Genomic DNA, 54,652 nt, shown 5'->3' on the forward strand with positions numbered 1-54,652 from the left:
TTCCGCGATTCGGTCGTCCCTTTCAGCGAGCTTCTTCGACAGACCTTGGATCGCAGCGAGCGCAACCCCTTCGGCATCGACTGTCGAGATCGATTCGTCGTCGTCGCCAAGATCGAACGTTTCGGCGAACTCCTCGGCCATCGGTCCCATGTGCTTTCCGGTGCCGTTGTGCTTGAAGTTCCACGTGGTGATCTCCAAGCCCTCGACGCCGTCGAGTACCGTTTCGGGATCGACCGATTCGACGTTCGTCTTCGCCGATGTAGCGCTCGTCGAGTTGAACGCCGGCGCGAAGACCGGCATCTGTGATCTGATCTCGTTCTCACCGTCCGACGTTTGGTAGGTATTACTGGAGTCGGCAAACACCACCGCCCCTTCGTGGGTCGCGTACGCTCTCCGGCCAGCTGCGAACGAATTATTAGCGTGTGCGACGTTCTCCGAGCCTCCGGGTACCGTTCCCAAACTACCGTTTGCATGGTTCCTTCGTCCGCCTCCGACCGTCGAGTGCGAGCCGCTTGCCGTGTTCCCGGCTCCACTAATTCCACCTCCTCCCCCGATTGTCGCTCGGAAGCCGCTGGCTTTGTTTCCGACGCCACCGCCGACCGTCGCGTCGGTATTGCTGGCTTCGTTGCCCGCTCCGCCGCTGATCGTCGCCGCCTGACCGTCGGCTACGTTGCCCCATCCGCCGGCGACCGTGTCGTACCTGCCACGGGCCTCGTTGTCCAGACCTCCACCGACCGTCGCGTGGTCGCCGCTGGCAAGAAGACCGATTTCGAGCTCATCGGCCATCTCCACATCGGACGCCAGTTCGGATAGCGTGATATCCAGCGTCTCCGTCGTGTCGTCACCGACGGTGACGGATTGCTCATCGGTTTCGAACCCGATTTGTTCGCATCGCACATCGTACGTACCAGGTCCAACCGAGACGGAGTACGTACCGCTTTCCTCTGTCGTGATTACCGCTTCGAGTTCCTCCGTTTCGGTATCAGTAACCGTTATCACTGCCGCTTCGATGTCGTCGTTTTCCTCGGTCGAGACGGTCCCCTCGATAATTCCTTCTTTCGATCGCATTTCTTCACTCATGATTTCTTTCCGCTTCTCGAGAAACGATATAGGCGGTAAGATAGCTATCTACTGCAATCCGAGCAAGTGTTGCTCGGATTGCAGCGGCCGAGAACCGGTCACCTGCTACACCCGAGCCAGTCGAGTGTGTTCGGTCGAGACAGGATGGCAGGGTGGGAAAAACGGACGCGACACCAGTTTCAGACTGGAAGATCGCGACAAGCTTCTGTTTTCGTTCTGCTAGCTAGAGTCGCTTGCTGACGTAGGGGCCGTCCTGCGTGTACCCCAGCTTGTTCCGGTAGTACTCCCGGGCGCCGATCCCCGAGATGACGCTCAACTTGTCGTAGCCGGCGTCGGCCGCGAGCTCCTCCGCGCGGTTCATCAGTCGGCGGCCGTACCCCTTGTGCTGGTGCTGGTCGGTTTCACCCTCGTCGCCCATGGCAACCTCGCTGCCGTAGACGTGGAGTTCGCGGACGATAGCGGCGTTCTCGAGCTCGGGTCGGATCCGATCGCCCGTCGCGGCCGAGGGGGAGCCGCCCGCGGTGCCGCCGTCGTTGGGAAACCGGAGGCGACAGAAGCCGACGAGGAGGTCCTTCTCGAAGTCCTCGAACGAGATGAACTTCTCCGTGCCGCCGCAGGCGTCGTAGCTCATCACGTCGAGTTCGACGTTCTCGGGCGTCTCGTCGTTCATCCCGGCCTCCCGACAGCGGATGCAGTCACAGGACCAGCCGTGTTCGTCCATCCGCTTCCGGGCGAGCTGTCTGAGGTTCGACTTCCAGACGCCGGCGTCGATGTAGTCGGCCGGAATGTCCCGCTGGACTCGCTGGAGGCGCGTGTAGCGGGGTATCATGTCCTTGATCTCCGCGACCAGGTCGGCGGCCTCCTCGTTGTCGAGCGGGTCGAACTCCCCTTTGTGCCACCAGTCGTAGGTCGCGGTGCCCCGGACGATCAGCGTCGGGTAGATCTTGAGGTAGTCGGGTTTCCACTGCTCCTGCTCGAACAGCCGACGGAAGTCCTCGAGACACATCTCCTTGGACATCCCCGGCTGGCCCGGCATCATGTGGAAGCCGACCTTGAAGCCCGCGTTGCGGAGCCGGCGGTTGGCGTCGATCGACGCCTGAGCGCCGTGGCCGCGGTGCATCTCCCGATTGATTCGCTCGTAGGTCGTCTGGACGCCGACCTCGACTTTCGTTCCGCCCAGGTCGAGCATGCGGTCGATCTGCTCGGGGTCACACCAGTCGGGTTTGGTCTCGAAGGTCGTTCCGATATTGCGGATCTCGTTCGTCTCGTTTTCGGCGATGACGTCCTCGAGGTACTTCCACTCGTACTCCTCGGGATCCTCCGCGAAGCTGACGCCCTCGGCAGGTTCGGGCTCCTTGTCGACGTCGTAGTCGTTCATCGCCTCGAGGGCGCGCTTGACGAACCACTCCTGGTAGTCGTGGCTACGGGCAGTCATCGTCCCGCCCATCAGGATCAGCTCGACCTTGTCGACGGGGTGACCGATCTCCCGGAGCTGCTCGAGGCGCAGAGTGACCTGGCCGTACGGGTCGTAGTCGTTCTGGACGCCCCGCGCCGCGGCGGGTTCCTCGCCCGTGTAGCTCTGGGAGGACGAGAACTCCGAGTCGGGGCCGCCGGGGCAGTAGAGACACTTCCCGTGGGGACACCGTTCGGGCGAGGTCATGATCGCGACCGGGGAGACGCCCGAGGCGGTCCGGACGGGTTTGCGCCGAAGCACCGACTCGAGTTCCTCGCGGTGCTCCTGGGGCGCGTGATCCAGCAGCTCGGAGTTTTTCGGCACCTTCGGCGCCGAGTGCTCCGAACACGCCTCGAGCTTGGCCTTCTCGACCTCGTCGCGGTCGATCTCGCCGTCGAGGATCCGCTCGACGAGCGTCTCGCAGACCTTCTCGAACGCGTCGGTTTCGGTCGGTTCGGGCGTCTCGGTACTCACTACACGGAGTTGGTTCCGGAGCGTGAATAAGCGTGTCGGACTCGCTACCCTTCCGTTCGGGAGCAGCACGGCTTTGACCGCTCGCGCGCAACGGTACCCTGAATGCGCGAGATCGAGCTCTCGTACACCGTCGAACCGCCGGCCGAGCAACTCCGTGAGCGACTGACGCCGCGTTCGATCCTCGAGTACGCGGACGTCTACGAGATACGGTCCTGCGAGCCGACCGACGATGGGGCCGAAGCGACGGTCGCGATCGACGGAACCGAGATGACGGTACGGTTCTCGCCGCTCGAGAACGGGTACGAGTACCGCTTCGTCGACGGTGGGATGTTCGAGGAGCGGTACTCGAGAGTCACCGTCGAGGACGGCGAGGAGGCCCGCGTCACGGCGACGGCCAGATACACGTTCGACTCGATCTGGTCGTTCGTGCTCGATCGACTGGGCGCGAAGACGGTGCGCCGAGAGCTCGAGCTGACGATCACGAACTTGCTCGAGGACGTCGCGGCTGACGAATCGGAGCCAGTAGCCGACGAGCCAGAACGGGCGGACGGCGGGGACTGAAGCCGCGTCGCCGTTCCGGTCACAGCCCGCGTCTCGGGGTTTAGCGCTCGTACTCGAGGTCGCGGTCCCGGGTCGACTCGCGTTCGTTTCGTCGTTCGCGTCGCCAGCGGTCGGCGTCCTCGAGGCTCTCGGTCTCGAGCAGCCGATCGAGCTTGCGCTCGAACTGCTCGTCGGTCAGCTCGCCCGCGGCGTAGCGATCCCGAAGCCGTTCGAGGGCGTCGGTGGCCGACGGCTCCTCCGCTTCCGCCTCCTCGAGGGTCTCGGGGTCGATCTCGTCTTCGGTCCACCACTCCCGGACGTCGTCCTCGTCGCCGAACAGCAGTGCGACCATCGGCACGACGACGACGTACCCGAAGAGCAGCGCCGCGAGCCACCATCCCTGGCCGGTGAACATCGCGGCGAGCCAGATCCCGGTCACGAGCGTCGCCGTCACCTCCGTAGCGTTCTCGCGGAGCCGCATCCTCGGATCGGCGCCCATACCCTACGTGTGATAGCAACTGCCAAATGCGTTTCTGACCGGCGCTGCCGCTGATCGGGTCGTGGACGACGGAGAAGGGTGCGATTACGCGAGCGTCTCGCCGAGCGCCTCGAGTGCGGCCTCGTGAACGGCGTCGCGCTCGCCGGGCAGGAACTCGACGTGGCCGTCTTGCCCGCCGACGACGTGGACGCCGCCGTTCGGAACGCGCTCGGCGATCGCGTTACCGAGCGCGCGGACGTCGATCGCTTCGGTCGTCCGGACGTGCAGTTCGTCCTCGCCGATACCGAGCGTGGCGGCCGACTCCTCGCGCTCGCGGCGGTGGAGCGCGTCCAGCAGCAGGATCGTCGTCGGGAAATCGTACCGGTGAGTGAACGCGTCGGTGTCGAGCACGGTGACGGTCAGCCCGTCGACCTCCTGCACTGAACGGTTCTCGCGGGCGGTCTCGAGTTCGGTCTCGAGCTTGTCGCGGAACTGCTCGGAGACGTGGGCCGCGAGGTCGGCGTTCCCGTCGAACAGCAGGTCGGCAACGAGTTCGCGCTTGTCCTTGTAGCTCTGGTAGAACGCCTCGAGGGCGACGGCCTCGCGTCGCTCGGAGATGTCCGTCTCGTCGTAGCCGGCCTCGGTCGCGAGCTCGAGGTACGCCTCGGGGGCGTTCTCCCAGTAGCTGACCGCCGGCAGGTGCTCGAGGTCGTCGCGGACGTCGTCGTTGACGTGGGCGGCAACGTTCGCGGCGAGAGCGGTCGAGGTCAGGTCGGTGACGTCAACACCGGAGAGCGACGGGGCGACGGCCGCCGAGACGGCGTCGACGATCTCCTCGTCGGCGCGGCTGTCGTCGATCACCAGCGCCTCGGCGCCGTACAGCGAGAGCAGCTCGTAGCCGTCGGCGGACTCGACGGTCGAACCGGTACCGACGAGCACGACCAGCGGCAGCTGCTCGTCGTGGCGGTCACGGGCCTCGAGCATCGAGGTGACGTCGTCGGTCGCAGCGTCCATGTCGTACACCCGGCCCTCGAGCGGGCGGCGCTCGAAGTAGTGGTACTCGGCGTCCTCGCGGGTGTGTTTCTCGCGGATCAGTGGGAGCGCGGCGCGCTCGATGGCGGCGCCGGCGACGTAGCCGTCGGCGGTCGCGGCGTGGCGAACGACGACGGGTCGAGCCTCCATGATCGCACGTCGGATCGCCGTCGCGGCGTCGCCGATCTCGTCCTCGACGGCCGCGACCGCGTCGTGGTCGGCGAGCGGGGCGACGTCGGCCGGTCGGGCCTCGCGCTCGATCGCGCTCTCGAGGCGGTCGACGACGGTCTCGCGGGCCTCGTCCTCGAGGATCTCGAGGGTCTCGGTCTCGACCTGCAGGTCGCCGTGGTGGCGCTCGATCTCGCCCTCAAGGGCGACGACGTCCTCGACGTCGACGTCGGGGTAGGCCCGAACGCCGGCCTCCTCGAAGGCCGCGCACTCGACGGTCGCAGTCTCGTCGCGCAGTTCGAAGACCGTCGGGCCGGAGGTCTGGCGGACGCCAGTGATCTCGCCCTCGAGGCGGACGACGCTGCCGACCTGGTTCTCGATGGCGTCGATCGTCGTTCGCTTCAGCGCCGGCTCGGCCTCCGGCTCGGCGTCGGCGGCGTCGTCGGTCGCGGACGTCGAGACCGTCGTCGTCTCGGCGGCGACGGAGCCGCTCTCGGCGGCAACCGTCTCGGTCCCGCCGGTCGACGGACTCGAGTCGTCGCTCGGCCCGGCGTCGTCTGCGCTCGCGCTCGGTCCGGCGTCGGCGTTGGTGTCGCTTGCGCTCGGTCCGGCGTCGGTCTCGTCGGTCTCGTCGACCTCGTCGTCGGCTTCGTCGGCTTCCTCGGGGAGGAACTCGTCGTCGGCCGTCTCGACCAGGTGGCCGCGGAACTCGCGTTCGCGCTGGCGAATCGACCAGCCCAGATCGACGTTGCCGTTGTCCCGGACGTCGAGCACCTGGACGAACACCTCGTCGCCGGGCTCCCAGTCGAGACTCTCGAGTCGCTTGTCCAGTTCGCTTCTGTGCAACAGACCGGTTACGTGGTCGCCGATATCGATGAATACACCGAAATCGGCGTAGCCGTCGACGGTTCCCCGGTAGTAGCGACCGGGGGTGAGCTGCGAGGGGGTGGTTCCGCGGAACTCGAAGACCGCGTCCTCCTCGTGGCTCTCGCAGATCTCGCCGTCGACAGACGTGCCGCAGATGATACAGTTACCCATCTACACGGACCAAGCAGTTTCGCCCTAAAACGGTTGTCGGAATGCGTTCGCGGCAGTACCGATCGATCCGCGCGCGAAACGATCGCCGGAATCGGCCGTCGTTCACTCGAAGACCGGGGAATCGTCCTCGAGGGCCTCGACGTCTTTGACGATCTTGCGGACGTCTTCGGGGAACAGCGACACCTGCACCTCGTTGCCGTCCTCGTCCTCGAAGACGAGTTTGACCCGTTTGTCGCCGAACTCGCGGGCCTCGGCCGCCTCGACGTCGAACAGCTTGACCGTCGCGGACTTGTTCGTCGGACCGACGTTCTTGATCGATCCCTCGTTCAGTTCGATCATGAACTCCTCGAGTGAAAGCGAGAGCATACCCCACCGTAGGGGAGCCGTACAAAAAACGCCACGGCATCGCCCCGCGGGTTGCCGGCTCGTCGTTCCGGTCGCTGCCTGCGGTCGCGGGCGGTCCGTGGCAGTTCCTGCGGCCAGTTTTAAGGCGGTCTCCGACCAACCGTTGGCCTGCTATGGAACTCACCTGGCACGGCCACTCGACGTGGTACGTCACCGTCGGCGACACCGACCTGCTGATCGACCCGTTCTTCGACAATCCGAAGACGGAGCTCGAGCCGTCGGACGTCGACGAACCGGACTACGTACTGCTCACCCACGGCCACGCCGACCACATCGCCGACGCGGGCGAGTTCAGCGACGCGACGCTGGTCGCGACCCCCGAACTCGTCTCCTACTGCGAAGAGGAGTTCGGCTTCGAGGACGCCGTCGGCGGGATGGGGATGAACCTCGGCGGGACCGTCGAGTGTGACGACGCGTTCGTCACGATGGTTCGAGCCGACCACACCAACGGGATCATGACCGAGTACGACGTCGACGCGGGGATGCCCGCCGGCTTCGTGATCTCCGATACGAAGCCGACCCAGGTCGCCGACGAGGAGTCGACGGCGTTCTACCACGCCGGCGACACCTCGCTGATGACCGAGATGCGCGAGGTCGTCGGTCCCTACCTCGAGCCCGACGCCGCGGCGGTGCCGATGGGCGACCACTTCACGATGGGACCCTGGCAGGCCGCCGTCGCCGTCGACTGGCTCGACGTCGACCACGCGTTCCCCCAGCACTACGACACGTTCCCGCCGATCGAGCAGGACCCCGAACAGTTCGAAAGTGAGGTCGCGGGGACGGGCAGCGACGCCGAGGTTCACGTCCTCGAGGCCGACGAGCCGTTCGAGCTCGAGAGCTGAAGCGGTCGGACGTATCCGTCTTTCGTTTCGACGAACTCGAACCGGACGGTGTTGCCCCCGAGAACAACGTTTACGGCGACGGCAGTGGTTGTCCCGACTGCGATGTCGAAACAAGTCACTACCGTCTCCGAGGAGGGGTTCAGCGCGACGAACGAGATCGGCGAGTTCGAGACGACGATCGACGCCGAGGGCGAGGAAGCGCCGGATACCCTCGAGAGCCTGCTGGCGGCGTACGCCTCCTGTTACGTGCCAGCGCTGCGCGTCGGGGGCCAACAGCGCGACGCCGGCGACCTCGGTCGGATCGAGATCGAGTCGACGGGCGAGCTCAACGACGACGACAAGCTCGAGTCCGTTCACTTCGACATCCGCGTCGAGGGCGACGTCGACGACGAAACCGGGCAGAAGGTGATCGACCGCGCCTTCGAGCTCTGTAAGGTCCACGACGCGCTGAAATCGGAGCTCCACGCCGACACCGACTTCCAGGGCGACGCCTTCTAGAACCGAGAACTACTTTTTCGCCGACCGCTGTGAAGGTAGACAGTGACGAGCCGATTCGACTCCCGCTCGCGGGGAACGTTGGTCGTAGTCGCCGTCGTCGCCGTTCTCGTACTGGGCGGCTGTATCGGCGACGACGGACTCGACCGTGGCGGCGAGGAGTCCGAGCCCGACGCGCCGGCCGGAGAGCTCGAGATCCACCACGTCGACGTCGGCCAGGCCGACGCGACCCTCCTCGTGACGCCGTCGGGAGAGACGATCCTGATCGACACCGGTGACTGGCGCGACGACGGCCGGGACGTCATCGACTACCTCGAGGAGCGAGGCGTCGACCGGATCGACCACCTCGTGGCGACCCACGCCCACGCCGATCACATCGGGGGCCACGCCGCGGTCATCGAACATCTCGAGGAGGACGGTGACGGCGTCGGCGCGGCCTACGATTCGGGAGTCGTCCACACGAGCGCGACCTACGACCGCTACCTCGAGGCGGTCGAAGCGTACGATGTCACGCTGTTTCAGGTCGCCGAGGGCGACGAGCTTCCCCTCGAGGACGACGCGACCGACGCAACGGTGTTGAACCCGCCTGGGGACGAGTCGGGCGACGACCTCCACTACAACAGCGTTGCCCTCACCGTGACGTTCGGCGAGTTCACCTACCTGACGACCGGCGACGCCGAGCGCGACGCCGAACAGCGTCTCCTCGAGGATCGCCCCGAGGAACTCGCGGCCGACGTCTACCAGGCGGGCCACCACGGCTCCTCGACCTCGTCGACCGAGCCGTTCCTCGACGCCGTCGAGCCGCAGGTGGCGGTGATCTCGAGCGCCGAGGACTCCCAGTACGGCCATCCCCACGACGAGGTCCTCGAATCGTTCGCCGATCGCGGCGTCGAAACCTACTGGACGGGCGTTCACGGCCACGTCGTCGTGACGACGGACGGGGAGGAAACGAGAGTCGAGACCGAGCGCGAGGCTCCGACGAACCCGGCGGATCTTCGGGATCACGAGCCGGAAGGGGGAACGATCGCACCCTCGCTCGACGGTCCGGCCGCGATCGGTTCGTCGGCCGCTGCCGCCTCGAGCGACTGATCGTCGGGGGACGGACGGCTCTCGACCGGCGTCGGAACTCGCCGTTCGGGTCGAGCCGAAAGGGAAGGAAGCCGCAAAACGGAAGCGGGGTCTGACCCCCCTGATCAAGGTGACTGTCTTGGGTGAACGGAAGCGGGGTCGAACCCTCCACGTCGAAGGTGGGGTCTTCGGGGAACGGAAGCGGGGTAGACTTCCTAACTCGAAGACGGGGCCTTCGGAGCACGGCAGCGGGCTACGGATGCATTCTGGTACGTCCGTCCACTGCCTACTTCTCTGTAGTGGGGATACCGCATTAGAGCTACCGCCAACACACATTGGTATTTATACGATGGGCCGGTCGAACACACTCCGAGCGACGGTAGATTCAAGCCCCGTTCGCGAGAGGTAGCCGCCATGCTTCGCTCGTTCGAAGGGACGGAACCCCAGGTCGCCGACTCGGCGTACGTCGACGAGAGCGCGGTCGTGATCGGCGACGTCGTCGTCGAGGCCGACGCCAGCGTCTGGCCGAACACGACCCTCCGTGGCGATCACGGCCGGATCGTCGTCGGCGAGGGCGCAAACGTTCAGGACAACGCCGTCCTCCACGAGGACGCCGAGCTCGAGCCCTACGCCACGGTGGGCCACAGCGCGATCGTCCACGACGCGACCGTCCGCGAGCGCGCGCTGGTCGGGATGAACGCCGTGGTCCTCGACGGCGCCCGGATCGGCGAGGGTGCGGTCGTCGCGGCCGGCAGCGTCGTCACGGAGGGAACCGAGGTCGAACCCGAGACGCTCGTCGCCGGCGCGCCCGCGGAACCGAAGGCCGAGGTCGACGACCCGCGCCTCGAGGAGACGGCGGACCGATACGTCGAGCTCTCGAGCCGCCACGCCGAGCGCTCGGAACGACTCGATTGAACCCAGGATCGCCCACCGTCGACGCTGCGGCGAGGGAAACGCTGATACGCACACCCGCGCAATCGACGGCCATGAGCGACACCTCGTGGACGGACCGGATCGTCGGCGAACGGATGACCGTCGATCAGGAGTTCTCCGCGCGCGTCCAGGACTCGCGGTTCTCGAGCCAGCAGTGGAGCCTGATCATGACCGCGACGGAGTTCGAGATCGAGGACGCCGACGACCCCGGTCGGGCCCGGATCGTCGCCAACACCGAGAAGGTCGACCAGATCATCCCCGAACTCGAGAACGTCGAACGACAGATGGGCGCGATGGGCGGCCAGGGTGGCGGTGGTGGCGCCTCGAACTCGTCGGGCGGGGTCGTCGACTCCATCCTCGGCGCGCTCGGACTGGGCGGGGACGGTAGCGACGACCGGGAGGAACAGCTCCGGGCGGCCGAGCAGCTCACCCAGGAGTACGCCGAGCAGCTCCAGAACCAGCTCGAGTCGAAGGGGCGATGGGAGTCGGTCCGCCAGGCCGCCGCCGGCGACTGAGACTGCCGGCGATCCGTCCCGTTCTCTCAGCCCGCGTGAAAGAGGGTGAACTCGCTGGCTTCGTAGATGTTGATCAGCTCCACGACGAGTTCGTCGTAGGACTCGTCCTCGATCCGCAGCCCGTCCAGCCGTTCGACGGTCTCCTCCTCGAGTTCGATAGTGGGCATACCAGTCCGTTCGTCGCCGAGGAGCAAAAGCCTCGCGGAGAGCTATCACACCACATTACTCGGGCACCGCCGAGCCACAGGGTCTTTAGGTAGCCCACCCCTCCGTCTGGGTATGACCGACGACGTCGACACGACCACGATCACGATTTCGACCGACGGCGACGAGACCGACGAGGTCACGCTCCCGTCCGGACTCATCGACCTCCTCGCCGAGGGCGATCAGGACGCCGCCGAAACCGTCGGCGACATCACCCTCCTCTCGTTCGCCAGCCGCGCCCACCATATCGTCCACCACGGCGAGGGGTCGGACCCGGAGCTCGAGGCCCAGGAGGAACGCATCATGGACCAGTTCGAGGAGCGGTTCGGGCAGACCTTCGCCGAGGCGACCGGCCACCAGCACTGACCGACGATTCCTCCTTCCGGTGTGACCGTCTCGGCAGCTACGGCTGGCGTGGTTCGTGAACCGAAGTTTTGATCACGGTTTACGGCGGTGGTGACGTATGGCAACCGAACAGAACGACGTCGAGCTCGTCGACGGCGACGTCGTCCACGCGTTCGCTCGAGCGGCGCTGCTCGCGACGCTTCTCGGCGCGGTGGCACCGATCGCAATACCGATCCCGTTCTCTCCGGCGCCGATCACGCTGCAGGTGCTGTTCGTCTTTCTCGCCGGGCTGTTGCTCGGTCCGCTCTGGGGGACCGTCTCGATACTACTGTACCTCGCCGCCGGCGCGATCGGACTCCCGGTGTTCGCGGGGATGGCTGGCGGGCTCGGCGTGCTCGTCGGGGATTCGGCCGGCTACCTCTGGTCGTACCCCCTGGCCGCCTGCCTGATCGGTCTGTTCGTCCACCGCGGGACCGACCTGCGTGATCCCGCCGAGATTTCGACGGCGCTGGTCGTCGTCGCGCTCGTCACCGCGACCGTCCTCATCTACGGAATGGGCGTGGGCTACATGGCCTGGCTGCTCGAGCTCGAGCTCTGGGAGGCGATCACCGTCGGTGCCTTATGGTTCGTTCCGGGTGAGCTGCTGAAGATCGCTGCCGCCGTCGCGATCGTCGAGAGCGGTCGGATCGACACCGTCTGATGCTCGAGTTCCGCTCCGTGTCGTTCGGTTTCGACGACGTAGGGGTGCTCGATAGCGTCTCCCTCTCGATCCCCGACGGCGAGTTCGTCGTCTTCGCGGGAGCGAACGGCAGCGGGAAGACGACCTTGCTGCGCCACTGCAACGGCCTGCTGGATCCCGACGAGGGGACGGTGCTGGTCGACGGCACCCCCGTCGAGGACGACGTCATCGGCGCCCGAACGAGCGTCGGCATGGTGTTCCAGCACCCGCGCGACCAGTTCGTCGCCGCGACCGTCGGCGACGACGTCGCCTTCGGCCCCGCGAACCTGGGCCTCGAGCGCACCGAAATCGACCGCCGCGTCGCGGAGGCCCTCGAGGCCGTGAACCTGCGGGGACGCGAGGACGAACGGATCGAACGGCTCTCGGGCGGCGAGCAGTCCCGCGTCGCTATCGCGGGCGCGCTCGCGATGGAGCCGACCCACCTGGTGCTCGACGAACCCTTCACCGGGCTCGACGAGCCCGCGCGCCGCTCGGTGATGGATCGACTCGAGGCGCTGGCCGCCGACGGCACCGGGATCCTGCTCGCGACCCACGACCTGCGGGACGTGCTCGCGCTGGCCGACCGCGTGATCGCGATGGCCGACGGACGGGTCGTCGTCGACGACTCCCCCGAGCGGGCCCTCGAGGGACTGGACGGACTGCCCGTTCGCGTCCCTCGAGCGCGGGCGGATCTCGAGGAGCAATGCTGACCTACGAGCCCGGCGAGACGGTCGTCCACGACCTCGATCCCCGGAGCAAGCTCGCGGTCCAGATCGGGTTCGCGGCGACCGCGCTGGCTCACACCGCGCCGCGGGCCCTGCTCGGGCTCTCGGTCGTTACCGCGGTCGTGCTGGCGCTCGCGCGGGTACCCCTACTGCGGACGCTGTACGCCTACCGGTTCGCGCTGGTGATCCTCGCGGTCGGTCCCCTCGTCGCTGCCGCGACCCTCGGCCCGCCGTGGATCGACCTCGAGGCCGGCCTCGCCACGGCGCTCGCGAGCTACCGGGTGCTGCTCATCCTGCTCGTCAGCGCCGCCTACGTCCGGACGACGCCGGTTCGAGAGTCCCGGGCGGCGATCCAGCGGACGATCCCGGGCAAGCCCGGACAGCTCCTCGGGATCGGCGTCGCGCTGGTCTTCCGGTTCCTGCCCGTCGTGCAGTCGGACCTGCGGACGATTCGGGACGCGTCGGCCGCGCGGCTCGGCACCGAACGGAGCGCCCGCGAGCGCGCGACGACGATCGGCCTCCTCGGGCTCTCGCGAACGTTCGACCGCGCCGATCGACTCTCGCTCGCGCTGCGAGCGCGGTGTTTCTCCTGGAATCCCACGCTGCCCGCGCTCGCGTTCTCCCGGCGGGACGCTCCCGTGTTGGGGATCGCGGTCGCGTTGCTCCTGACGGCGTTCCTGTAACCCTCTGGTCGGGTCGAAACGCCGGCTGTCCGGTTTCCAGGCCGCAACACTCCGGGAACGGAGAGAGGGTGGGCGAGCCGGAATTATTAACCTCCAGCCGATCGAGTCGGCTAGTGAATGGCGCTTCGCCCCGGCGACATGGTCCGCGTACGTCCGGATCGATTACCCGACTCGATCGAGCGGGAACTCCCACAGGCGGAAGCAGCCGTCGGACGGGTCCTCGAGACGAGCGACGTCTCGCTGGTCGACCTCGAGTGGTACGTCGACTACGCGAGCGGCGCGGTGATGGACGGCGTCCTCCCGAAGCGCCGCAGCGACCTGCTCTGTCTCCCGACCGACGCCCTCGAGAAAATCAGCCACGACGAGTACATGGAACGACGGACACCCTGATCCGATCTAGACCCGAGGTTCGGGGCGTCGGTCGATTCCGGCGCGCGCGTCTCGAGCGTTCGCATCCCCTTACGCCGCCGACCCGTGCCACTCCCGGCTGAAGAGATCGAAGGCGATCTTGGCCGCCCCGAGGATGACGGGCCCCACGAACAGCCCGACGGCGCCGAACATCGCGACCCCACCGAAGATTCCGAGAACGATCACCGCGGCGCTGAGAGCCCCACTCTTTCCGATGATAGCCGGGCGGAGGTACATGTCGGAGACGCTGACGAACGTCCCGTAGCCGACCAGCGCCAGGGCCGCCAGCGGTCGCCCGGCGACGACGAGGTAGATCGAGACCGGAACCCAGATCCCGAACGCGCCCACGAGCGGGAGCAGGGCGAGCACGAACGTCGCAACGGTGAGCAGGACGACGCCCGGTACGTCGAGCAGCCAGAGACCGATTCCGAGCAACACGGCCTGGATCGCGGAGACGATCACGTTACCGACCACCGACGCCCACATGAGTCGATCGAGTTCGGTGAACAGCTCGTCTCTGGCACCGTCGCTGATCGGAACCACGGTCTGGAGCCAGTCGACCAGCCGATCGCCGTCCCGGAGCAGCCCGAAGAGGACGAACATCGTCACCGTCAGCCCGAACGCGATCGACGGGAGCCCACCGAGGAACTCGAGGGTCCCGGTGACCGCGCCGTGGAGGCCGTGCAGGCCGTCGTCGATCTGACCCTGGTTGGCCTCGTAGGCCGCGATGGCGGCTTCGGGATCGAGCTGGTAGCCAAAGCCCTCGAGTTCGTCCTGGATCGCCATCGTGTCCAGTCCCTGCTGCTGGATCGTTCCTACGAGTTCCGAGGCCTGCCGGATCGCGACGACGAGGACGTACAGCACCGGGATCACGAGCACGAGTAGCGAGCTCGCAATCAACGTCAGCGCCGACGCGGTCGGGCTCAGCACTCGCTCGAGGATCGTCTGAAACGGCGCGAGCGCGTAGGCGAGCACGACCGCGAGCAGGACGTACTGGAGGTACGGGAGGACGAGCAACGCCGCGAGGATCCCGGTCACCAGGGCGACGATTCCGAGGGCGGACTGTTCGGTTAGTCCCCCGCTTGTCTCGGTCATGGACCCTCAATGTTTCCGCTGGGCAAAGAGCGTATCCGATTCGTTCTCGAGGAGCTGGCTACCGGATCGGAGAGGGTGATAACGTACAACAAGCTTATTACAAACCATGCATAATTAGGCGACAGAGGTGGGATGGAATGAAAGCTCGTCAACTGGACCCGACCGATAGACGCGTCCTCGAACGGAACTACGACTACGCGCAGAAGAACGTTCGAGTGCTTTCGACGTGGTACGAGTGCGAGACCAAACGGATGATCGAGCTGCTCGCCGAGAACGGGATCGACCTCTCGGCGAACGACGAGCAGCGATTCGGGCCGTACTACAGAGAGGCCCGATAGCGCCACCGACAGGGAGTGTCTGCCTCGTTCGCGAGTTGGCCTGCGATAGCAGACGTCGGTAGCGGGATTGGAACCCATACGAACACGAGGTTCGCGCTACACTGCTCACGTTCGGAAAGACGCGACGAAATCGCTGGCGACGGCTTCGCCCCCTTCGTTGACTTCGATATCAGTACGGACGTGTTCATCACGAAACGAGGCATCGTTTCCCTCCTCGAAAAGAAAACGCAGCAAGTGGCAAGTCCAGAGATTTATCCTGCTGGGGACTAACATATGACATACGGGGTACCCGCGATACAGAGGTGACCCCCTATGAGCAATAAGGACGAAAACGAGCGGGACGACAGTGAACGGAAGGCACCTGTACGCGATAACCAACAGAGGGATCCCTCCCTTGCAACAGCTATCGAGAGTTCGCTTCAAGCGGGATTGCGATCGTTGTCAGAGGGATTAGAGAAGGTAGTCGGAGAAGACGCAAAGCGATCTTCAAGAGGCCCACCCCGATCGCGTCCTCCGGCTCGAAGAACTCGGGCAAATCAGCGACAGCGCACGGACGATCAGGAACGGTCGCGAGCACGCACGTCCGGGTCCACGGACTGTTTGATCGATACTCGTCGTGACGACGGCGAGTTCGTGGTTATCGCCGATCTTCCCGGAGCCGACAAAGACGATCTCACAGCAGGGATCGATCCGAGAACAAACGAACTCGTTATCAGGAAAACGGGCACCACTGTTGGCCGGGTTGAGCTTCCCTGGACCTCCTCTGAAATGCAAAAGGCCTGGTTCAAAAACGGTGTTCTCGAAGTGTATATCCGATCGGACGACACCGAGCAGTCCGAGAAGTCGGTGTCGTAGAGTTCGTATTTTCCAGTTCGCTTTCACTCCGCCGTTCGGTAAGCGAACTGACCGAAATGGCGCCTTGGGTTTCCGATGAACGGATGGGTCGATTCTGATGGTGAGCGTTACGAACTCGCCGAGCAAAACGTCGAGACGTGTGAACGAACGCTGAGTACGGGGAGAGTACCAGTCGAAGCGGGGAGCACCGACACGGCGAGCTTCGAACTCCGTTCCGGAAGCCGGTGGAGGGATTTGAACCCTCGACCTAATCCTTACGAAGGATTCGCTCTGCCAGTCTGAGCTACACCGGCGCTGAACGCGTTTAGTGATAGGAGCGATAGCCGGCATAAGGATTGCGAATCGTCGTGGTCGTGCGACCCCCTCCCGTGGATCGGTGCAGGAGCGAACTACTGCTCGAGCCGGACGTCCAGACAGACGTTCAGCTCGTGGGGCGCGTACGAACGGACCGTGTGTCGGGTCTCGACGGTCACCTCGTACTCCGGCTCGGCGGCCTCGCGGATCGCGCGCTCGCCGGGACCGAACGGGTCGTCCTCGTGCTGAATATCGTAGTAGTGCAGCGTACAGTCCTCGCCCGCGATCGTTACCGCCGACTCGAGGAAGGCGTCTGCGCTGTGGGGCAGGTTCATCACGATCCTATCGGCCCAGTCCTCGTAGTCGGGGGCGACCTCGCGAACGTCGTCGCAGATCGGCGCGACGCGGTCCTCGATGCCGTTCCGGCGGGCGTTCTCCCGGAGGTAGTCGATCGCGGTCTCGTTGACGTCGACGCCGACGCAGTCGGCGCCGCGCTTCGCGAACGGGATCACGAACGGGCCGACGCCCGCGAACATGTCGAACGCCCGCTCCCCCTCCGTCACCTGCTCGGCGACCCGGTGACGTTCGGTCGCGAGTCGGGGCGAAAAGTACACCTCGGCGAGATCCAGCGCGAACTCGCAGCCGTACTCGCGGTGGACGACCTCCGTGCCCTCGCCCGCGAGCAGCTCCCAGTCCCGAACCCGCGTCTCGCCTTTGACTTTCGAGGCCTTGTTCAACACGGTGTCGACGGGGAGATCCGACTCGAGGATCGCGTCGGCGATCGTCCGCGCGCGCTCGGCGTCGTCCTCGTCGAGCAGCGCGGCCTCGCCGAGGCGTTCGTAGGACGGCTCGAACGAAAGCAGCTCCGCGGGGGTCGTCTGGCTCCGGCGCTCGTCGACGGCTCGCTCGACGAGATCGTACTCGCTCGAGAGTGCGTCGGGGTCGGTGACCGGGACGTACAGCCAGCCGTCCGCGACGGTGATCTCGTAGTCGTCGTCGATCAGGTCCGCCTCGGCGAGGGTCGAGCGCGTCGCTTCGCCCGCCTCGGGCTCGACGCGGACACACGGCACCTCCATACCGACACTCGCCACCGCCGGCTCCTAACGCTGACGCTTCGATCGCCGTGTCGAAAGCTTATAACGGCCGCTCGCGCTACCGACGGCCATGCTCACCTTCATCGGGCTCGGGCTCTACGACGAGCGGTCGATCACCGTCGAGGGTCGACGAGCGCTCCGGGAGGCCGACCGGGCCTACGCCGAGTTCTACACCAGCAAGCTGCTCGGAACAACCGTCGAGGAGCTCGAGGACGCACACGACGTCTCGATCGAGGTCCGCGATCGGGCGGGCGTCGAGCAGGAACCCGAGGAGATGCTCGCCGCAGCCGAAGACGAGGACGTCGCCTTCCTCACGGCGGGGGATACGATGATCTCGACGACCCACGTCGACCTCCGGCTGCGCGCACACGACCGCGGGGTCGAGACGCGGGTGATCCACGGCGTCACCGCCCAGACGGCCGCCAGCTCGCTGACCGGCCTGCAGAACTACCGGTTCGGGAAGGCGACGACGCTCCCGTTCCCCTACGCTCACGGTGCCGACGGGCTCCCCGCGAGCGTGACCGAGACGATCGACGCAAACCGGGCTGACGGACACCACACCGTCGTTTATTTGGATATTAAGGCCGAGCGCGGCGAGTACATGACCGCCGACGTCGGCGCCGAGTTGCTGGCCGAAGTCTACCCCGATCTCGTCGGCGTCGTCGTCGCTCGAGCGGGCAGCCCCGACCCCCTCGTTGCGGCCGGGACGATGACCGAACTCGCACAGCGGTCGTTCGGTGATCCGCTGCACCTGCTGGTCGTCCCCGGCGACTGCCACCTCCTCGAGGCCGACGCGCTCGTCGAGCTGGCCGGCGCCGATAGAGACGCTCTCGATATCGTGTGAAAAACCGCCAGCGGGCGAACTGTTAGCCATCGGATAAGCGTCTCCGCACCGATCGGTCTCGGATACAATCGTTTCGGGAAGAAGGTTTAGTACCTCTATTAACAAGTATACAGGTACGGAACGTTCAAATCACACATGGATAACGGCAACAACACTGGATTCGGGTCGTCCAGGCGGCGGCTACTGGCCGCTGTCGGTGCAACGTCGGCGACGCTCGCCGGCTGTACGGACTTCCTGTCCGAAGAGGAAAACGGCGACGACGGTGGGAACGGTGACGACTCCGGCAACGGCAACGGTGACGGGAACGGCGACGACTCGGACGACGGTGGGGACGGCGGAGGGGAGACGCTATGGCCCGCGATCGACGACGGCGAACTGCTGGCCGACTTCGAGGAGGAGCCGACCAGACGAACTGGCGAGGTCTCGGTGTCGTCCGAGGACGCGCGGCGGGGGTCACAGGCCGCAGTCATCGAGGACGAGGAGGGCGAGTCGGCGGGGCTGACTGTCTACTTCTCGGAGGCGATCGACCTCACCGAGCACGACGTCTCGTTCGCGGCCAAACCCGAGTCCGCGAACCGGATCGTCGTCGAGTTCGTCGCGCCTGGTCGGGAGAGTCGGCTCACGACCGTCCGGACCGTTCCCGGAGAGTTCACGGGCTGGTTCCGGCTCGACTGCGGGTACGAACACAAACCCGGCGACGAGCCGGATCTCTCGAACGTCACCGCGATCAACATCCTCGCGACGAACGACGGCCGACCGATCAAGATGGCCGTCGACGACCTGCGAAAGGTCGAGTCCGTCGACAACGGGAAGGCGATCCTCCTGTTCCACGGCGGCTACGAGTCCCAGTACGAGATCGCCGCCGACATGCTCGAGGAGCGCGGCTGGCGCGCCGCCGTTCCGCTCCCGCCCGAGGCGATCGGTGAGGGCGGTCGGATGGACGCGACGCAGCTCCAGGAACTGCAGGACCGGGGATGGGACATCTGTTCGAACCCGTCGACCACGACGGCGCTCTCGGATTCGCCTCCGGACCGACAGCGGACCGTCCTCGAGAACGCGAAGAACATGCTCGAGCAACAGGGCTTCGAGGACGGCGCGCGTCACCTGCTCGTCCCCGGCGATCGGATGAGCGAGGAGACCTACGAGGTCGTCAGGGACGTCCACGAAACGTCGTTCCTGTTCGGCTCCTGTCCGAGCACGATGCCGCCGACGGAACGTCACATGATCCCCCACGTCTGGGGGCCCTCGCTTCACGACGGCGTGCGCCGGCACATCAACCTCGTCGATCAGTACAACCAGCTCACCGTGTTGCGCATGCAACGGATCGTCGACACGGACGAGCCGGAGGGAAGCGAGATGAGCCTCGACGAGTTCGAGCACCTGCTTGATCACCTCGAGACCCGCGGTCTCGACGTCATCACGCCTTCCGACCTCGTCGACGGCGAGTACGAGGTACACGGTGCCGAGGAGACGATCGAGCGACCCGAAGGAACCATCTTCGAGGCCGGCCAGTCCCACGACCTCGACGGCAGCGGTTCCGGAAGCGAGAGCGTCGACCTCGACGAGGGGCTGGTCGTCGCGGAGTTCTCCCACGACGGGGACGACGAGTTCGTCGTCGAGCTCGACGGCAACACCCTGACGGCGTCCGGAGCCGCCAGCGGCGAGTCGGTCGCGACCGTCGGCGGCGGAACCGCGACGCTCGAGATCGAAGCGGACGACGACTGGTCGATCGATCTCAGCCAGCCGGCGGTTCACAGCGACGACCTCGAGGAGCTTCCGGTCGAACACTCCGGCAGCGGCTCGGGGTACGTCGGGCCGCTCTGGACCGAAGGCGGTGTCTCCCTGTCGCCGACCCACGACGGCGACGGGACGTTCGTCGTCGACGGCTACGGCGCGGACGGCAGCCGAGAACAGCTCGTCAACCAGACCGGCTCGTTCGACAGCTCCCGTTCCTACGCGGCCGGCGGAACGGTTTGGATCAACGTCGAGGCCGACGGCGACTGGACGCTCGGCGCCGACTCGGCCTGAGTCGTTCGTCGATTCGGAGAACGGGCGCCTTTTACAGCCGGTCGATGATCGCGTTCGTCACGTCCTCGGTACTCGCGTCACCGCCGAGGTCGCCCGTCTGCGGTCCTTCCTCCAGGGTCGCCTCCACGGCCGACCGGACCGCGGCGGCCTCCTCGTCGTACTCGAGGTACTCGAGGAGCATCGCCGCCGAGAGGATCGCTGCGGCGGGGTTGGCGACGCCCTCGCCGGCGATGTCGGGGGCGGTGCCGTGGACGGGTTCGAACAGCGCCCGCTCGGAGCCGACGTTCGCGGAGGGGAGCAGGCCGAGTCCGCCGACCAGCCCGGCCGCGAGATCCGAGAGAACGTCGCCCGCGAGGTTCGGACAGACGATGACGTCGAACTGCTCGGGGTCGAGACAGACCTTCGTCGCGAAGGCGTCCATCAGTACCTCGTCGGTCTCGACGCCCGCCTCGCTGGCGACGTCGGCGACCGTCTCGCGGAAGAGGCCGTCGGTCTCGCGCATTACGTTCGCCTTGTGAGCGATCGTAAAGCCGTCGTGGTCGCCTTGCTGGACGTACTCGCAGGCAAACTCCGCAAGCTGTCGGGAGGCCGTCTCCGTCGTCACGCGGGTGAGGGTTGCAACGTCGTCGGTGAGGCGATCCTCGTGGCCCGCGTAGACGCCCTCGGTGTTCTCCCGGAGGAAGACGAGATCGGTCTCCGGGCGGACGGCGTCGACGCCGGGGTAGGCCGTCGCGGGACGGACGTTGACGAACGACCCGACGGCCTCCCGGAGGGGCAAAATCACGTCAGCCGCAGTCTCGCCGGCCGCGCCGAACAGCGTCGCGTCGGTCGACGCGGCGAGGTCGTACGTCTCCTGGGGCAACGGGTCACCGGTCTCCTCGGCGACTGCGTCGCCGGCCTCGGCCTCGGTGAACTCGAAGTCGATCTCGAGGGCGTTCAGTACGTCGACCGCTGCGGGTGTGACCTCCTGGCCGATTCCGTCACCGGGGACGACGGCGATCTCGTGAGTCATGTCGAACTCTCGCGCGCCGGGGAAAAAGAGGGTATCGAATACCACGAGAACTGCCCGCCTGCGAGGCGGAATCCGGGTCAGGATCGCGCCAGCCGTGCGACGCCGACCGCGACGACCACGCCGGCCGCGGCGAGAACGATCGGACCCGGTCCGCCAGAACCGCCCTCGGTAGGCGCGACGACGACGGTCTCGGTCGTTTCCTCGTCGATCGCCCCCGTTTCGACGGTGGTCGACTCGAGATCCGATCCGGAGGCCGTCACCGTGTACTCCTCGCCGGTCCCGGGAACCGTGACCTCGAGCGTTCCGTCTTCGGCCGTGCGGTCGTCCGCCTCGAGCGTGCCCCCGGATTCGGATTCGATGGCGACGGACGCGTTCTCGACCGGGTTTCCGTCCGTGGTCTCGACGACGATCTCGAGGGTCGAATCACCCTCCATATCGAACGACTCGGTCCGGGTTTCCGAGTCCGCGACGGCGACCGGTCGCTCGTCCTCGAGGCGTCCGGGTGCGTCCACCTCGAGCGCGTACTCCTCGCCGCCGGGAACGGCGTCGATCCGGTAGCTCCCCTCGTCCGTTCGCTCGCCCGGATACGAACCGGTCGGCCCCGTCGCCGCGACCGTTCCATCGTCGACCGGCGTTTCGAACCCGTCGTCCTCGAGGTCGACGTCGATCGTCCCGCTCCCGGTGAGCGAGAGATCGACGGTCGCCGATCCGTCGGCCGGCGGCGACGCCGTCTCCGACGTCGCTTCGTAGCCGGAGCCGTCGGCGACGATCTCGTACTCCCGGTCGGCCTCGAGGCCCTCGAACTCGAACGTCCCCTCGGAGTCGGTCGTCGTCTCGTGGCGGTCGCCGTCGCCGGTGGCCGTGACCGTCGTTTCCTCGAGGGGTGCGCCCGTGACCGTATCGGTCGCCGTTCCCTCGATCGTCGAGTACGAGCCGGCTCGCTCGATCGCCGCCGGGACGTTAATGATCCCGTGCCCGTCGCGCTGGCCGTCGCCGCCGACCGCGGTCTCGGTCAGCGCGGCCTCGAGTTCCGTCGCGTCGAGCGTCGTCGCCGTCGCCGACTGGACGAGCGCGGCTGCTCCGCCGGCAGCGGGCGCGGCCATGCTGGTCCCGCTCTTGATCGTGTACCCGCCGCCGGGGGCCGTGCTCGTGACGTCGACGCCGGGGGCGACGAGGGTCGGAACCTCGTACGAGCCGGGCCAGTGCTCCGGCGCGTCCGAACCCCACGTCTCGGCCGTCTCGATCTCCTCGCTGCTCGAGAACTCGGGGACGGTGCCATCGTCGTCCACCGCGCCGACGCTGGTCGTGTCGTGGAGGTTGCCAGGCGACGTCGAGGTTTCTGGACCCTGATTGCCGGCCGAACTGATGACCGGCGTTCCGGCGTCGTTCGCGTTCTCGATGGCCTCGAGCAGCCCGGCGTTGTACCCCTCGATCCCCAGGCTCAACACGATGACGTCCGCGTCCGTCTCGACGGCCCACTCGAGACCCGCGATGATGTCGCGCTGGTAGCCGACGCAGTCGTCGCCGCCACAGTGAGTCATCACGGCGCCGTGGTAGAGGTCAGCGTCGGGGGCGACGCCGATCTGCGTCCCGCTCTCGTTGCCCCCGGTGACGACGCCCGAGACGTGGGTGCCGTGATCGTCGTAGGCGATCGGCTCGTCCGAGGGATCGTCGCCGAAGTCGCGCCACTCGGCGACGTCGAGGTCCGGGTGGTCGCCGTCGACGCCCGAATCGAGAACCGCGACGGACGTTCCCTCGCCCTCCGTGCGGTAGGTATCCCACGCCTCGGGAACGTGTAGCTGCTCGAGCCCGGCCGAGGGACCGTCGGTCTCGAGGTCCTCTGCCTCGGCATCGGCCCCGTTCACGGTCCGATCGACCGCACCGGAGACAGCCTCGTCGGCGCTGATCGCGGTGACTCCATCGGCTCGAGCGAGCGTCTCGAGATCCATCCGATCGGTGTCGACCGTCGCGAGGACGGCCGTGGTGAGCCAGAACTCCCGTTCGACGGTGACGGCGTCGCTCGAGGCGACCTCCCGGTCGAACCGTTCGTGGCTCGCCTCGACTTGCGTCCGTCGGTCCGCGGGCTCCTCGCTACCATCCGACGGAGGTGACTCGAGGTGGACGAAGACGGTGACCTCGCCCTCGGCGTCCTCGAGTGCGGGATCGATCGACGTCTCCTGTGGTTCGGAGCCGTCGACATCGACGCCCGTTCCGACGCCGTCGGCGGTCGCTCCGACCGCTGCTCCCGGGATCAGCCCGACGACCAGCACGAGTGCGAGAAGAACGGCTCTCGGCCGGGTCGCGAGACGGTCAGCTATCGATCCCGGAGACATTAGTGTAGTATAGAAATTCAATATACTAAATATGATCGGCCGTTAGCTGTCGCTGCTCGATCGGTGCAAACGGCAAAAGTGGAGGTCGCTACTCGGCTTCGGGAATCGCGCCGGACTCGACGTACGGCAGTTCGCGGGCGGTCTCCCGAACCGCACCCGCGTTGGACTTCATCAGCGCCGTCGTGTCCCAGACGCCGTCGACCAGGGCCTTGCGCTGGGCGTCGTCGACGGTGACGTCGATCGTCTTCGAGCCGTAGGTGACGGTCTCGGCCTCGACGTCGATCTCGAGTTCGCCCTCGGGGTTCTCGTCGACCCAGTCCTGGAGCGCCTCGATCGTCTCGGCGTCGGCCGTGACGGTCGGGATGCCGAGCGCGAGACAGTTGCCCGCGAAGATCTCCGCGAAGCTCTCGCCGATGATGGCGTCGATCCCCCAGCGCATCAGCGCCTGAGGAGCGTGCTCGCGCGAGGAACCGCAGCCGAAGTTCGAGTTGACCACCATCACCGAGGAGTCCTGGAACCGCTCCTCGTTGAACGGGTGGTCTTTCTGCTCGTCGTCCTCGTCGAACCGGAGGTCGAAGAACGCGAACTCGCCCAGTCCGTCGAAGGTGACGACCTTCATGAACCGCGCGGGGATGATCTGGTCGGTGTCGATGTCGTTGCCCCGGATCGGGATGCCCGAGCCGGAGACAGAATCGACCTCGGGGATCTCGACCTCGTCTGTGTCGCCCATTAGGCGGTCACCTCCGCTTCCGGCAGCTCACGTACATCGGTTACTTCCCCGGTGATCGCCGCCGCGGCGACCATCTGCGGGTTCATCAGGACGGTCCGACCGTCCTTGCTGCCCTGGCGACCGACGAAGTTCCGGTTCGAGGAGGAGGCGCTGGCCTCGTCGCCCTCGAGCTGGTCCTCGTTCATCCCGAGACACATCGAACAGCCGGCGTTTCGCCACTCGAAGCCGGCGGCTTCGAACACGTCCTTTAGCCCCTCCTCCTCGGCGGTCTTCTGGACGCGCTGGCTGCCGGGGACGACGAGCGCACGGACGTCGTCGTGGACCTCGCGGCCCTCGACGATCCGGGCCGCACGACGCAGGTCGGGGAGCCGAGCGTTGGTACAGGAGCCGAGGAAGGCGACGTCGATGTCGTACCCCGCCATCGTCTCGCCGGGCTCGACGCGCATGTGTTCCTGGGCGCGTCGTGCGGTGTCCTGCTTGTCCGCAGGCAGCTCCTCCGGCTCGGGGATCGGATCGCTGATCCCGATCCCTTGACCTGGGGTCGTCCCCCAGGTGACGACGGGCTCGAGCTCGTCGGCGTCGATGTGGACGACGTCGTCGTACTCGGCGTCCTCGTCCGAGCGAATCGACTCCCAGTACGGCTTGAGCTCCTCGAACTTCTCGGGATTGTCCTGGAAGTAGTCGGTGTCCTCGAGCCACTCGTAGGTGGTCTCGTCGGGGTTGACGTAGCCCGCGCGAGCGCCGCCCTCGATCGACATGTTACAGATCGACATCCGACCCTCCATCCCCAGGTCCTCGATCGCGGACCCGGCGTACTCGTAGACGTAGCCGACGCCGCCCTCGGTGCCGAGTCGGCGGATGATCTCCAGGATGACGTCTTTGGCCTCGACGCCCTCGCCGAGTTCGCCGTCGACCTGGATCTTGCGGACCTTCTGTTTCTCCATCGCGATGGTGCCTGTCGCGAGCACGTCCCGGATCTGGCTGGTGCCGATGCCGAACGCGAGCGCGCCGAAGGCGCCGTGGGTCGAGGTGTGGGAGTCGCCACAGACGATCGTCTTCCCGGGCTGGGTCAGCCCCTGCTCCGGACCGACGACGTGAACGATCCCCTGGTCCCCGCTGTTGGGGTCCGAGAACTCGATTCCGGCCTCGCGGACGTTGCGCTCGAGTTCGCTCATCATCTCCTCGGCGGCGTCCTCCTCGTAGGGTCGGGACTGGTCGGCCGTCGGGATGATGTGGTCGACCGTCGCGTGCGTCAGTTCGGGATAGGCGACCTCGAGGTCCCGCTCGCGGAGCATGCCGAAGGCCTGCGGGCTGGTGACCTCGTGGATGAGGTGGAGGCCGACGAACAGCTGGTCCTGTCCGGTCGGCAGGGTGGTCACCTTGTGGCGGTCCCAGACCTTGTCGTACAGGGTGCCCTCACTCATACGTCGGTTGCTCCCCGCTCGTCGTCGCGGCCGTGTTCGTTGCCCCGCTCGAAGACGTCGTTCGCGTCGTCGGCGCCTTCCGGCGGCGTGTGGTCGACTCGCTTCATCGTGTCGTCGGCCGACGGGTCCGTCGCGGCTGGGTTCTCGTCGCCGGCTCCGTTCCGCCGGCCGCCGTCGGCCACGACCGTCGGGCCGCGGCTGAACAGCCGCCCGGCCGTCTCGCCGGTGTAGGGGTTGGTGTGGCTGACCGCACGCATCGAGTCGTCGTCCGATTCGGTGTCGTTCGTTCGTGTCATTCTAATCCGCTTGCACTTTCTCTCGCTCGTCCTCGGTTTCCGATTCCTGTTCCTCCTGCCAGGCGAACAGCGCGCGGAGGCGCTCGCCGACTTCCTCGATCTCGTGGTCCTTCTCGGCCTGGTTGAGCTGGGTGTAGACCGGGCGGTTGGCCTGGTTCTCGGTGACCCACTCGGTCGCGAACTCGCCGTTCTGGACCTCCTCGAGTACCTCCTCCATGTTCGCGCGAACCTGATCGTCGATGACGGCTTCACCGCGAGTGAGTCCGCCGTACTCGGCGGTGTCCGAAACCGAATCCCACATCGCGCCGATCCCGTCTTCGTACATCAGGTCGACGATGAGCTTCATCTCGTTGAGACACTCGAAATACGCCATCTCCTTGCTGTATCCGGCGTCGACCAGCGTCTCGTAACCGACCTTGATCAGCTCGGCGATGCCGCCACAGAGGACGGCCTGCTCGCCGAAGAGGTCGGTCTCGGTCTCCTCGCGGAACGTCGTCTCGACGACGCCGGCGCGGGCACAACCGATCGCCTTCGAGTACGCGAGTGCGCGCTCTTTGGCGTCGCCGGTGGCGTCCTGGTAGACCGCGAGCAGTCCCGGCGTTCCCTCGCCGTTCTCGTAGTTACGGCGGACGAGGTGGCCCGGGGATTTGGGCGCGATCATCGTTACGTCGACGTCCTCGTCGGGCTGGATCTGGTTGTAGTGGATGTTGAACCCGTGAGCGAACTGCAGCGTGTCGCCGGCCTCGAGCTCGTCCTCGATCTGCTCGTAGACGTGGGGCTGGACCGTGTCGGGGACCAGCATCGAGACGATGTCCGCCCGCGCGGCCGCCTCGACGGGCGTCACGACCTCGAGCCCGTCGGCTTCCACGGCCGAGCGCGAGGAGGAGTCCTCGCGCAGGCCGACGACCACGTCGACGCCGCTGTCGTGGAGGTTCAGCGCGTGGGCGTGGCCCTGGCTGCCGTAGCCGAGGACGGCGACGGTTACGTCGTCGAGTTGCGATTCGTCCGCGTCCGATTCGTAGTAGATCTCGGTGGTGAATTCGTCTTCAGTCATCGTCTGCTGGTTGGGTGTAAGGGGTGTTGTTCGCCTCGTTGGCGGTCGATTCTGCCGGAGCGGGTGCCGCGGTGTCGTCGGTACCGCGTGCGAGCGCCGTCGTCCCGGTTCGAGCGATCTCACGGATGCCGAACTGGGAGAACGTCTCGATCGCGGCCTCGATCTTCTGACGGGCGCCCGTGATCTCGAACGTTGCGGTTTCGGGGCTCGAGTCGACGGTCTTTGCGTCGTACATATCGGCGACGGCCGCGACCTGGTCGGGTCGTTCTGCGTTGACCTTCACCAGGGCGAGTTCGCGGCGCATCGCGTCGGGCTCGAGCTCGCGCACGGCGATCACCGGAATCAGCTTCCGGAGCTGCTTTTTGATCTGGTCGATGCCGGGGTCGGGCTCCTCGACGACGAGCGTGATCCGCGCGCGCTCGTCGTCGTCGGTCGGACCGACGGTGAGGCTCTCGATGTTGAACTGCCGCCTCGAGAACAGTCCCGAGGCTTCGGCGAGCACACCGGGTTCGTGTTCGACGAGCGCCGAGATGACGGTCCGTCGGGGTTCGTGTTTCGCCTCGACCTCGGGGTCGATGCGGATCCCCTGTTTGTTTCGCCGACCCGAGGGAGTCGGCCGCTCTCCGGGAGCGGGTCCGTCGAGGCCCTGTTCGTCCGTCATAGCTGATCCTCCGTCAGCGCGAACTGACCGTTGTCGCCGCCGCTCGGAACCATCGGATAGACGTTCGCCTGCGGATCGATGTGGACGTCGATCACGGAGGGACCGTCGTAGGTGAGCGCGGCGTCGATCGTGTCCGCGACCTCGTCGTAGTCGTCGATTCGGAACCCTTCAGCGCCGAACGCCTCGGCGAGCGTGTCGAACTCGGGCATCCAGCCGTAGTCCGAGGCGGAGTGGCGCCCGTCGAAGAAGGCGTCCTGCCACTGGCGGACCATCCCGATGTACTCGTTGTTGAGCACGGCAACCGTGATGTCGAGGTTCTCGCGGACGGCGACCGACAGTCCCTGCAGCGTCATCAGGAACGAGCCGTCGCCGTCGACGCAGACGACCTCCTGGTCGTCGTCGGCCGCGAAGCGGGCGCCGATCGCCGCCGGCAGCCCGTAGCCCATCGCGCCCAGACCGTGACTCGAGACCCAGGTGCGGGGCTCGGTGTAGGTCCAGTACTGCCAGGCCCACATCTGGTGTTGGCCGACGCCGGTCGTAACGACCGCTCGGTCGCTCGTGGCCTCGTCCAGGGCCTCGACGACGAACTGCGGTTTGACCGGTTCGTCCTCCGGCGTGTCGTAGGCCATCGAGTAATCGGACTTCCACTGCTGGCACTGCGCGCGCCACTTCGTCGCTTGTGGCGACTCGTCGACGGCCTCGGTCAGCTGTTCGACGACGGTGCCGGCGTCGCCGATCAGCGGGTAGTCCGCGTGGATGTTCTTCGAGATCTCCGCCGGATCGATGTCGACGTGGATGATCTCGGCGTCGGGCGCGAACGTCTCGATGCCACCCGTCAGGCGGTCGTCGAATCGGGTGCCGACGGCGACCATCGTATCACAGTGGGTGATCGCCATGTTGGCGTAGCCGGTACCGTGCATCCCCGCACCCTCGAGTGCGAGCTCGTGGTCCTCGGGGAAGGCGCCGGTTCCGGGCATCGTCGTGACGACCGGGATCTCGTGTTCGATCGCGAACTCGCGACAGACCTCGGCCGCGTCGCCCTTGATCACGCCCCCGCCGAGCAGCATGATCGGGCGGCTGGCGTTCTCGACGCGTTCGGCCGCGGCCGCGACGATCTCGGGGTCCGCTCGTTCCTGGACGTCGTAGGTGTCGGGCGTCCGCGGCTCGTCGGGTTCGCGGTCGGTTTCGGCGTTCGTAACGTCTTTCGGTAGGTCGACCAGCGTCGGTCCCGGTCGCCCCTCGCTCGCGAGCGCGAACGCCTCGCTGACGTCGGAGCCGACGCGGTCGGGCTCGCTCGAGAAGGTGTTGGTCTTCGTGACCGGCATCGTGACGCCGGTGGTGTCGGTCTCCTGGAAGGCGTCGTTGCCGACGAACTCCGTCGGCACCTGGCCGGTCAGTGCGACGACCGGATCCGAGTCCATGTCGGCGTCGGCCAGCCCCGTAACGAGGTTCGTCGCCCCCGGCCCCGAGGTCGCCAGGCAGATGCCCGGCTCTCCGGAGACGATGCCGTAGGCGTCGGCCGCGTGGGAGGCCCCCTGCTCGTGGGCCATCGTCACGTGGTGGATCTCGGAGTCGTACAGCGCGTCGTAGACGGGCATGATCGCGCCGCCCTGCACGCCGAAGGCGTGCTCGACCCCCGCGTTCTCGAGTGCGCGGACGACGGACTCGGCGCCCGTCGTAACCGGTGTCGGTTCGGCATCGGTTGCCGACTCGGTATCGTCAGCTTCGGACGGCTCCTCCGACGGTGTCTCCTGGTCGTCTCGCTGTTCCTCGGTCGCGGTAACTGGTGCTGCGCGTTCGCTCATCGGTATCGATACCCTCCTGTCGGATTCGGACGATGCGTTCTGGTTGCTGGTGTCATCTGGTGGATTGCGGGTCGCTCGGCGGTCGGTGCGACGGATACGGGCCGGGGTCGAGGAAGGAGTTGGTGAGGGGCTAGTCGGCCCCTACAATACGAATGCGAGCGAGCGCGCTGCCGTCGGTGTCGCGAGTGCGAACCGATGGTCGAGCGCGATCCGTCATTACTCCACTGGTAGGCGCGGCAACCAGTATAATAGTTTCGTCCCGGGCAACGCTGGCGGGAACGACGGCGCGATAGCCGGGGCTCCCGGCCGGTGGCAAACGAGGGAGCCATCCCTCAGATCTGCACCTCCTCTCGCTGGCGCTCGACGCCAGCCTCCTCGGCGAACCGCTCTAAGTCCTCGACGGTGATGCGGCGCTTCTCGGCGCCGTAGTCCTTGACGCGGCGCGTTACCGTCCGCACCTCGTCGTCGGTAGGCACGTATCCGCGCTCCTCGAGGCGCTCGCGCACCGAGTGAGTCCCGGTGTGTTTCCCCATGACCAGTCGGCGCGTCGCGCCGACCATCTCCGGGGTCATCACGCCGGGCTCGAAGGTGTCGGAGTTCTCGATAACGCCCGCGGCGTGGATCCCGCTCTCGTGGGAGAAGGCGTTGTCACCGACGACGGGTTTGTTCCCCGGCGTCTCGATCGAACTCTTCTCCTCGACGAGTTCCGAGAGCTCCATGATGCGGGTCGTGTCGATTCCAGTATCGCACTGGTAGACCGACTCGACGGCCATCACGAACTCCTCGTAGGCGGCGTTGCCGGCCCGCTCGCCGATCGAGTTGACCGAGACCTGCGCCTGGTCGGCGCCCGCTTCGATGCCCGACAGGGCGTTTGCGGTCGCCAGTCCGAAGTCGTCGTGGGTGTGGACGTCGACTCGCGCGTCCGTGTGGGAACAGACCTTCTCGATCATCGCCCGGAACCGGTTCGGCGTGGCGACGCCGCAGGTGTCCGGGATGTTGATCCAGTCCGTTCCCGCCTCGGAGACGGCCTCGATAACCTCGATCAGGAACGCCTCGTCGGTTCGAGTCGCGTCCATCGGCGAGAACATGCAGGTCGTCCCCGTCTCCGTGATCCGTTCGACCGACTCGACGGCGCGCTGTACTACGTCCTCGCGGGTCGCGTGCATCGAGTCCTCGATCTGGACGTCGCTGGTGCTGACGAACGTGTGCACCATCTCGACGCCGGAATCAAGTGCGGCTTCGATGTCGTCGTCGACGACGCGGGCCAGCCCGCAGGTGGTCGTCGACGTCGAGGACGCGATATCCCTGACCGCCTCGAACTCGGTCTCGGAGTTGACGGGGAATCCGGCCTCGATGACGTGGGTTCCCATCTCGTCCAGAACGGCGGCGATCTCGCGTTTATCGTCGTAGGAAAACGACGTCCCGGGCGACTGTTCGCCGTCCCGCAGCGTCGTATCGAAGACACGTGCTGACTCGATTTCGTCAGTGGAATCTAACGTGCCCTGGAAGAACTCGACCCCCCTGACTGGTGTCAGAGGTCGGGTTGCCTTGTGAAGACATTGTATCCGATTCGAGGATCGACGTCGTATATAAACCTGACGCTGCCCGCGTAATGAGACGACGTGTCAGCCCTCGCAGAACTCCCCCGACGGAAGAAAATCGCAAGACATCAACGACCTATTATCCAACGGATATCCTATTATCATACTGCTCGTTCCGCGAGTCGACCTCGAAATCCCTCGTTCGAGCCTCTACGATCCATCCATATATGCTCGAAAATAACTTAATTCGGCTGGCGCGCGCTCTCCGCTGGACAGTCGGTCGGTAAGGAACCATCACACGCCCCATATCTGGACTGTTGTCCAGCTGTTCGTATATTTCGGGACGTGAGTCGAGAGAAGAACGATCTCTCGGGACGAACCTGTCCGTTATCTACGGGGATTCGTACGTGTTACCAGCTTCTCTCCGGATCGGAACGGTCACTCGAGGGCGTCCAGATGAGACTCGTACCGGCTCAGATATCGATCCTCGCAGGAGGAACAGCAGAACGTCTTGATCTCACCGTCGACGGTCGCCGTCACGCCGTCGCCGGTGACCTGTTTCCCACAGACAACACACTCGAGGGCGAACCCGGTCGCCGAGAGCGCGGCGACGCGAGCCGACCGGTTGAGCAGCGTGACGTCGTAGCCCGACAGCGAGGCGAGATCGACCTCGCGAGCGAGCCACGAGCGGACGTCGCCCTCGGCGATCGTCGCGTGGACGACGACGCGGCCGTCGACTCCCTCGAAGACGCGCTCGACGCCCTCGAGCTCGCCCGCGGCCGCGTAGACGTCGTCGACCGCGTCGGGGGTCGGCTCGAGGTCGACCAGCACCGAGACCTCGCCGTGGAGTCGCTCGCGGTCGACGTCGATCGTAAACCCCTGGATGATCCCCTGGCTCTCGAGCCGGGAGATCCGATCCGAGACCGCCGGCGGCGTCAGGTCGACCCGGTCGGCGATCTCCTTGTACGGCCGCCGGGCGTCGGTCGCCAGCAACTCGAGGATCTCGAGGTCAGTCTCGTCGAGCTCGCGCATGGACGGGAGTTGGTGAGCGCTCGCCAAGAGTGTACCGTGGAAGCGAACGTTTTTCTCGCCGCGCTTCGAGGGGATCGATATGAGCGATTTCGATCTCGACCTCCGGACCGTCGAGGAACACATCGACGAGGAGTTCGACCTCGACGGCGAAATCGTCCTCGGCGTCCTCGACGGAACGGCGCCGTCCTCGGAGTGGCTCGAGGCGGTCTCGACGGGGAACGTGCTCGTCCTCTGTGTCGAGGGCGAGGTCAACGAGCTCGCCTCCGGCTTCGCCCGCGACGTCAAGGAATCGGGCGGGAACCTCATCCACTTCCGCGGCTTTCTGGTCGTCACGCCACCTGGAATCGACGTCAACACCGATCGACTGTAGCGGTTCGATCGCGTGTGGTCGACTCGAGATCGACACTCGACGCCGGGAGTTCGGATCGGCGCAAAATTAGAGAGTACTGCCGACCCGTATCGACGACCGTTTCGACGCTTCAGGCCTCGAGCTCGTCGTAGTCGAACTGTTCGCCGTACTCCGAGAGGGTGTCAAGTTCGTCCTGTTCCTCGCGCAACGTCTCCTCGAGCGTGTCCGCGGCGTCGTCCATCCCGAGCTGGTCGGCCATCGGGATGAGGTTACCGTAGACGGCGATCTCGTAGTGTTCGCTCTTCTGTCCGGCGGCGATGTTGAACCGGTCGACGGCTTCCTCGCTCGGGTCCTTGCTGATAAACTCCTCGTGAGCCTCGATCATCCCCTCGACGATCGGGTCCTCCTCCGCTTCGGCCTCGGCGTCGAGCTGGTCGAACACCTGCTCGATACGATCGACGTGTGTTCGGGTCTCCTCGCGGTGTTCGGCGAACCCGTCCGCGAGCTTCTCGTTCGAGGACGTCTCCTCGAGCTCCTCGAGGGCGTCGACGAGGCGCTGTTCCGTGTAGTAGGCGTGTTTCAATCCTTCGACGAAGAGGTCTTCGGTTGTATCGATAGTCATGGGCAATCTATTCGGACGGACTGGGCTGCAGCCGATAAGCCGAAGGCCTGCGTCACACAGGTTCGATCGCGAACGCGACGCTCCCCGGCCTCAGATCCCGTTAATCGCCGAGAGACGACTCCCCCACGCCCTGTTTCCTGAAGACGGCGCTTCCGTCCTGCTTGACGGTGATCCGGTACCCCTCGTAGGAGAAGGTAACCTCGGCCTCCGCGGCGGGAACGGGCGGGTTCGAGAAGACGTGCTCGAGGATATGGTCGATGCAGTCGTACAGCGGCGTCAAATTCTCGACCTCGACGTTCTCGAGTTCGGCGACGGTTCGGCGACGCTCACGTTCGGATCGGCCTCGTCGACGTCGAAGGTCCGGTGGACGACGGTTCGATCATCGCTTCGAGATCGGTCGGGCATGTTCGCGTTCTTCTATCGGCAGGGTGGAAGGAAGTTTACCGTTCAGTTGCAGGCACCGAATTCGAGCGGAACGTGAGCCAGTGCCCGTCCGGATCGCGGACCACAGCTTCGTCGTCGGTCTCGCGTTCGATCCGGTCAACCCGGTCCTCGATCGCCTCGAGCGCCGCTTTCGGATCCTCGGTCTCGAATCCGAGGTCGACGTGGACGCCGCCGCGGCCGTCGGCGATCCCGAGGTGGGGCTCCCAGAGCTCGAGGGCCATCGGGCCGTTCAGCCGCACCCGCTTGCGGTCGGAACCGACGTCGACCGTTCGAAAGCCCAGCGCCTCGTAGAACTCGCGGGCCCGGTCGAGGGACTCGACCTCGAGGACGACCTCGAACAGGCCATCGATCCCCGGCCCCGCGACGTCGCGCTGGCCGAGTTCGACGCAGTTCCCGTCGGGATCGTACAGGTACAGCGACCGCGAGGAGCCGAACTGAGCCTCCTCGAGGTCGTACTCGGCGCTCAGCCGATCCCACCAGTCGTCGTACTCCGCGGCGGGGATCGAGAGGGCGTAGTGGGTGTGGAGTCCGCCCCGCGGAACCGCCTCGGGTCGCCGGAGGACGAGGTCGGTCTCGCCCGCGGCCAGGACGACCTCGTTCTCGCCGTCCTCGCGGACGGGCAGGGACAGCGTCTCCGCGTAGAACCGCCGCGCCGGCTCGAGGTACTTGACCTCGAGGGCGAGCCAGGAGAGGCCGGTAAGCATGGTCCCCTGTACTCGGGGCGGGAGCATAGAAGCGTCGCCGCGGCGAGTTCAGTGTCACCGAGGGTGGTGTGACGGGCGACGTGGCGGGGAGAGATCGGCAACGAACCGGCGGAATCGGCGGCTTCGTCCAGGTTTATGACGCGAGCGACCGTACTGCCGTCCATGCCATTTCGCGTCGACGAGCGCTCGACCGAGCTTGCGGAGATCGATCGGTTCGACGGCGGCGTCGGCTGGATCGCCCACCCCGACGAGGAGATGCAGCGGGCCAGCCACGCCCTCGAGCACGACGGCGAGGTGTGGGTGATCGACCCCGTCGACGCCGAGGGGGTCGACGCTCTTCTCGCGGAGTTCGGCGAGGTCCGCGGCGTCGTCGTCACGCTGGATCGACACAAACGCGACGCCGCCGACGTTGCGAACCGTCACGACGTCCCGGTCTACCTCCCGGCGTTCTTCGAGGGCGTCTCCGAGGAGCTCGAGGCGCCCGTCGTTCGCTTCGGTGACGAGCTCGCCGATACGGGGTTCAAGGCGCGAACGATCGTCGACAGCCGGTTCTGGCAGGAGGTCGCCCTCTACGATCCCGATCGACGAACGCTCGTCGTCCCGGAGTCGGTCGGTACCGCCGACTACTTCCTCGCCAGGGGGGAACGCCTCGGCGTCCATCCGATGCGGCGGGCGATCCCGCCGCGGGACGCTCTCGGCGACCTCGTCCCCGATCGAGTGCTCGTCGGTCACGGCCCTGGCGTGCTGACCGACGCGACGACGGCCCTCGAGACCGCCCTCTCTCAGTCGCGGACGCGAGCCCCGCTGCTGTACGCCAAGACGGGGCGAAAGATGTTGCCGTTCTGATAGGATACAGCTAACTGTCGCGGGCCCGTAGGAGTACGGCGTGGTCTACGTCACCCGTGCCCTCGTCGAGGTGTTGCTCGAGCTGGCCGAGGACGCCGATCCGGACCGGGTCAGAACCGGCGTCTCGGTGACCCCGGCCGGCGAGCTCGAGGGAGCCGAGGGGCTCCCGCCCGAGACGCCGGTCTTTACGGACTTCTTCCTCCCGGACCCCGGGAACGCGGTCAATGCGGTGTTCGGCGTCGACCTCTCGACGCCGGCCCGACAGGCCCAGGGCCAGTTCGTCTCCCACCCCGTGCGGGAGCTCGAGGTGACCAAACGCGACGACCTCGCCCAGGTGGTCTTCGTCGCCGTCCCGCCCTGGGAGATCGACGAGGCGTCGTTCGGCGCCTTCGATCGGTTCGGCGAGCGCCAGCCCCTCGAGATCCTCGACGCTCGAGCGCCCGAGCGGTCGCTCCGGGAGTGAGACGGGCTGCCGTACGAAACCGGCGGGTCGAGCCCACCCCGGCGAACTGCCGCGTTACTCGAGGTAGCCCAGTCCGCGGAGCTGTTCGGTGATCTCCTCGAACTCGGCCTCGGTTAGCTCGCCCTGTCGCTGGTGCTGGATGACGATGCTCCGGAGCAGGAACCGGACCAGGTCGCTCGTGCTCTGGAAGCTCGTCCCCTCGATCGTTTCGTCGACGCGGTCTGCCAGATCCTTCGGGATCGAAACCGTGGTGTACTCGACCATACGAAATACTCCGGCGCGGTCCCCAAAGACGTGTCGCCGCTCTGCGGTCCGTTTCCGGGAGGCGGGTCGGCGACGACTCACTCTTCGCGGCCAGCCACGGCTCGGTGCCGCGGGCTGTGGAAGTGGCCCGTCACTCGGCGCTGGAAAACTGCCGGATCGCCGATCGTCTCCGCAGCGGTTTTGATATGCGGCGTTCTACTGGCAGCGTATGGGAGTCAGGCCACCATCGAACGACGACGACGACGAGCCGGAGAGCGTCGATTTCGGAATCGCCGCCGTCGACGCGCGTCTCAGGCGCTCGGAGCTATCGTTTCCGGCGACCAGAGACGACGTCGGCGCCGAACTCGGCCACGAGCGGATCGCGTACGACGTCCACGGAAACGACGTCGCCCTCGGCGAGATGCTCGCGGAGACCGACCAGGAGCGGTTCGACTCGCGCCAGCAGCTGCTGAACGCGCTCCACGAACCGTTCGAGGAACACCGCCGGCAGAACTCGAACGGCGTCGTCCAGCAGTTTCGATCGATGCTGCCGTTTTAGCCGTCCCGTTCGCTACTCGTCGTCTCGGTCTCGTTCGCGCTCGGCCCGCGTAATCTGCTCGAGCCGGCGGCGCTGTTCGCGGTGCAGCGTCACCAGCATGTCCGAAAGCACGCCGAACATGAGCAGCTGCACCCCGAGCAGGATCGCGGCCGCCGAGACGACCGCCAGGATCTCGTGGCCCTGCTGGTACTGGATCCATTGCCAGAGGACGTACATCGCGACGACGCCGCCGGAGGCGATGCTCGCCGAACCGAGGCTCCCGAAATAAAACAGCGGGTTGTTGGTCTTCGCCAGCGAGTACAGCGCCAGTACGATCGTTCCACCGTCCCTGAGGGGGTGGAGGTTCGTCTCCGAGGCCTCCGGGCGGGCGCTGTAACTGACCGGGACGACCGTCGTGTCGACCCCGTGTTTGACACACTCGACGGCGAGTTCGGTCTCGATCGTGAACCCGTCCGAGTCGAGTGAGAGGCGTTCGAACGACTCGGTCGTAAACGCCCGGTAGCCCGAGAGGATGTCCTCGTACTCGGCGCCGTGGATCAGCCGGAACGAGCGGTTGATCAGTCTGTTTCCGAACCCGTTCAGCGCCTTCATCGCGTCGTCGTCCATATCCGCAAACCGGTTCCCGATAACGTGTTCGTACCCCCGCGAGAGCGGCTCGAGCATCCGTTCGGCGTCGGCCGGGTCGTACGTGCCGTCGCCGTCGACCATCAACACGTACGGGACGGTGACGTACTCGAGGGTCTCCCTGACGGCCTGGCCCTTCCCGTCGCCGGCCTGGGTGAACACCTGGGCGCCTCGCTCGCGCGCGATCTCCCGGGTGTCGTCGTCGGAGTCGCCGTCGACGACGACGACGTTCGAGTACCCCTGTTCGCGGAAGCCGTCGATCACCCCGCCGATCGTCGCCGCCTCGTTCAGCGTCGGGATGAGGATACAGACCTCGTCGGTCGAAATATCGCGCGTCCGCTCGCTCATCGACAGGAACGCCTCCCGCTCGAGCGTCGACGCGCGGACCCCGTCATGCTCCATTGCTCGTGAATTTCGTGTCGCAGATGAAAAATATATTGGTCATGAGTGGTACAAAATAGTCTGCGCTACGATTCCACTATGGAGACGAGATGCTGGCGCATCCGTCCGTCGATCGGGATGTTCGCACACCGCTCGTCGAGACCGATCGTCTGGAGCAGGAGACTCGAGTCGTCGAGCAGGGAGAGTTGGAGGTAGGTGCCCTCGCGGTAACCGTCGCTGGTTCTGGTCATGTTGATGATCTTCAGCGTCTCGTACTCCCGGAGCTGGTCGGTGATGCGTTTCTTGCCGAGGACGTTGGCGTCGATCGCCTCGGCGAACGCGCGGTAGACGCGGTACATCTCGGTGGCCTTGAACGCCGAGCGCTCGGAGAACTCGTCCATCGTCGCCAGCGCCGCGATCGCGATCTTCGCCTGCGTGGGACAGCCCCTGATGAGATCCTGGATCCGGGTCACCTCGGCGTCGTCGTTGGCGACCCGGACGTGGCTCTCCGTGACCTGGGCGGCGTCGTTGTCCCTGGCGACCTCGCCGGCGAGCCGGAAGAGGTCGATCGCCCGGCGGGCGTCGCCGTGTTCCTGGGCCGAAAAGGCCGAACACAGCGGGATGACGTCGTCGGTGAGCACGTCCTCGCGGTAGGCGTCGCGGCGGCGCTCGAGGATGTCGCCGAGCTGGTTGGCGTCGTACGCCGGGAAGACGATCTCGTCGGGCGAGAAGGAACTCTCGACGCGGGTGTCGAGTCGGTCGCCGTACTTCAGGTCGTTGCTGATCCCGATCACCGTAATACTCGCCTCGACGTCGTTCTCCTCGCCCGCCCGCGAGAGTTGCATGAGGAGCTTGCTGTCGTCGGCCTCCTCGGGCGGGACGTTCTCGACGTCGTCGGGCGGTGCGAGTCGGTCGATCTCGTCTAAGACGACGATGATCGCGTCGTACAGTTCGTCGATGACCGACCAGAGCCGATCGTAGTACGCCCCCGTCGCGATCCCGGAGTGGGGAATCGTGATCCCCGTCTTCTCGGGTTCGTTCAGGCTCTTCGCGAGGTGGATGACGGTCTGGACCTCAGAGCGACGCTGAGCGCAGTCGATCACCGCCCGACCGATCCGGACGTCGTTCTCGAGGCCGCGGCCGACGACCTCCCGACTGACGTAGCGGGTAACGAGGGTCTTCCCCGAACCCGATTTCCCGAGCAGGAGCGTCCCCTTGCCCGTTCCGCCGGTGATCGTCGGCTTGAGCCGTCGGGCGACGGTCTCGATCTGGTTGTTCCGGCCGACGATCTTGTTCTGGTCGGGGACGTGGTCGATCCGCAGCAGGTCCTCGTTCGCGAAGATCCGGTCTTCCTCGTCTAACACCGAGAGCGGATCGTCGCGAGACTTGGAGCGAGAGTGGGCGACCGCGCCGTGCTCGGCGGCGTACTCGCCGAGCGTCCCCGTCCCCTCCGCGTGCAAAGGCATACACCGTCTTTCAGATGAATTTTCCTTAGCTCTTTCCCTCCCGAGCGGGGGTCGCTCGCGACGAGTTCGCGTCGGAATCGACGCCGCCCGCGCACTGGTCGCGAGTCACACACCGGATTTCAGATGAATTCGCGGGGAGGATTGACTCGTCGCTTCCCTCCCACCCACACCGGATTTCAGATGAAATGCTGCGAAGCCGGGACTGTTCCCGGTTGATCGCCCCCACCCACACCGAATTTCAGATGAAATGTCGCGAGGAAGAGGGTGGTGGGGGAGAGGCCGTGACAGTCGGTCGACGGTTCGGCGTGGGCTGGATCTCCGGGAGACGACCGCGACCTGCAAGCGTCTCGAGTGCTTCTAGATCTCCGTTCGCGGGCGAGACAGCCGGTGAGTCCGCGATATCATCTGAAATCCGGTGTCGGATCGGAGAACGAACTCGAGACGTGGGCTCCCCGTGACACCAGTGACGTCGACACCTCGAGTCGCTCGATCCGAGTCCGCTTCCGGGCAGAGATTGGCGATATATAAACAACGGAGAAGGGTCGTCGTTCGATTGCGGAAACCCAATACAGAACGGTTGGTTCGGGATTGTCCCACTACACTACTACTACTAGATTACCACTAGAGTAAAATATATAATAGCAGTCAGAGGCCGTTCCAGTCGAGACTCCTGTAGAGATACGTAGGTCGTGTATAGCGCTCTCTGCTCTCCGTAGAGCTTCTCGAGCGAGCTCGAGCCGGAGCCATCGCCACCCCACCCCCTCCCCGCCTCCGACCGATTTCATCTGAAATCCGGTGTGGGGGTGTCCGTCCCCAAACCAACCCCGATCGCGTTCGAACCGCCGTCCGAACCCTGAAGATCCGTCCGGTCTACGAGGGAGAGTCGTCGCTCCCTCGAGGACCCGCTCGAGAACCAGTCGACAGCTACTCCAGGATCGGTGCCTCGGCTTCTCGCACGCGCCGTTCGGCTTCCTCCCGGTCTTCGGGGTAGCCGACGTCGATCCGCCAGCCGTCCATTCGGATCGCGTCGATCGTCCGTCCCGACTGGATGAGGAGATCGATCGCATCGGGCAGTTCGTACTCCCCGCGGTCGGAGGGCTGGACGAGGTGGCAGGCGTGGAAGATCGCGGGCGTGAACGTGTAGAAGCCGGTCATCACGAGGTTCGATGGCGGCTCGTCGGGTTTCTCGACGACCTCGACGATCTCGCCGTACTCGTTGGTGTCGAGCACGCCGTATCGGGAGGCCTCCTCGTAGGGAACCTCCTCGACGAGAAAGGCCGCGTCCGCGCGCTCCTCGTGCTGGCGTTTGATCACGTCTCCGAGGTTCCCCCGGAAGACGTTGTCGCCGAGCATGAGCACGAAGTCGTCGTCGACGTGGGGCTCGGCCTGGAGTATCGCGTGAGCGAGCCCGAGCTGTTCGCGCTGGTGGGCGTAGGTGATCGGGACGCCCTCGTAGGCGTCGCCGTAGCGCTCGATGAGCTGCTCTTTCTGGTAGCCGACGACGACGACGAGTTCGGTGACGCCGATCCCGAGCAGGTTGTCGAAGACGTCCTCGACGAGCGGCTTTCCGTCGACCTCGACGAGGGCCTTGGGTTTGTCTTCGGTGAGCGGCCGGAGGCGAGTTCCCTCACCGGCGGCCAGCACGACTGCTTGCATGTTCGAACAGTCTCCTCGAATTACCAAATAGTTTGTGTACGTGTGACGCGGCTCGGAAAGATAGTCGGCAGCGGCGAACCCCTGGGTACTCGAGCCGGGTCCGATCCGTGTACTACTCCGACACGCGCGAGAGATCATCCGTGACCGCGCGGAGATCGGGGTGGTCCGCGAACTCCCGGTACTCCGCCGGAAGCTCCTCGAGGGAGTCCGCCGCCGCGAAGCGCTCGCGGACCGTCGCCCACCGTTCGTGGCGGACGACGACGACGGGCACCGCCTCGAGACCGAGCAGCCTGGCGATCGATAGCCGGTGTTTGCCCGCGCTGAATCGGATGATCTCACCGTCCCGGCCGATCCCGACGCGCATCTCGTGGGGGAACTCGCCTCCCAGGATCGACTTCATCGCGGCGCCGCCGGTCTCCATCCCGTCGTCCGCGCGCTCGAGGAGTTCGTCCTGGGGAACGTGCCCCTCCCCGGCCATCGACTCGTAGAGGGCGTCGAGGTCGGCACACCGCCGCTCGAGCTCCTCGGGCGTCGACGACCGCCAGTCCTCGAGCCCGTTCTCGATCTTGCAGGCCGCGTACCGGTACTTGGCGGTCGCCTCCCAAGATTCGCCGTCTCGGAACCGGGCCTCGAGCGAGCGGTGAATCCGGGTCTCGATCCACTCGGTTCGAAACCGGTCCCAGCGGCCGCCGACGACCCCGACGATCGGTTCGGCGTGTACCGGCGAGCGTGTCGTATCGCCGTCCTTCGTCGGAAACTGGGCTTTCCCGAACCGCGACTGGTAGCGAAGATCGGCCGGATCGATCTCGACGACCGTCGGGAGATCCGACGACGTCGGTTCGCCGGCTGCGCTCCGGTGACGGATCGCCCACCAGTAGCCCAACGCGTTCTCGTGCAGGTATCCGCGGGTTCGGCCGAGAGCCCCAGTAACTCCCGAGAGCTGGTAGAACACGAGCAGCTTCCGCCACGACGAGGTCAGGGCCGCAAGAACGAGAAGCTGATACCCGGCGTCGGGTTCGTCGAGCGTGGCGGCGACCCCGGATCGGTCGAGTGCGTCGAACACGATCGAGCCCGTTACGAACCCCTCTGCAACGACGGCGTTCACGTTGGATCCAGTGATTTAACGTGGGGGCAGAGTTACTAATACGTGAGGGAATCGGTAGAGTGAATCTCGTCCACAGATCTCGACGAATACTCCGCGAAGACGGCGTTCTATCTCTGCTGTGGCGATCGGTACGGTTCGTCTGGACGACGACCGTCTGGCGGCGGGAACTCGTCCAGTGGCTCCCCGCGAGCGCGGTCGCCCTGGCGTTCGCCGTCCGGAGTCGGCTCCTTCCCCACGTGAGCGACGCGAACCCGACTCGGCCGATCCGGGTCGATCCCGACGAGATCGAGTACTACCACGGCAGCGACGATCCCTGGCGGCTCGGCCACGTCATCGACAGCGACTGGGACGACCCCGAGGGACGGTTCGAGGAGACGGCCGTCTACCGGTCGCTCGAGGCCCGGTTCCTCGAGGGCGACGACTGGGCGGAGACCGAACTCTACGCCGAGTACCGCGACCGACTCGAGGACGGCGATCCGTACTGGCGGTGTACGACGGAGGCGGAGCTCGAGGCCTACTTCGAACGGATCGACGACCTCTACGAGTCGATGGCCGAGGAGGGGTACCGCTCCCAGCGGGCGCTGCTGGCCGACGACGACGCCGACCCCCGCGAGGAGAACACCGACGCGGTCCATCCGGTGGTCCAGGAGATCGGCGTCAACGTCTATCGGGACGGCGAACTGGTCAAGAAGGGCGCCGGCTTCCATCGGCTGGCGATCGCGAAGCTGCTCGATCTCGAGGAGATTCCGGTGACCGTGCGGGTCAGACACGCCGACTGGCAGGCGGTCAGAAACGAAATTCGCGCGGCCTCGAGTCGCGCCGAACTGAGCGAGCGAGCCGAGTCCCACCTCGACCACCCAGATCTCCGGGACGTCGTCCCCGAGCGCTGGCGACAGTCGCAGCCCGAACTGACGGCGGACGCGGAACACGAGGCGTCGGGGGCCGACGGCTCCGAGGACGACGACGACGTTCCAGTCCCACAGCGGTAGCCGACGCGGGCCGAGCCAGCACGGTTAACTACCGCTGTCCGGAACCCCTCGGACGTGTCCTATCTCCTCGAGCGAGTGAAAGAAACCTGGCGACGAGACGGCGCTCGCGCGGTCGCCGACGAGACGGTCGCCCACCTCCGGTGGCGTCTCGAGGGCTCCGCGGCGTACGGCGCGGTCCGGACCCGCGAGCTCGAGCTTCGGGACCGTCACGTCGACGCCGATCCGCTGGAGCTGACGTGGGTCGACCCCGCCGAGATCGAGTACGTCGTCGGCGAGCTGGTTCCCGACGAGAGCGCCGACTCCCACTTCGAACGCCCGAACGTCCCGAGCCAGGGGCGAGACGGAATCGGCGCCGTCCGTGGGGGCGAGTGGGACCGACCGACGGTTCCGTTCACCGAACTCTCGGAGTACCGCCTCTTCGAGGAGCGCTTTCTCGAGGGCGTCCCCTGGACGGAGACCGAGTTCGTCGACCGTCACCGTCGCTCGCCCGACTCCGACTGGAGCGAGCGGAAGCTGTTGCACAAGCTCGAGCGCTTCGACGACCTCTACGAGACGATCGCGACGGAGGGGTATACGACTCAGCGCGAACTCGGCGGCCACCCGCTGAACGAGATCATCGTCTACGCTGGACGGGACGGCGAACTCCGGTGGCACGAGAACGGCCGCCACCGGCTGGCGATCGCGAAGCTGCTCGACCTCGAGGCGGTGCCCGTACTGATCACGGTCCGTCACCGCAAACTGCTCTTTCCGGGCGAGCGCTCGCCGCCGTAGCCGGACGAGCGGTCGTCCCGTTAGCCGAGCCGATTCGCACACAGCGCGAGCCGGCTCTTCGCCTCGAGGAGGATCAGCAACGCCCCACAGCCGACGCTGGCCGCCCAGTAGTAGAGGGTATAGCGCGCGTTTCCGGGATCGATCGCCAGTGCGTGCCTGAGGTAGGCGGCTGCCGGCTCCCGTCGCCCGTTCTCGGCGTAGATGATCGCGACGTTGGCCGCAAACTCGGCGCGTCGACGCCGGCCGACGTGTTCTCCGTGTCGCTCGAGCACCCGCCGGTAGCCCTCGAGCTTCCGGTCGGGATCGGTTCCGATCCGCTCGCCGTCGGTGTGGCGGTCCAGGAGTACCTCGGGGACGCCCTTGATCTCGGCGCCCTCGTCGGCCGCCAGCAGACGGAGGTAGAACTCGTAGTCCTGGACGGCCGGCAGCTCCTCGTCGAGGGGACCGACGTCGTCGAACGCCGACGCGCGAAAGGTCGTCGCCGAGAAGCTCCCGACGGGGTTGCCCCGCCCGAGGTCCTCGAGGGTCACCCGCTTCTGCGCCCGAATCACGTCGTAGACCGCGCCGTCACGGCGCTTCCGGTAGGAGGTGTAGACGCCGCGAACCTGCTCGGGACCCTCCCGAAAGCTCTCGAGGACGCGCTCGAGGTGGGTCGGCGCCAGCTCGTCGTCGGAGTCCAGAAAGGAGACGAACTCGCCGGTCGCCCGTTCGATCCCGCGGTTCCGGGCGGCGTTCGCCCCGCCGTTCGTCCCGGTCTCGAGGACCACCAGCCGATCGTCGTCGTACGAGCCGAGGACCGCGTCGGTCCCGTCGGTCGAGCCGTCGTCGACGACGATCACCTCGAGGTCGTCGCAGGTCTGTGCAAGCGCGCTGTCGATCGCCCGACCGACGACCGACGCGCGGTTGTACGTCGGGATGACGATGCTGACCGCAGGCATTCAGTTGCCCTTCCTCTCGCCCCAGAAATCAAAGCCCTTTTGATCGGATCCGTATACTGCTAAACGAACTCGATGACGACCGTCTCGATCATCACGCCCGTCTACAACGACTTCCCGGGACTCCGCGAGACGGTCGACTCGCTCGCGGACCTCTCGACCGAGATCGACTGGGAGTTCGTCGCCGTCGACAACGGCTCGACCGACGGCACGTACGACCGCGCCGAGCGCTACGTCGCGGATCGACTCGAGGGCACCGTCCTGTGCGAGGACGGGATCCAGTCCTCCTACGCCGCCCGCAACGCCGGCGTGCGACACAGCGACGGCGACGTCCTCGCGTTCGTCGACGCCGATATGACCGTTCCCGAGGGGTGGCTCGAGGACGCCCTCGACGCCTTCCGTGTCGCGGAGGCCGACTACATGGGCTGTGCCGTCGAACTCGAGGTTCCCGGTGACCCCTCGCTCGCGGCCCGCTACGACCACCACTCCGGCTTCCCGGTCGGCCACTACCTCGAGGGCCAGCGCTTCGCGCCGACGTGCTGTCTGTTCGTCCGTCGCGAGGTCTTCGCCGACGTCGGCCTCTTCGATCACCGACTGACCTCCGGGGGCGACAAGGAGTTCGGCAATCGGGTCGACCGGGCGGGGTACGACCTGCACTTCGCCGCCGACGTCACCATGCACCATCCCGTCCGGGGCTCGCTCGGCGCGCTCGTCCGGAAAGACCTCCGCGTCGGCCGGGGGCTCTGTCAGCTCCAGCGCCACCATCCGAATCGGTACGGGACGCCCGGGATCCCGCCCCGTCCTTCCGGCGTCAAACAGCCGGACCCGGATCTCGAGCGGCGAGATCGCCTCCTTTTCGGCGCGCTCGAGACCGCGCTGACGGGCGTTCGCGGTGTCGGCTACTACCGCGAGTACCTCGCCGGGAAGCGAGGGGGGAAGCCGACCGGATCGATTCCCTCGCTCGCGGAGTAGCGGACCTACCCCGGCAGCCGGCCCGTACGCTCGACGAGCACGAGGACGACGACCGTCGCACCGAGTACGACCGCGGCGCTCGCGAACACGGTGTCGTAGGCGTACCCGCTTTCGACGAGCGAGCCGACGGCCGACGAGCCCAGCGCCTGCATCAGCATCCACGTGGAGCTGAACACCGCGTAGGCGCTTCCCCGCGTCGAGTCCGGTAGCGTATCGAGGAGGTAGGTGTCGATCGCGGGAAAGAGGGCGTGAATGATGAAGCCGACCACCGTCGAGAGGACGATCAGTCCGATCAGCCCCTCTACTTGCGTCAGCACGAGGACGCTCGCGGAGAACGCGCCGACGATCCCCAGCAGGTACGGGACGTGGGGAAACCTGTCGGCCAGGTCGCCGCCGAAGAAGAAGGCGGGGACGCCGGCGGCGAAGATGATCGTCAGCATCATCCCTGCCGCCCAGTCCGAGAGCCCCTTCGACTGCATGTACAGCTCGTAGAAGTTGAACAGCCCCTGCCAGACGAACGAGGCCGCACCGACGATCGCCAGCGCGGTGACGATCAGCTTCCACTCCGAGAGCGCGCCGGCGACGAAGTCGCGGTCGGCGTCCCCTGCGGTCGGCAGCTCGGCGTTTCTCGCCGCGAACCACGTGTAGACCGTGATCGCCGCCGCGCCAACCGCGATCGCCCACAGCGAGAGCCGCCAGTCGACCAGCAGCGTGAGCGCGACGAACGGCGCGGCGATCACCGCTGCGACCTGGCTGGCAGCGCCGTGGATGCCGAGGATCCGACCGATGCGTGTCGGATACAGCTCGCTCAACAGCGGGTTCGCCGAGACGAAGTAGATCCCGGAGGCGATCCCCATGAGGAAGGCTCCGATCATGAGGTGTTCGACCGTCGTCGCGGTCGCAGTAAGCGCCGAGGAGCCCGCGAGGACGAGCCCCGACACGAGGACGACGTGGTGGCGGGGTACCTTCGTGAGGATCCACCCGGTCGGGAGCCGGGGCGAGGCGCTGCCGACCCAGGCGAGGGTCACGATGAGGCCGGCGGTCGCCTCGCCGATTCCGAACTCGGCGATAAAGACGTCCAGAAGCGGCGCGAAGACGATCCTGGCGAGATTTACCAGAAAGACGAGTCCGCAGAGAGAGGCGAACAGTCTGGCGCGTGTCACGGTCGATGTTTCTAACGGGTCATCTCAAGCGTTCCGAAGTCGGCGCGAGATCGGTTCGGGGTGGTGGACACTCGAGAGACCCACCGAAACCGCTCGAGCGGAACCCGGAGGGGGCGACCCGAGACGTTTTGCTCGACGAACCCCTATCCAGGTCGATGCCGACGACGTGTGCGCTCTGTCGACGAGTCGTCCCCGACGAGCGGATCGACGACCCCCAGGTCGTCCAGGAACACCACCTCCGCCCCGAGGAGCGAGCCACGAGCCCGACGGTGATGCTCTGTCGCCCCTGTCACAAACAGATCCACGCTCTGTTCACGAACGAGGAGCTCCGCGAGGCGTACGACACGATCGAGGCCCTGCGGTCGGCCGACCGCCTGCAGGGGTACGTCGACTGGATCAGGGGGACGAACAAGCTCGAGATCCAGGTCAGAACGAGCGATCGGGTGCGTGACGGCAGATAACGGCGTTCATCGGTACGATCTGTGTTTGGGTTGCCCGCAAAACGGCCGTTCGCCCGGGGTTCGCTGTCGGTGAAACGAACGATCAGTCGTCGCCCGGACGCGGCATCGCCTCTATCTCTCGAATCTCGGTCGTTTCCCGTACGCGATCGTACTGTCGCTGCCACGCCTCTCTCGGAAACAGGTTGTTTCGGTCGAACAGGTCACGGGCGTCGTCGGTGAGCGTACAAACTTGTACGGGTAGCCGCGGACGCGTTCGCCGGGCTCGACGACCAACTCCTCGAGCACGCCAGCAGCCAGTGAACCGCCTCGGGGCTTGAGCCGAGGCGGTTCACGTTCCAGCTACGACCCCGACCGGAACAGCGTCTCGATCCCGTCGGGGTCGAAGTCCTCCGGCGAGACCTCGCCGTCGGCCTCGAGCGCCCGCGTGAGGTAGGAGGCGCTGTTGAGCAGTCCGAGGTGGCTGAACGCCTGTGGGAAGTTCCCCAGCAGCTGGCCGCTGTCGGGGTCGAGCTTCTCGGAGTAAAGCCCGAGCGGGCTGGCGTGCTCGATCAGCGACTCGAAGTACTCCTCGGCGAGCTCGAGGCGGTTCGAGAGGACCAGGGCGTCGATCAGCCAGAACGAACAGAGCACGAACCCCTCCTCCTCGTCCTCGCGGACGTCGCTGCCGACGAAGCGAACGACGAGCCCGTCGTCGGTCGTCAGCTCCTCGAGGACGGTGTCGATCGTGTTCTGGATCCGTTCGTCCTCGGGCGGCAGGAACTCGTAGATCGGGAGCAGCAGGGCGGTGGCGTCGATCGCCTCGTCGCTGTCGAAGTGCTGAACGAAGCTGCCGGCCTCCTCGCTGTACCCGCGTTGCTCGATCGCCTCACGCAGCGCCTCGCGCTCCTCGCGCCAGCGCTGGAGGGGTGCCTCGAACCCGTTTTGCTCGGCGATCGAGATCCCGCGGTCGAGCGCGACCCAGCACAGCAGCTTCGAGTGCAGGAAGTGGCGGTGTTCCTCGCGAAACTCCCAGATACCGGGGTCGCGCTCGGACCAGTGAGCGCAGACGTAGTCGACGAGGTCGCAGATCGCGTCCCACTGCTCGTCGGTCAACGAGATCTCGTCGTCGTACTGAATCGTCTCGTAGACCGCCTGGACGATCGTCCCGTAGGCGTCGAGCTGGCGCTGGGGAGCCGCGCCGTTGCCGATTCTGACGGGGCGGGTATCCCGATACCCCGAGAGGTGTTCGAGGATCTCCTCCTCGACGTCGGTCTCGCCGTGGAGCCCGTACAGCGGCTGGATCTCCGCGGGATCGTTCTGCATGACGTCGACGAACCAGTCGAAGTAGTCGCGGGCCTCCTGGCGGTGGCCGGTGTCGTGGAGAGCCTGGACGGTGAACTTCGCGTCCCGGATCCAGTTGTACCGGTAGTCCCAGGTGCGATCCGACCCGATCTTCTCGGGGATCGAGGTCGTCGCCGCGGCGGGGATCGCCCCCGTCTCGTGGTGGATCAGGAGCTTGAGGACGAGCTCCGATCGGATCACCATCTCGTACCACCGCTCGGGCATCGAGTCGGGCGTCTCCTCGCGAGCGCTGAGCCACGACCGCCAGTAGCGCTTCGTTTCGTCGAGGACCGTCTCCGGATCGAGTGAGGCGAGCGGTTCGGCCCCGCCGTACTGGACGCCGAGCCAGCACGTCTCGCCCTCTTCGAGCGAAACCGTCCCGGTCGTGGCCGGCTCCGACTCGGCCAGTTCGAGTTCGGGCTCGAGCCGATCGTCCGCGACCAGATGAAGCTGCTCGTCGTCGCTTCGCGCCGCCACGCCGTCGTCGGTCCGCTCGAGGATCGGGTCGACCCGGGCGTAGTCGAACCGGGGCTCGAACTCGACGGCGAACTCGACCTCGCCGCGGTCGCACTCGAGTCGGCGGTAGATGGCCTGCTGGAACTCCTCGTCTTCCGTGTCGTCGTCCTCGATCGGCATGAAGTCGGTGACGGTCGCCTGGCCGTCGTCGGTTTCGAACACCGTCTCGAGGACGTTCGTCCGGTCGACGTACCGGTGATGGGATTCGTAGTTCGCCTCCGGGTGGGCAGCGAAGTGACCGCCCCGGTCGAGATCGAGGATTCGAGCGAAGACGCTCGCGTCCTCGAGGTGCGGGAAGCAACACCAGTCGATCGAGCCGCAGCGACTGACGAGCGCACAACGGTCGTCGTTGCCGATGACGCCGTAGTCGCGAAGTGGGAGATGGTCCATGATGAGTCAGCGGACCTCGTGGTCCGTTCTGCAAGCGGATACGGAAGGGGATACGAGCGATAGCCAGCAAAAGGGTGCGCCAGCAAGCGCCGGGTGTTCGCTGTCGCGGGGGGTGTAAACGAGGGTGAGCGTTTTATGACCCTACTCGAGGTGGCACACCCCGTGAGTTCAGCAATCACGCGCAGGCGGCTGCTCGGCGCCGCCGTCGGCGCCGTCGCCGTCGGTACCGGGAGTGGTGCGGCCGACGGCCGCGGCCGTCGGCGCTCCGGACGCCTCGAGCGCACGACGCGGGCGCAGGTCGACGAACGGTACACCGAGATCTACGACGCGACGATCGACGCCGTCGTGCTCGTCAACGTCTTCGGCGACGAGATCCCCGCGGGGCTGGGCTCGGGGTTCGTCGTCGACGGCGACTACGTCGTGACGAACGATCACGTCGCGGGCGACGCGAGCGAGGTCGAACTCCAGTTTCGCGACGAGCAGTGGCGCTCGGCGTCGGTCCTCGGCTCGGACGTTCACAGCGATCTAGCCGTCCTCGAGGTCGACGACATCCCCGAGGCTGCCTCGACGCTGTCGTTCGCGGAGGCGGAGCCCACTGTCGGCCAGGAGGTACTCGCCCTGGGCAACCCGCTGGGGCTCGACGCCTCGATCTCCCAGGGGCTGGTCAGCGGGATCGACCGCTCGCTACCGAGTCCGACCGGGTTTTCGATCCCTGCAGCGATCCAGACCGACGCCCCGGTCAACCCCGGAAACAGCGGCGGTCCGCTCGTCGACCTCGAGGGCGACGCCCTCGGCGTCGTCTTCGCCGGCGCGGGCCAGACGATCGGCTTCGCGATCTCGGCGGCGCTCGCGAATCGGGTCGTCCCCGCCCTCGCCGAGGACGGGGAGTACGAACACGCCTACCTGGGCGTCAGCGTCGTTCCCGTCGGCCCGCTGCTGGCCGAGGCGAACGATCTCGAGGAGTCCCGTGGCGTCCTCGTCGCCGACGTCTCCTCGGACGCACCCGCGGAGGGCGTCCTCGAGCCGGCCGACGGGGTCGAATCCGTCGACGGCGATCCGGTCCCGGTCGGCGGCGACGTGATCATCGCGATCGACGGCGAGGAGATACCCAACCAGGAGCGGCTGTCCTCCGTGCTCGCGCTCGAGACCTCGCCCGGTGACGCCGTCGAGATCGAGGTCGTCCGGGCGGGCGAACGGGAAACGGTCGAGTTGACCCTCGAGCCACGACCCGACGTCGACCTTCCGTGATCGTCGCGGGACGAGCCCGGACAGGCGCACGCAGGGGCGACCGAGGCGGTCACGAAGGAGGACGTCGCGGAGGTCGTCGTCTGTGGCTCGGATCCCGAAGAACACATCGAGGGGATCCAGGAGTACGTCGATGCCGGGTTCGACCACGTCGCGGTCCACAACGTCGGCTCGAACCAGGCCGAGTCCGTCGAGTTCTACGAGGAGGAGGTGCTGCCGGCGGTGCAGTAGCCGACGGACGGCTCGAGTGCCCGTACGGTCGGGTACTCGAGCGTCAGGAGTCGGTCTCGCCTTCCGCTTCCTCGAGATCGTCGGGCTGCTCGTCGGATCGGGGGGCGTTCTGTGTACCGAGGTCGTCGTCGCCGTCGTCGACCTCGTCTGGATCGCGGTCGACGCGCTCGAGTTCCTCTTCGACCTCTGCCTCTCGTTCCGCCTCGTACTCGTCGGCGCGGTCGGTGTCGTCTTCGGCCATACCGGATCCGACTTCGTGAGCGATCGGTTTGATCCTCGGGCCGTCGACTGCAACGTCGGCACAGGCGTATCTCTCGTTTCGTTTCAAGAACAGGACAGCTGACACGAAAGACAGATAAAAGAGCCCGCACTGTGAACGGATAGATATGGACGTTCCGTACGACCTCACCTCGTACGTTCGGGTGTTGAAGATGGCGACGACACCCACTACCGAGGAGTTCCTCCAAGTATCGAAGATCGCCGGGGCCGGGATCCTGCTCGTCGGATTCCTCGGCTTCATCATCGGCGGAATCATGCTGCTGTTGACCGGCGACGCCGGTGGTGCCTTCTAATGGGCATCTACGCGGTCAAGACGACGGCCAGCCAGGAGCGCACCGTCGCCGACATGATCATCAACCGCGAGGAGCCCGAGATCCACGCCGCGCTCGCGCCAGACTCGCTGACCTCCTACGTGATGGTCGAGGCCGACGACGACGCCGTGATCACGCGGGTGCTCGAGGACATCCCTCACGCGCGAAGTATGGTCCCCGGGCGATCCGACATCTCGGAGGTCGAGCACTTCCTCTCGCCGAAGCCGGACGTCGAGGGGATCGCCGAGGGCGACATCGTCGAGCTCATCGCCGGCCCGTTCAAGGGCGAGAAGGCCCAGGTCCAGCGCATCGACGAGGGCAAGGATCAGGTGACGGTCGAACTGTACGAGGCGACGGTTCCGATCCCAGTGACGGTGCGGGGCGACCAGATCCGCGTGCTCGACAGTGACGAACGGTAGTTCGTCAGTCAGTACGAACGGGCACATCGTGTCCGTAGGCGTCTCCGAGGAGCGGTAGCGAGTCGGTTCGCTCGGTGCGAACGACATGAGCACTGAGGACGTTTTCTACAGAGATACAGCGAGAGTGCCTCGGGGTCGCTCGAAAATATTCGATTTTCGTGATGACGAGACGCCGAAGGCGTCTCGAACCACTTGTCCCCGAGGTACTTCACTCTATTTTGCAAGCTGGGGTCTCGACGCGAAGCGAGGCACCCGACGACGCGTTCCCCGGATCGCCGTCGTTGGGGAGTGTCTCACTGTGCGTCGTAACCTGCTGAATGCGGACGTCGACCGGTTCGTCCACGTGCGGTTCGATCGCCGCGACGAGTCGGTCCGACAGTGGCGGATCGAGATCCCGCTCGGGCCCGGTAACCGTGACGACGATCGCATCGATCGACCGTATTGGGTAGTCGTCACCGAGTTCGACCGTTACCGTCTGGACGCCAACGGTCTCGTACGCTGGGGCAGCGAGGACGTCCTCGACGCTGGCTTCGGCGTCCGACTCGAGCTCCGCGGCGCGAAATTCGACGACCGTCGCACTCACGAGCGGGACCACCAACAGCAGCATGACGGCCCCGAGGACGGTCACGAACACGATCGTCTGGCGACGGGCGGCCGTAAGCGAGAACAACCCCGCGGGTCGGTAGCCACCGCTCCAGAGGGTAACCAGCGCCGCGAGGTTGATCGACAGGGCGTTGACCAGCGTGAGGATCAACGCGCCGACGGCCGCACCGAGGAGCTGCCAGGCGATGGCGATCCCGACCGCTGCGGCCGGCGGGATCAGCGCCGCGGCGATCATCACGCCGACGATAGCCTCGGAGAGTTCACGCGTGAGACTCAGAATCCCCGCGACGCCGGCACCGAGTGCGACCACGAGCGCGAGCAGGTTCGGCGCGACACGCTCCTCGAGCTCCGCGATGGCGACGACGTCGACCCCGGCCGGCTCGATCCCGGCGATTCTGACCAGTCCTGCGAGCAGCACCGCGCCGACGATCGCGATTCCGAGTCCGCCGAACTGGTAGGCGAGACCGGTCCGCCGGAGGTTGGCGTCAGCAACGACGACTCCGATGCTTGCGGCCAACGCCGGGCCGATCAGCGGCGCGATCACCATCGAGCCGACGACGACTGCGGGCGAGTCGAGTAACAGCCCGGAGGTCGCCACGATCGCACTGATGAACGTCATCGTGGCGTAGACCAGAAACGACGGCGTCAGTTCCGAGGCTCGGGTCTCGAGCTCCTGTCTCGAGATGCGACCGCCGGTGGCCGCGCCGTGGCCGGACCGTGTTTTGAGTCGAGCGACGTCCTCGGAGAGTACCGTCCGGGCGTCGATGACGACGATGCTTGCGTCCTCGCTGATTCCGGCGTCAGTCAGTCGATCGAGCACCCGCTCGACGGCGTCGCTCGGGAGTGGAAACCGAACGACCGCGACGTACCCTCGGCCGCTCGTTTCGTCGGTGACGACGTAGTCGAGGTCTTCGTCTTCCAGGATCTCGAGAACCGTGGCCTGGCGGCCGGGCGGGATCATGACCTCTACGTAACGCACGTCCCGTCGGACGGCGGCCAGAACGATACGGATTTCCGACGGGAGTCGGGAGAGTCATCGACCGGTGACTGTTGATCGACACCAGGTCCGCAAAGATAATCTCTCGAGGCAAGTTACGACCGGACAACGAGTCGTTGGCTGTGACGTATTACTCTGCCAATAGTATTCGTTCGCTACCGGCGTGCGTGCCGAATCAGAATGCATAACCCGACGCTCGCAAAAGGGCTCACGTACTCGTGAGCGATGGAGAGGAAGTTCGGGTCGACTGTCACGTGAAGGTGCTCAACGACGCCGTCGTCGAGCGCGCGACGCGTGCCGGCCTCGACGCAATCGTCTACGCACCGCACTTTACCCGCCTGCCGGAGATCCGCGAGCGCGCGGCGGCCTACTCGAGCGACGACCTGCTCGTCGTCCCGGCCAGAGAGGTCTTTACGGGCTCCTGGCGGGACCGCAAACACGTCCTCGCGATCGGTCTCGAGGAGCCCGTTCCGGACTTCATTCCCCTCGAGGTGGCGATGGCGGAGTTCGACCGCCAGGGCGCCGCGGTGTTAGCTCCCCATCCGGAGTTCGCGACCGTGAGCCTGGGCGAGCCCGAACTGCGAACGTACGCGAAGACGATCGACGCGGTCGAGATCTTCAACCCGAAACACCTCCCGTCGCACAACCGCCGCGCCCGCGAGCTGTGTGACATGCTCTCCTATCCGCCGTTTACCTCCTCGTACGCCCACCTGCCGAGTTCGGTCGGCGTCGCCTACACCGCCTTCGACGCGACGATCGACTCCGAGGCCGACCTCGTCGATGCCCTCGAGAACCGCGTCGCGCGGCGGGTCGTCTACGATAACGGTCCCAGGCGGCTGCAGACGTCGGCCCGCGAGCTCGCCCACCTCTGTTACGAGAACACCTGGAAGAAGGCCGACCGACTCTTCCTCTCGGGAATCGAGCCGACCCATCCCGGCCACATCGCCTACGACGGTCGGTTCGACGACGTCGCGCTCTACTGATCCGACTCTTCCTCGAGGGCCTCCGCGATGCGCTCGAGCTGCAGGCCTACGTAGCAAAGCGCCTGCGTCTGCATGATCGCCGGATCGGTCGTCCACTCGTCGGTGATGTAGGCGGCCTGCTTTCCGGCTCGATCGAGCTGTGTGGTATCGTTTGCCATCGGTGTCGGGTTCGTCACCGATCCGGGAAGGTTTTCGGATCGAGGCATTCCGTGAGAAGCGAGCGCTATCGCCCTACTCCCTGCAGTCGGAGGCGCGAACCTCCTCGAGGGTTCGTTCGACGCGCTCCCAGTGACTCCCCCGCCAGAAGAACTGCCCGCAGTCGGTACAGACCCGGACCGCCGTCTCCGCGGGATCCGGCGCGTACTCCGGCGTCGAACGGCCGGGCTCGACGGCCTCGAGCGATCCGTTACAGCGCCCGCAGAAGCGCGGCTCGTCATCGAGTGTAAGCTCGAGTCCAGCCGCTGCGAGTTCGGCGAGCTGAGCCTCGACGTCGCGCGTCTCGAGGAGGATCGCGTCGTCGGCACGGGTCGCGAGCTGAACGTCTCGCGTGACGAGCGTCCGGTCC

60 protein-coding genes and 1 tRNA gene (1 of these 61 cut by a window edge) are annotated in these 54,652 nt (G+C 66.2%); 27 read left to right on the forward strand and 34 right to left on the reverse strand.

The features are described from left to right. Positions 1 to 1,080 (reverse strand): carboxypeptidase regulatory-like domain-containing protein (locus QA609_RS07710; protein ID WP_278302019.1); only part of this gene is annotated, 1,080 nt, incomplete at its 3' end. 223 nt (positions 1,081 to 1,303) lie between these two features. Continuing rightward, positions 1,304 to 3,007: a tRNA uridine(34) 5-carboxymethylaminomethyl modification radical SAM/GNAT enzyme Elp3 gene (locus QA609_RS07715; protein WP_278302020.1), complete on the reverse strand. Its 1,704-nt coding sequence runs from the start codon at positions 3,005 to 3,007 to the stop codon at positions 1,304 to 1,306. A 102-nt stretch (positions 3,008 to 3,109) separates the two neighbouring features. Between QA609_RS07715 and QA609_RS07720 the strand changes: the two genes are divergently transcribed. After that, positions 3,110 to 3,568, forward strand: coding sequence for a hypothetical protein (locus QA609_RS07720; RefSeq protein WP_278302021.1), 459 nt, complete (start codon positions 3,110 to 3,112; stop codon positions 3,566 to 3,568). A 40-nt stretch (positions 3,569 to 3,608) separates the two neighbouring features. On the opposite strand, the gene QA609_RS07725 is transcribed toward QA609_RS07720, so the two are convergent. The 3 genes from QA609_RS07725 to QA609_RS07735 all read right to left on the reverse strand — a co-directional run bounded on the left by QA609_RS07725 (position 3,609) and on the right by QA609_RS07735 (position 6,629). Further along, a complete protein-coding gene (locus tag QA609_RS07725) occupies positions 3,609 to 4,046 on the reverse strand; it encodes an SHOCT domain-containing protein (RefSeq protein WP_278302022.1) in 438 nt (145 codons plus the stop codon). A gap of 84 nt (positions 4,047 to 4,130) precedes the next feature. Next, positions 4,131 to 6,263 (reverse strand): OB-fold nucleic acid binding domain-containing protein, encoded by a 2,133-nt coding sequence (locus tag QA609_RS07730; protein ID WP_278302023.1) that lies wholly within the window; start codon positions 6,261 to 6,263, stop codon positions 4,131 to 4,133. 102 nt (positions 6,264 to 6,365) lie between these two features. Beyond that, entirely contained in the window at positions 6,366 to 6,629 is a 264-nt protein-coding gene (locus QA609_RS07735; protein WP_278302024.1) for a hypothetical protein, read from the reverse strand. A gap of 152 nt (positions 6,630 to 6,781) precedes the next feature. On the opposite strand from QA609_RS07735, the gene QA609_RS07740 reads away from it, so the two are divergent. The 5 genes from QA609_RS07740 (at position 6,782) to QA609_RS07760 (ending at position 10,521) form a co-directional block, all read left to right on the forward strand. Then, positions 6,782 to 7,510: a metal-dependent hydrolase gene (locus tag QA609_RS07740; RefSeq protein ID WP_278302025.1), complete on the forward strand. Its 729-nt coding sequence runs from the start codon at positions 6,782 to 6,784 to the stop codon at positions 7,508 to 7,510. A 102-nt stretch (positions 7,511 to 7,612) separates the two neighbouring features. Further along, complete coding sequence (locus QA609_RS07745) at positions 7,613 to 8,008, forward strand: OsmC family protein (protein ID WP_278302026.1); 396 nt, start codon at positions 7,613 to 7,615, stop codon at positions 8,006 to 8,008. A gap of 42 nt (positions 8,009 to 8,050) precedes the next feature. Further along, entirely contained in the window at positions 8,051 to 9,094 is a 1,044-nt protein-coding gene (locus QA609_RS07750) for a ComEC/Rec2 family competence protein (RefSeq protein WP_278302027.1), read from the forward strand. Between the two features lie 393 nt (positions 9,095 to 9,487). Beyond that, positions 9,488 to 9,988, forward strand: a complete 501-nt coding sequence (locus QA609_RS07755) for a gamma carbonic anhydrase family protein (RefSeq protein ID WP_278302028.1) — start codon at positions 9,488 to 9,490, stop codon at positions 9,986 to 9,988. Between the two features lie 71 nt (positions 9,989 to 10,059). Then, complete coding sequence (locus tag QA609_RS07760; protein ID WP_278302029.1) at positions 10,060 to 10,521, forward strand: DUF5799 family protein; 462 nt, start codon at positions 10,060 to 10,062, stop codon at positions 10,519 to 10,521. Positions 10,522 to 10,547: 26 nt separating this feature from the next. Here the strand turns inward: QA609_RS07760 and QA609_RS07765 are convergent, their stop codons facing one another. Beyond that, positions 10,548 to 10,688 (reverse strand): hypothetical protein, encoded by a 141-nt coding sequence (locus QA609_RS07765; protein ID WP_278291099.1) that lies wholly within the window; start codon positions 10,686 to 10,688, stop codon positions 10,548 to 10,550. Between the two features lie 112 nt (positions 10,689 to 10,800). Here QA609_RS07765 and QA609_RS07770 point away from each other — a divergent pair, with 112 nt between their 5' ends. The 5 genes from QA609_RS07770 to QA609_RS07790 all read left to right on the forward strand — a co-directional run bounded on the left by QA609_RS07770 (position 10,801) and on the right by QA609_RS07790 (position 13,586). After that, positions 10,801 to 11,091, forward strand: coding sequence for a hypothetical protein (locus tag QA609_RS07770; RefSeq protein WP_278302030.1), 291 nt, complete (start codon positions 10,801 to 10,803; stop codon positions 11,089 to 11,091). Positions 11,092 to 11,188: 97 nt separating this feature from the next. Beyond that, positions 11,189 to 11,770 carry a biotin transporter BioY gene (locus QA609_RS07775; RefSeq protein ID WP_278302031.1) on the forward strand — a complete coding sequence of 194 codons (582 nt, stop codon included), beginning with the start codon at positions 11,189 to 11,191 and terminating at the stop codon, positions 11,768 to 11,770. After that, on the forward strand, positions 11,770 to 12,498 hold the full coding sequence (locus QA609_RS07780; protein WP_278302032.1) for an ABC transporter ATP-binding protein: 729 nt from the start codon (positions 11,770 to 11,772) through the stop codon (positions 12,496 to 12,498). Before QA609_RS07775 ends, QA609_RS07780 begins: the two co-directional genes overlap by 1 nt. Then, positions 12,492 to 13,196, forward strand: coding sequence for an energy-coupling factor transporter transmembrane component T (locus QA609_RS07785; protein WP_278302033.1), 705 nt, complete (start codon positions 12,492 to 12,494; stop codon positions 13,194 to 13,196). The genes QA609_RS07780 and QA609_RS07785 overlap by 7 nt, the downstream gene beginning before the upstream one ends. 117 nt (positions 13,197 to 13,313) lie before the next feature. Then, on the forward strand, positions 13,314 to 13,586 hold the full coding sequence (locus QA609_RS07790; protein ID WP_005556972.1) for a hypothetical protein: 273 nt from the start codon (positions 13,314 to 13,316) through the stop codon (positions 13,584 to 13,586). A gap of 69 nt (positions 13,587 to 13,655) precedes the next feature. Here the strand turns inward: QA609_RS07790 and QA609_RS07795 are convergent, their stop codons facing one another. Then, positions 13,656 to 14,699: an AI-2E family transporter gene (locus QA609_RS07795; protein ID WP_278302034.1), complete on the reverse strand. Its 1,044-nt coding sequence runs from the start codon at positions 14,697 to 14,699 to the stop codon at positions 13,656 to 13,658. 137 nt (positions 14,700 to 14,836) lie between these two features. Between QA609_RS07795 and QA609_RS07800 the strand changes: the two genes are divergently transcribed. Both QA609_RS07800 and QA609_RS07805 read left to right on the forward strand, forming a co-directional pair. After that, positions 14,837 to 15,037, forward strand: a complete 201-nt coding sequence (locus QA609_RS07800; protein WP_278291092.1) for a hypothetical protein — start codon at positions 14,837 to 14,839, stop codon at positions 15,035 to 15,037. 312 nt (positions 15,038 to 15,349) lie between these two features. Then, a complete protein-coding gene (locus tag QA609_RS07805) occupies positions 15,350 to 15,892 on the forward strand; it encodes an Hsp20/alpha crystallin family protein (RefSeq protein ID WP_278302035.1) in 543 nt (180 codons plus the stop codon). A 219-nt stretch (positions 15,893 to 16,111) separates the two neighbouring features. Here QA609_RS07805 and QA609_RS07810 read toward each other — a convergent pair. Together QA609_RS07810 and QA609_RS07815 are read right to left on the reverse strand one after the other, a co-directional pair. Then, a tRNA-Thr gene (locus tag QA609_RS07810) sits at positions 16,112 to 16,185 on the reverse strand. 96 nt (positions 16,186 to 16,281) lie between these two features. Beyond that, positions 16,282 to 17,262: a class I SAM-dependent methyltransferase family protein gene (locus QA609_RS07815; RefSeq protein WP_278302036.1), complete on the reverse strand. Its 981-nt coding sequence runs from the start codon at positions 17,260 to 17,262 to the stop codon at positions 16,282 to 16,284. An 88-nt stretch (positions 17,263 to 17,350) separates the two neighbouring features. Between QA609_RS07815 and dph5 the strand changes: the two genes are divergently transcribed. Both dph5 and QA609_RS07825 read left to right on the forward strand, forming a co-directional pair. After that, entirely contained in the window at positions 17,351 to 18,124 is a 774-nt protein-coding gene (gene dph5 / locus QA609_RS07820; RefSeq protein WP_278302037.1) for a diphthine synthase, read from the forward strand. A gap of 135 nt (positions 18,125 to 18,259) precedes the next feature. Beyond that, the gene (locus QA609_RS07825) at positions 18,260 to 20,152 is read left to right on the forward strand and encodes a polysaccharide deacetylase (RefSeq protein WP_278302038.1); all 1,893 of its coding nucleotides are present in this window, start codon (positions 18,260 to 18,262) and stop codon (positions 20,150 to 20,152) included. Between the two features lie 31 nt (positions 20,153 to 20,183). Here QA609_RS07825 and QA609_RS07830 read toward each other — a convergent pair whose 3' ends face one another. The 10 genes from QA609_RS07830 to QA609_RS07875 form a co-directional block, all read right to left on the reverse strand. After that, positions 20,184 to 21,164, reverse strand: a complete 981-nt coding sequence (locus tag QA609_RS07830) for an isocitrate/isopropylmalate family dehydrogenase (protein WP_278302039.1) — start codon at positions 21,162 to 21,164, stop codon at positions 20,184 to 20,186. Between the two features lie 77 nt (positions 21,165 to 21,241). Next, complete coding sequence (locus QA609_RS07835; protein ID WP_278302040.1) at positions 21,242 to 23,497, reverse strand: S8 family serine peptidase; 2,256 nt, start codon at positions 23,495 to 23,497, stop codon at positions 21,242 to 21,244. Positions 23,498 to 23,585: 88 nt separating this feature from the next. Further along, positions 23,586 to 24,227 (reverse strand): 3-isopropylmalate dehydratase small subunit, encoded by a 642-nt coding sequence (gene leuD, locus QA609_RS07840; RefSeq protein ID WP_278302041.1) that lies wholly within the window; start codon positions 24,225 to 24,227, stop codon positions 23,586 to 23,588. Beyond that, on the reverse strand, positions 24,227 to 25,651 hold the full coding sequence (gene leuC / locus QA609_RS07845; RefSeq protein ID WP_278302042.1) for a 3-isopropylmalate dehydratase large subunit: 1,425 nt from the start codon (positions 25,649 to 25,651) through the stop codon (positions 24,227 to 24,229). The genes leuD and leuC overlap by 1 nt, the downstream gene beginning before the upstream one ends. After that, positions 25,648 to 25,947, reverse strand: coding sequence for a hypothetical protein (locus tag QA609_RS07850; RefSeq protein ID WP_278302043.1), 300 nt, complete (start codon positions 25,945 to 25,947; stop codon positions 25,648 to 25,650). Before QA609_RS07850 ends, leuC begins: the two co-directional genes overlap by 4 nt. Before the next feature lies 1 nt (position 25,948). After that, positions 25,949 to 27,001, reverse strand: a complete 1,053-nt coding sequence (ilvC, locus tag QA609_RS07855) for a ketol-acid reductoisomerase (RefSeq protein WP_278302044.1) — start codon at positions 26,999 to 27,001, stop codon at positions 25,949 to 25,951. Further along, on the reverse strand, positions 26,994 to 27,662 hold the full coding sequence (gene ilvN, locus QA609_RS07860) for an acetolactate synthase small subunit (protein WP_278302045.1): 669 nt from the start codon (positions 27,660 to 27,662) through the stop codon (positions 26,994 to 26,996). Before ilvN ends, ilvC begins: the two co-directional genes overlap by 8 nt. Next, positions 27,659 to 29,467, reverse strand: coding sequence for a biosynthetic-type acetolactate synthase large subunit (gene ilvB / locus QA609_RS07865; protein ID WP_278302046.1), 1,809 nt, complete (start codon positions 29,465 to 29,467; stop codon positions 27,659 to 27,661). Before ilvB ends, ilvN begins: the two co-directional genes overlap by 4 nt. A 332-nt stretch (positions 29,468 to 29,799) precedes the next feature. Then, positions 29,800 to 31,002, reverse strand: a complete 1,203-nt coding sequence (locus QA609_RS07870; protein ID WP_278302194.1) for a 2-isopropylmalate synthase — start codon at positions 31,000 to 31,002, stop codon at positions 29,800 to 29,802. A 444-nt stretch (positions 31,003 to 31,446) separates the two neighbouring features. Next, the gene (locus QA609_RS07875) at positions 31,447 to 32,040 is read right to left on the reverse strand and encodes a winged helix-turn-helix transcriptional regulator (protein ID WP_278302047.1); all 594 of its coding nucleotides are present in this window, start codon (positions 32,038 to 32,040) and stop codon (positions 31,447 to 31,449) included. A gap of 79 nt (positions 32,041 to 32,119) precedes the next feature. On the opposite strand from QA609_RS07875, the gene QA609_RS07880 reads away from it, so the two are divergent. Continuing rightward, the gene (locus QA609_RS07880) at positions 32,120 to 32,410 is read left to right on the forward strand and encodes a DUF5779 family protein (protein WP_278302048.1); all 291 of its coding nucleotides are present in this window, start codon (positions 32,120 to 32,122) and stop codon (positions 32,408 to 32,410) included. 109 nt (positions 32,411 to 32,519) lie between these two features. Here QA609_RS07880 and QA609_RS07885 read toward each other — a convergent pair whose 3' ends face one another. From QA609_RS07885 to QA609_RS07895, 3 genes are all read right to left on the reverse strand, one after another. Further along, positions 32,520 to 33,011 (reverse strand): DUF892 family protein, encoded by a 492-nt coding sequence (locus QA609_RS07885; protein ID WP_278302049.1) that lies wholly within the window; start codon positions 33,009 to 33,011, stop codon positions 32,520 to 32,522. A 100-nt stretch (positions 33,012 to 33,111) separates the two neighbouring features. Then, positions 33,112 to 33,291 (reverse strand): HalOD1 output domain-containing protein, encoded by a 180-nt coding sequence (locus tag QA609_RS07890; protein WP_278302050.1) that lies wholly within the window; start codon positions 33,289 to 33,291, stop codon positions 33,112 to 33,114. 160 nt (positions 33,292 to 33,451) lie between these two features. Next, positions 33,452 to 34,159, reverse strand: coding sequence for a VOC family protein (locus tag QA609_RS07895; RefSeq protein ID WP_278302051.1), 708 nt, complete (start codon positions 34,157 to 34,159; stop codon positions 33,452 to 33,454). A gap of 162 nt (positions 34,160 to 34,321) precedes the next feature. Between QA609_RS07895 and QA609_RS07900 the strand changes: the two genes are divergently transcribed. After that, positions 34,322 to 35,005, forward strand: coding sequence for a hypothetical protein (locus QA609_RS07900; protein ID WP_278302052.1), 684 nt, complete (start codon positions 34,322 to 34,324; stop codon positions 35,003 to 35,005). Positions 35,006 to 35,045: 40 nt separating this feature from the next. After that, a complete protein-coding gene (locus QA609_RS07905; protein ID WP_278302053.1) occupies positions 35,046 to 35,468 on the forward strand; it encodes a hypothetical protein in 423 nt (140 codons plus the stop codon). A gap of 54 nt (positions 35,469 to 35,522) precedes the next feature. Here the strand turns inward: QA609_RS07905 and QA609_RS07910 are convergent, their stop codons facing one another. Beyond that, positions 35,523 to 35,732, reverse strand: coding sequence for a ribbon-helix-helix domain-containing protein (locus QA609_RS07910; protein ID WP_005559900.1), 210 nt, complete (start codon positions 35,730 to 35,732; stop codon positions 35,523 to 35,525). 208 nt (positions 35,733 to 35,940) lie between these two features. Between QA609_RS07910 and QA609_RS07915 the strand changes: the two genes are divergently transcribed. Continuing rightward, positions 35,941 to 36,270 carry a hypothetical protein gene (locus QA609_RS07915; protein WP_278302054.1) on the forward strand — a complete coding sequence of 110 codons (330 nt, stop codon included), beginning with the start codon at positions 35,941 to 35,943 and terminating at the stop codon, positions 36,268 to 36,270. Between the two features lie 12 nt (positions 36,271 to 36,282). On the opposite strand, the gene aglJ is transcribed toward QA609_RS07915, so the two are convergent. The 4 genes from aglJ to QA609_RS07935 all read right to left on the reverse strand — a co-directional run bounded on the left by aglJ (position 36,283) and on the right by QA609_RS07935 (position 41,502). After that, entirely contained in the window at positions 36,283 to 37,296 is a 1,014-nt protein-coding gene (gene aglJ, locus QA609_RS07920; RefSeq protein WP_278302055.1) for an S-layer glycoprotein N-glycosyltransferase AglJ, read from the reverse strand. 65 nt (positions 37,297 to 37,361) lie between these two features. After that, positions 37,362 to 38,741, reverse strand: a complete 1,380-nt coding sequence (locus QA609_RS07925) for an AAA family ATPase (protein WP_278302056.1) — start codon at positions 38,739 to 38,741, stop codon at positions 37,362 to 37,364. Between the two features lie 924 nt (positions 38,742 to 39,665). Continuing rightward, positions 39,666 to 40,397 (reverse strand): UTP--glucose-1-phosphate uridylyltransferase AglF, encoded by a 732-nt coding sequence (gene aglF, locus QA609_RS07930; protein ID WP_278302057.1) that lies wholly within the window; start codon positions 40,395 to 40,397, stop codon positions 39,666 to 39,668. A gap of 112 nt (positions 40,398 to 40,509) precedes the next feature. After that, the gene (locus tag QA609_RS07935; RefSeq protein WP_278302058.1) at positions 40,510 to 41,502 is read right to left on the reverse strand and encodes a hypothetical protein; all 993 of its coding nucleotides are present in this window, start codon (positions 41,500 to 41,502) and stop codon (positions 40,510 to 40,512) included. A 59-nt stretch (positions 41,503 to 41,561) separates the two neighbouring features. Here QA609_RS07935 and QA609_RS07940 point away from each other — a divergent pair, with 59 nt between their 5' ends. Beyond that, positions 41,562 to 42,491 carry a hypothetical protein gene (locus tag QA609_RS07940; protein WP_278302059.1) on the forward strand — a complete coding sequence of 310 codons (930 nt, stop codon included), beginning with the start codon at positions 41,562 to 41,564 and terminating at the stop codon, positions 42,489 to 42,491. A 54-nt stretch (positions 42,492 to 42,545) separates the two neighbouring features. Then, a complete protein-coding gene (locus QA609_RS07945; protein WP_278302060.1) occupies positions 42,546 to 43,262 on the forward strand; it encodes a hypothetical protein in 717 nt (238 codons plus the stop codon). 20 nt (positions 43,263 to 43,282) lie between these two features. Here the strand turns inward: QA609_RS07945 and QA609_RS07950 are convergent, their stop codons facing one another. Further along, on the reverse strand, positions 43,283 to 44,200 hold the full coding sequence (locus QA609_RS07950; protein WP_278302061.1) for a glycosyltransferase: 918 nt from the start codon (positions 44,198 to 44,200) through the stop codon (positions 43,283 to 43,285). Positions 44,201 to 44,272: 72 nt separating this feature from the next. On the opposite strand from QA609_RS07950, the gene QA609_RS07955 reads away from it, so the two are divergent. Next, positions 44,273 to 45,169 carry a glycosyltransferase gene (locus tag QA609_RS07955; RefSeq protein WP_278302062.1) on the forward strand — a complete coding sequence of 299 codons (897 nt, stop codon included), beginning with the start codon at positions 44,273 to 44,275 and terminating at the stop codon, positions 45,167 to 45,169. A 5-nt stretch (positions 45,170 to 45,174) separates the two neighbouring features. On the opposite strand, the gene QA609_RS07960 is transcribed toward QA609_RS07955, so the two are convergent. Continuing rightward, complete coding sequence (locus QA609_RS07960) at positions 45,175 to 46,332, reverse strand: MFS transporter (RefSeq protein WP_278302063.1); 1,158 nt, start codon at positions 46,330 to 46,332, stop codon at positions 45,175 to 45,177. Between the two features lie 155 nt (positions 46,333 to 46,487). Between QA609_RS07960 and QA609_RS07965 the strand changes: the two genes are divergently transcribed. Beyond that, complete coding sequence (locus QA609_RS07965) at positions 46,488 to 46,793, forward strand: hypothetical protein (RefSeq protein ID WP_278302064.1); 306 nt, start codon at positions 46,488 to 46,490, stop codon at positions 46,791 to 46,793. A gap of 339 nt (positions 46,794 to 47,132) precedes the next feature. On the opposite strand, the gene QA609_RS07970 is transcribed toward QA609_RS07965, so the two are convergent. Further along, positions 47,133 to 49,019, reverse strand: a complete 1,887-nt coding sequence (locus tag QA609_RS07970; protein ID WP_278302065.1) for a glycoside hydrolase family 15 protein — start codon at positions 49,017 to 49,019, stop codon at positions 47,133 to 47,135. A 135-nt stretch (positions 49,020 to 49,154) separates the two neighbouring features. On the opposite strand from QA609_RS07970, the gene QA609_RS07975 reads away from it, so the two are divergent. Then, positions 49,155 to 50,267, forward strand: coding sequence for a trypsin-like peptidase domain-containing protein (locus tag QA609_RS07975; protein ID WP_278302066.1), 1,113 nt, complete (start codon positions 49,155 to 49,157; stop codon positions 50,265 to 50,267). 271 nt (positions 50,268 to 50,538) lie between these two features. On the opposite strand, the gene QA609_RS07980 is transcribed toward QA609_RS07975, so the two are convergent. Next, a complete protein-coding gene (locus QA609_RS07980; RefSeq protein WP_005560086.1) occupies positions 50,539 to 50,736 on the reverse strand; it encodes a hypothetical protein in 198 nt (65 codons plus the stop codon). Positions 50,737 to 50,881: 145 nt separating this feature from the next. Between QA609_RS07980 and QA609_RS07985 the strand changes: the two genes are divergently transcribed. Together QA609_RS07985 and QA609_RS07990 are read left to right on the forward strand one after the other, a co-directional pair. Beyond that, on the forward strand, positions 50,882 to 51,067 hold the full coding sequence (locus tag QA609_RS07985; RefSeq protein WP_278302067.1) for a protein translocase SEC61 complex subunit gamma: 186 nt from the start codon (positions 50,882 to 50,884) through the stop codon (positions 51,065 to 51,067). After that, entirely contained in the window at positions 51,067 to 51,504 is a 438-nt protein-coding gene (locus QA609_RS07990; RefSeq protein WP_005560082.1) for a transcription elongation factor Spt5, read from the forward strand. The genes QA609_RS07985 and QA609_RS07990 overlap by 1 nt, the downstream gene beginning before the upstream one ends. Positions 51,505 to 51,712: 208 nt before the next feature. Here the strand turns inward: QA609_RS07990 and QA609_RS07995 are convergent, their stop codons facing one another. Continuing rightward, positions 51,713 to 53,086 (reverse strand): TIGR00341 family protein, encoded by a 1,374-nt coding sequence (locus QA609_RS07995; protein WP_278302068.1) that lies wholly within the window; start codon positions 53,084 to 53,086, stop codon positions 51,713 to 51,715. Between the two features lie 236 nt (positions 53,087 to 53,322). On the opposite strand from QA609_RS07995, the gene QA609_RS08000 reads away from it, so the two are divergent. Further along, positions 53,323 to 54,087, forward strand: coding sequence for a PHP-associated domain-containing protein (locus tag QA609_RS08000; protein ID WP_278302069.1), 765 nt, complete (start codon positions 53,323 to 53,325; stop codon positions 54,085 to 54,087). On the opposite strand, the gene QA609_RS08005 is transcribed toward QA609_RS08000, so the two are convergent. Together QA609_RS08005 and QA609_RS08010 are read right to left on the reverse strand one after the other, a co-directional pair. Then, complete coding sequence (locus QA609_RS08005) at positions 54,081 to 54,245, reverse strand: hypothetical protein (RefSeq protein WP_278302070.1); 165 nt, start codon at positions 54,243 to 54,245, stop codon at positions 54,081 to 54,083. The genes QA609_RS08000 and QA609_RS08005 overlap by 7 nt on opposite strands. 73 nt (positions 54,246 to 54,318) lie before the next feature. After that, positions 54,319 to 54,652: the 3' portion of a Mut7-C RNAse domain-containing protein gene (locus QA609_RS08010; RefSeq protein WP_278302071.1), read on the reverse strand. 131 nt of this gene lie beyond the right edge of the window; 334 of the gene's 465 nt are visible here — the last part of the coding sequence; its start codon lies beyond the right edge, outside the window; the stop codon is at positions 54,319 to 54,321.

The sequence above is a fragment of the Natronococcus sp. A-GB7 genome (assembly GCF_029688865.1).
GTDB lineage: Archaea > Halobacteriota > Halobacteria > Halobacteriales > Natrialbaceae > Natronococcus.

Coding starts and splice junctions, on each gene's coding strand:
- QA609_RS07720 (WP_278302021.1), top strand. CDS start 3,110: ATGCGCGAGATCGAGCTCTCGTACACCGTCGAACCGCCGGCCGAGCAA.
- QA609_RS07725 (WP_278302022.1), bottom strand. CDS start 4,046: ATGGGCGCCGATCCGAGGATGCGGCTCCGCGAGAACGCTACGGAGGTG.
- QA609_RS07730 (WP_278302023.1), bottom strand. CDS start 6,263: ATGGGTAACTGTATCATCTGCGGCACGTCTGTCGACGGCGAGATCTGC.
- QA609_RS07735 (WP_278302024.1), bottom strand. CDS start 6,629: ATGCTCTCGCTTTCACTCGAGGAGTTCATGATCGAACTGAACGAGGGA.
- QA609_RS07740 (WP_278302025.1), top strand. CDS start 6,782: ATGGAACTCACCTGGCACGGCCACTCGACGTGGTACGTCACCGTCGGC.
- QA609_RS07745 (WP_278302026.1), top strand. CDS start 7,613: ATGTCGAAACAAGTCACTACCGTCTCCGAGGAGGGGTTCAGCGCGACG.
- QA609_RS07755 (WP_278302028.1), top strand. CDS start 9,488: ATGCTTCGCTCGTTCGAAGGGACGGAACCCCAGGTCGCCGACTCGGCG.
- QA609_RS07760 (WP_278302029.1), top strand. CDS start 10,060: ATGAGCGACACCTCGTGGACGGACCGGATCGTCGGCGAACGGATGACC.
- QA609_RS07765 (WP_278291099.1), bottom strand. CDS start 10,688: ATGCCCACTATCGAACTCGAGGAGGAGACCGTCGAACGGCTGGACGGG.
- QA609_RS07770 (WP_278302030.1), top strand. CDS start 10,801: ATGACCGACGACGTCGACACGACCACGATCACGATTTCGACCGACGGC.
- QA609_RS07775 (WP_278302031.1), top strand. CDS start 11,189: ATGGCAACCGAACAGAACGACGTCGAGCTCGTCGACGGCGACGTCGTC.
- QA609_RS07780 (WP_278302032.1), top strand. CDS start 11,770: ATGCTCGAGTTCCGCTCCGTGTCGTTCGGTTTCGACGACGTAGGGGTG.
- QA609_RS07785 (WP_278302033.1), top strand. CDS start 12,492: ATGCTGACCTACGAGCCCGGCGAGACGGTCGTCCACGACCTCGATCCC.
- QA609_RS07790 (WP_005556972.1), top strand. CDS start 13,314: ATGGCGCTTCGCCCCGGCGACATGGTCCGCGTACGTCCGGATCGATTA.
- QA609_RS07795 (WP_278302034.1), bottom strand. CDS start 14,699: ATGACCGAGACAAGCGGGGGACTAACCGAACAGTCCGCCCTCGGAATC.
- QA609_RS07800 (WP_278291092.1), top strand. CDS start 14,837: ATGAAAGCTCGTCAACTGGACCCGACCGATAGACGCGTCCTCGAACGG.
- QA609_RS07805 (WP_278302035.1), top strand. CDS start 15,350: ATGAGCAATAAGGACGAAAACGAGCGGGACGACAGTGAACGGAAGGCA.
- QA609_RS07815 (WP_278302036.1), bottom strand. CDS start 17,262: ATGGAGGTGCCGTGTGTCCGCGTCGAGCCCGAGGCGGGCGAAGCGACG.
- dph5 (WP_278302037.1), top strand. CDS start 17,351: ATGCTCACCTTCATCGGGCTCGGGCTCTACGACGAGCGGTCGATCACC.
- QA609_RS07825 (WP_278302038.1), top strand. CDS start 18,260: ATGGATAACGGCAACAACACTGGATTCGGGTCGTCCAGGCGGCGGCTA.
- QA609_RS07830 (WP_278302039.1), bottom strand. CDS start 21,164: ATGACTCACGAGATCGCCGTCGTCCCCGGTGACGGAATCGGCCAGGAG.
- QA609_RS07835 (WP_278302040.1), bottom strand. CDS start 23,497: ATGTCTCCGGGATCGATAGCTGACCGTCTCGCGACCCGGCCGAGAGCC.
- leuD (WP_278302041.1), bottom strand. CDS start 24,227: ATGGGCGACACAGACGAGGTCGAGATCCCCGAGGTCGATTCTGTCTCC.
- leuC (WP_278302042.1), bottom strand. CDS start 25,651: ATGAGTGAGGGCACCCTGTACGACAAGGTCTGGGACCGCCACAAGGTG.
- QA609_RS07850 (WP_278302043.1), bottom strand. CDS start 25,947: ATGACACGAACGAACGACACCGAATCGGACGACGACTCGATGCGTGCG.
- ilvC (WP_278302044.1), bottom strand. CDS start 27,001: ATGACTGAAGACGAATTCACCACCGAGATCTACTACGAATCGGACGCG.
- ilvN (WP_278302045.1), bottom strand. CDS start 27,662: ATGACGGACGAACAGGGCCTCGACGGACCCGCTCCCGGAGAGCGGCCG.
- ilvB (WP_278302046.1), bottom strand. CDS start 29,467: ATGAGCGAACGCGCAGCACCAGTTACCGCGACCGAGGAACAGCGAGAC.
- QA609_RS07875 (WP_278302047.1), bottom strand. CDS start 32,040: ATGCGCGAGCTCGACGAGACTGACCTCGAGATCCTCGAGTTGCTGGCG.
- QA609_RS07880 (WP_278302048.1), top strand. CDS start 32,120: ATGAGCGATTTCGATCTCGACCTCCGGACCGTCGAGGAACACATCGAC.
- QA609_RS07885 (WP_278302049.1), bottom strand. CDS start 33,011: ATGACTATCGATACAACCGAAGACCTCTTCGTCGAAGGATTGAAACAC.
- QA609_RS07895 (WP_278302051.1), bottom strand. CDS start 34,159: ATGCTTACCGGCCTCTCCTGGCTCGCCCTCGAGGTCAAGTACCTCGAG.
- QA609_RS07900 (WP_278302052.1), top strand. CDS start 34,322: ATGCCATTTCGCGTCGACGAGCGCTCGACCGAGCTTGCGGAGATCGAT.
- QA609_RS07910 (WP_005559900.1), bottom strand. CDS start 35,732: ATGGTCGAGTACACCACGGTTTCGATCCCGAAGGATCTGGCAGACCGC.
- QA609_RS07915 (WP_278302054.1), top strand. CDS start 35,941: ATGGGAGTCAGGCCACCATCGAACGACGACGACGACGAGCCGGAGAGC.
- aglJ (WP_278302055.1), bottom strand. CDS start 37,296: ATGGAGCATGACGGGGTCCGCGCGTCGACGCTCGAGCGGGAGGCGTTC.
- QA609_RS07925 (WP_278302056.1), bottom strand. CDS start 38,741: ATGCCTTTGCACGCGGAGGGGACGGGGACGCTCGGCGAGTACGCCGCC.
- aglF (WP_278302057.1), bottom strand. CDS start 40,397: ATGCAAGCAGTCGTGCTGGCCGCCGGTGAGGGAACTCGCCTCCGGCCG.
- QA609_RS07950 (WP_278302061.1), bottom strand. CDS start 44,200: ATGCCTGCGGTCAGCATCGTCATCCCGACGTACAACCGCGCGTCGGTC.
- QA609_RS07955 (WP_278302062.1), top strand. CDS start 44,273: ATGACGACCGTCTCGATCATCACGCCCGTCTACAACGACTTCCCGGGA.
- QA609_RS07965 (WP_278302064.1), top strand. CDS start 46,488: ATGCCGACGACGTGTGCGCTCTGTCGACGAGTCGTCCCCGACGAGCGG.
- QA609_RS07970 (WP_278302065.1), bottom strand. CDS start 49,019: ATGGACCATCTCCCACTTCGCGACTACGGCGTCATCGGCAACGACGAC.
- QA609_RS07975 (WP_278302066.1), top strand. CDS start 49,155: ATGACCCTACTCGAGGTGGCACACCCCGTGAGTTCAGCAATCACGCGC.
- QA609_RS07980 (WP_005560086.1), bottom strand. CDS start 50,736: ATGGCCGAAGACGACACCGACCGCGCCGACGAGTACGAGGCGGAACGA.
- QA609_RS07985 (WP_278302067.1), top strand. CDS start 50,882: ATGGACGTTCCGTACGACCTCACCTCGTACGTTCGGGTGTTGAAGATG.
- QA609_RS07990 (WP_005560082.1), top strand. CDS start 51,067: ATGGGCATCTACGCGGTCAAGACGACGGCCAGCCAGGAGCGCACCGTC.
- QA609_RS08005 (WP_278302070.1), bottom strand. CDS start 54,245: ATGGCAAACGATACCACACAGCTCGATCGAGCCGGAAAGCAGGCCGCC.